This window comes from Streptomyces sp. CNT360 (genome assembly GCF_000424785.1).
This window is the reverse complement of record NZ_AUKO01000001.1, coordinates 173,014-230,684: the sequence shown is the minus strand read 5'-3', so window position 1 is coordinate 230,684 and position 57,671 is coordinate 173,014. Positions and strand designations below refer to the sequence as shown.

Here is a 57,671-nt window from a genome sequence, read left to right as displayed (position 1 = left end):
CGGGCCGGGTCGAGCGTGGTGGAGGTGGAGGTGCGCTGCACCAGGTCGGTGAAGGAGTCCATGTCCGCGCCGAAACCGCGCAGCAGCAGGTGGCCCGCCTCGGCCAGCAGACCGAGCAGATCCGCGGGCGCGATGCCCGCCGTGCCGCCGTCGGCCGGCTCCAGCAGCAGCCCGCTGCCGGTGCCGAGGGGGCTGGTGCGAAACGCCGTGCTCATGCGGTGATCTCCTCGGGTGTCGTACGGGTCAGCAGGTCGCGGACGGCGTCCCGGCGGGGCCGTCCGGTGACCGTGAAGCAACGGGTGTACTCGGGGTCGTCCTCGGCCATCAGCCGTACGGCGGTGACCCGTTCGACGTCGGAGAGCCGGTCCCGGCCGAACCGTGTGATGTGCCGCAGGGCGTCCGCACGGTCGGCGCCGGCCTCGATCACGAACAGGCCGCGCACCTCGTCCAGGCCGTCCGCGACGACGGCCACCTCGCGCACGAAGCCGATCTCGCGGTAGCGCGCCTCCACCCACTCGGGCGACAGGTTGCGGCCCGCGGAGGTGATGACGAGGCTCTTCTTGCGGCCGGTGATGCGCAGGTAGCCCTCGTCGTCGAGCGTGGCCAGGTCCCCGGTGTGCAGCCAGCCCTGGTCGTCGATCACCACGCTGGAGGGGTCCTCCTGGCTGTACCCGGCGAACAGGGAGTCGCCCCGCACGAGGAGTTCACCGTCGGGGGCGAGCATCACCCGCACGTGGTCCAGCGGCCGGCCCACCGTGCCGAACCGGAACCGGCCGGGGAAGTTCCAGGACACCACGGAGCTGTTCTCGCTCAGGCCGTACCCCTCGTACAGCGGGATCCCGAACGCCTCCAGCCGCTCCAGCACCTGCACCGGGACCGGCGCGCCGCCGCAGGCGATGAAGACGGGACCGGCGTGCCCGAAGAGCCGGTTGCGGCGCTGGGCCAGCGTCTCCGCGGGGTTCTGCTCGCACAGCGAGAGCAGCAGACCGGCGACCGTGGGCGGCACCACCATGGCGGTGGGCCGCGCCTGGCGCAGCAGCGAGAGCATCCGCGGTCCCGCGTCGGCCACGGTGCCGATCAAGGGGGTGCCCGGCGGGAGGAAGGTGACGCTGCCGCCGTTGAGGAAGGGCATGTACAGCCCGGCCACCTGCTCGATCAGCAGGCTCAGCGGCACCACCGACAGGTACCGGGCGAACGCCTCCTGCTCCACCCGGCCCGCCAGCGATCCCAGCAGCGCCTCGATGCCGCGCAGCCTGATCCGTACGCCCTTGGGTGCCGAGGTGGTGCCGGAGGTGTGCACCACCTTCACGACGGTGTCCGGCGCCGACTCGGCGGCTGCGATGCCGGCGGCGAGATCGGGCAGGTGTCCGCGGGCCGCCTCGTCGGCCAGTTCGGGCAGGGCGACGTCCAGCACCCGGCAGTCGGCCGGCAGGGGCCGGGGCGCCCCCGCGGCGGCCCGCTCCGCCAGCCAGGCACGGCCGGACGTGTCGACGAGGCAGACGTCGGCGCCGGCCAGCAGCGAGGCGGCCTGTTCGGTGGTGAACGCCGTGGGGACCGGGATCTCCTCGGCCCGTGCGAAGAGCGCGGCGAGGTCGGCGGCCACCCACTCCGCGGAGTTTCCGGCCAGCAGACCGACCCGTACCGGCCGGCCGAGCTCCGCGCTGTGCCGTTGCAGCCGCTGGGCCAGCACCCGGGCCGCCGAGATCACCTGCCGGTAGGTGTGGCGGACGCCGGGGCCGCCGGTGGGGGAGAGCACCTCGACCATGGGGGCGTCGCTCTCCGCCCGGCGCAGCAGACCGGCGACCAGCGAGGGCGCGGGCCGGGTGGTTTCAGGCAGCATGTGTCAGCTCCGTCACGTCCGGGGTGAGCAGCCGGATGTCCACCGAGTCGAGGGCGTAGCGCTCGACACCGGTGACCAACTGTTCGGAGTGGTCCGCCAGCCGCCCCCAGCGCACCTCCGGCCGCTGGTCGTAGAACGTCCCCCAGCGCGCGAGTTCCCCGGCTCCCAGGCGGTTGCCGTCGGCCTCGCACAGCCGGTGGGTGACCAGTCCGAGCCGCCGGGCGAGCCCCGCGGAGCGGCCGGTCATCGTCATGGCGGCGTACGACCGGCCCAGGCACGCCTGGATCAGCGGCACCGCCCGGTACAGCTCCGCGCCCGCCAGCGTCCTGGTGGAGGCGACGCTTCCGAGGTGCAGGATCTGGCGGCGGCGCACCGGACGGCCCTCCGCCGCGGAGAGGACCTCCTCGATCGGCGCGTCCAGGTACTGCTCCAGGAGGACCGGCCCGTTCTCCGGCAGTGAGACGCCGATGCAGGCCTCCACCTGCTCGGGGTGCCCTTCCTGTGTGCCCAGGTACGCGATGAACCGGTCGGGGTCCGGGTCCACCCGGGCCCCGAAGCGTCTCTCGAACACCTCGCTGACCATGGCGGCCGCATCCCGCCATACCGGCGTTCTCCGCCGGGCGATCACTATCCGCACGTTCGGTTTCCTCTCGTGGAAAGGGTCACGGGGCCGGCACCGGGCCGTACCGGTGGGCCACCGCGGTGAGGTGGCGCAGCAGAGCGTTCTCGTGGGTGCGGACGAAGAAGTGTCCGCCGGGCAGCGTGTGCAGCTCGGTGCCCGCCCCGCCGTGCACGGTCCAGGCGTCCATCGCCTCCACCGGCACCAGCCGGTCCTGCGCTCCGACGAGCAGGTGCAGCGGCACCCGCAGGGGTTCGGTCTCCTGCTCAGGCACCGTTCCGGAGCACACCCGCAGGTCGTCCCGGACCAGCGGCATGTACCGGTTACGGAAGCCGCGCCGGCCGGCCAGCTCGGGCGGTATCCCGCCCAGTTCGGCGAGGGTCGACGCCAGCGTCTCGTCATCCGCGTCCGGATCGAGGACGCGGTTGGGGGGTACGTGCGGGGCGCGGTGGGAGCTGAGCACGAGGGCCTGCGGCAGTACCGCGCCGCGGCGCTGCCTGCGCAGGGTCAGGGCGTGGGCGACGAACGCACCCATGCTGTGCCCGTACAGGAGGTGGGGCCCGGCCAGGGCGTCGTCCAGGTGCTCGTCCAACTCCGCGACGAGATCGTCCAGTTCGGTGAACCGGGCCTCGCCGGCCCGCTCCTCGCGGCCCGGTAGCTGCACCGGCAGCACCCGCAGCCCGGCGCCGTGGCTCTCCAGCGCCTGCTGCCACCCGGCGTAGGCGGAGGCGCCGCCACCCGCACAGGGCAGGCACAGCAGCGGCAGCCCCGCCTCGATGGCGGTGGCCGCGCATGGCAGATACGGCGTCATGGTGCGTCCCCCGTCGGTCCGGCCTTGCGGCCTCTTCCCGTCCCGGCGGAACCGCACGAAACCGCCGTGCCACCGAAGCTCGCACCGTCGGCGGGCCGGAAACAGTGGCGAGATCCCCGTGTACGGCGTGGGTTCCGCTGTGCCCGGACATGACGTCGTCATGGTCGGGGCCGCACCGGGCGAGGGCCCCGGGGGTGACCACGGAGGGCGGAACAGGGCGTTATGTCAAGAAACGTCAGCAGACGAGGTGCGACGTTTTGATGGAGAGAGAGCGGCGAAGCCGGTGGGGAAGTGAAAATCTGATGGGTGCACCCGGGAATTCTTCACCCCGCATCCATGAGTCGGTGACTGTCCCAGGGCTGGACACCCAGTCAAGATCTCGCCGTGCGAGACGTCGCACCAGCACCCGCTGTGTCCCTCGGAACAGTGCGACACCTGCCGGAACCGGAGAGGACCCGCTCATGTCGGACAACACCGTCTCAACGCCCAGCGCCGTCCCCGTCACCGCGGACCCGCACCACGATGCGCTCCCGCAGCTCGTCGTGGAACCCCTCGGCCACGACGCCGACGACGCGGGCGCCGCCCTGTTCACCTTCACCGCCACCCCCGTCCCCGGCGTGGAGTCCGCCTTCGCATGACGGCCACCACGGGGGAAGCAGGACTGGTGGAGTTCAAGAGCCACCTCGGATGCACGGTGGTACCCGGCGAGGCCGCCTACCTGGTCTCGCACTCGGGGATCACCGCACTGCGCGGCCCGCAGGCAGAGATCCTGGCGCCGCTGCTCGACGGAACCCGCACCCCCGACGGCGTCGCCCGGGACGCCGCGGAGTCACTGACCGCCGCCGAGGTGAGCGACGCGCTACGCGTGCTGGACGACGCCGGACTCCTCAGACACCGGACCCCGGCCGGCCGCACGCCCCCCGACCGGGCCGCCGAGGCGTACTGGGACCTGGCCGGGCTGGACGGGGCCCGGGCGGTCGAGGAGACCGCCCGCGCGTCCGTACGCCTCGTCGCGCTGCCCGGCGCGTCCTGCGACACGGTCCGGGAGGCGTGCCGCGCCACGGGGCTGCGGGTCACCGACGGGATGGGGGAGGCCGCGCTCGGCCTCGTCCTGTGCGACGACTACCTCGAGCCCGAACTGAGCACCGTGGACGCCGAACACCGGGCCGCCCGACGCCCCTGGCTGCTGGCCCGGCCGGGTGGTCCGGAGCCCTGGATCGGCCCGTTCTTCCGGCCGGACGGCGGGCCGTGCTGGTCCTGCCTGGCCGCCCGGTTACGCGGCCACCGGCAGGCCGAGCCCGCCGTGCAGGGAGCCGGGCACCTCTCCCGGCCGGAGGCCGCCCTGAGCGCGGGCAGGGCGCTGGCCGTCCAGACGGCCGTGCTGGAGGCGGTCAAGTGGACGGCCGGGTACCGCGGCGCCGAACAGGACGCCGTGCGCACTCTCGACCTGCTCGGGCTGCGGGTCGGCACCCACCCGGTGTCCCGTCGGCCGCAGTGCCCGGCGTGCGGCGATCCGCAGCTCGTCGGGGCCCGCGGCTGGCGCCCGCCGCAACTGCGCAGCACGCACAGGGCCGAGGCCGGCCCGAGCGGTGGCCACCGCGCCCTGACCGCCGAGCGGATGCTGGAGCGGTACGAGCACCTGGCCGACCCGGTCACCGGCGTGGTCGCCCGGCCCCGCCGCGCCCCGGGCGCTCCGGACTTCACCCAGGTCTACGTCTCCGGCCGGAACCTTGCCATGGCGGCGGCAGGGTCCGCCTCCGGGGTGCGCACGCTCAGCGGCGGCAAGGGCCTCACCCCCGCGGAGGCCCGGGCCGGCGCCCTGGGCGAGGCGGTGGAGCGCTACAGCGGCACCCGGCACGGCGACGAGCCGGTGGTCCGCGACAGCTTCCGGGGCCTGGGCGAGGCGGCGCTGCACCCCAACGCCGTGCAGCTCTACCACGAACGGCAGTTTGACGACCGCGCCGCCTGGAACGCCGGCCGCTCGCCCTTCACCTGGGTCCCCGAGCCGTTCGATACGAGCGCGCCGGTCGACTGGACCCCGCTGTGGTCCCTGGCCACCGGCACGCACCGGCTGCTGCCGAGCAGCATGCTGTACTTCTCCGCCCAGGCCGGCGCCCGGGGCGAGCCGCTCGCCGACTCCAACGGCAACGCCGCCGGCAGCAGCTTCGAGGACGCGGTGCTCCAAGCCCTCCTGGAACTGGTCGAACGCGACGCGGTGGCCCTGTGGTGGTACAACCGCACGCGCCAGCCGGCCCTCGACCTCGACGCCTTCGAGGAGCCGTACCTGGAGCGCCTCCAGCACGGCTACCGCCGGGTGCACCGCGAGATCTGGGCGCTCGACCTCACCTCGGACCTGGGCCTGCCCGTGGTCGCCGCGCTCTCCCGACGCACCGACAAGCCCTCCCAGGACATCGTCTTCGGGTTCGGCGCACACTTCGACCCGCGGATCGCGCTGCGCCGGGCCCTGACGGAGATGGGGCAACTGCTCCCCGCCGTCGGCGACGCCCGCCGCGACGGGACGGGATACCGCATCGAGCACCCGCAGGCGCTGCAGTGGTGCCACGAGACGGTGACCAGTCAGCCGTACCTGCTCCCCGCTGCCGAACAGCGGCCCCGCGCCCCGCACTTGTGGGACCACACGCCCACGACGGACCTGCGCGACGACATCACGACGGCCGCCGCGCTGCTCACCGCACGCGGCATGGACGTGCTGGTGCTCGACCAGACGCGTCCCGACCTCGGACTGCCGGTGGCCAAGGTGGTGGTCCCCGGGCTGCGGCACTTCTGGGCCCGGTACGCGCCCGGACGCCTCTACGACGTCCCGGTCGCGCTGGGACGGCTCGCGGAGCCGACACCGTACGCCCGGCTCAATCCCGTACCGCTGTTCGTCTGACACCCGCCGCGCCGGTGACCGGCACGGGAGGTGTTCTCGGCCGACGCGGGTGAAGCGGTGTGGTGATTTCCATGGAAGGGGCTGATGTGAAACAGGTCATCCGCGTAAAGTCTTGCGGACGAGCGTTCGGGCCCTGACAGCAGGCTCCGGTCCTGGAGCGTCCGGAAGAATCCCCCTCACGAGCGCTCCCGAAGGGACAGGAGTATTCGGAGGATGCGAAGCGATGCTCAGCCGGACACCGCGGCGACCCGCGTCCGATGGTGGAGCACCACCCCCGCTCCGCGGCTCGCCCGGGCCATCCTGCTGGCCGCACTCTCCTGCTATCTCGGCATCACGGCGATCAACATCATCAGCGTCGGGCCGTCGACACCCGCGCTGGCCACCGGACTTGTCACGCTCGCGGCCGTCTTCGTGCTGCAACTCCTGCACTGCCGGCCGGGGGCGGCCCGGGCCCCGCTCTGGTCGAGGGTGGTCAGCCTCACGGCCCAGGGCGTGCTCACCTTCCTGCCGCTGGCCTTCTTCGGCATCATGTGGGGCGCCATGGCCGGCTTCCTGGGCGGCTCGCTGGTGCTCCTGCTGCCGCCGCGGGTCGGCTGGCCGCTGTACGGCCTGACGGGGCTGAGCCTGCTGGTGCCCGGCCTGGTGCAGAAGATGCCCGTCGTCGACCTGCTGTACATGTGCCAGACCACCCTGCTCACCGGGGTGGTGACCTACGGCCTCACCCGGCTCGCCGCGCTGGTCGAGGAGGTCTACGCCGCCCGCCCCGAGATCGCCCGGATGGCCGCGAACAGCGAACGCCTGCGCCTGGCCCGCGACCTGCACGACCTGCTCGGATACAGCCTCTCGGTGATCGTGCTCAAGAGCGAGCTGTTGCAGCGGCTGGTCCGCGCGCAGCACGAACTGGCCGACCAGGAGGTGGAGGAGGTCCTGACCATCTCCCGTCAGGCGCTGGCCGATGTGCGGCGCGTGGCGCAGGGCTACCGCGACATGTCGCTCGCCTCCGAGATCTCGCTGGCCCGTTCGGTGCTCGACGCCGCGGACGTCGTGACGGACGTGGTCCTCGACCCCGCGGTCGAGGAGATCGACGCCCGGTCGCGCACCGTGCTGGCCACCGTGCTCCGTGAGGGGGTCACCAACCTCCTGCGGCACAGCAAGGCCACCCGCTGCGGTGTCACCGCGGTGGTCGACCAGGGCACCGCACGGCTCACGCTGCTCAACGACGGAGCGGTCGCCGACTACCGCGACCCCGCGCCGGACAGCGGCAACGGTCTGAACAACCTGCGGCAGCGACTGAGCGAGGTCGGCGGCAGGCTCATCACCGAGGGCGACAACGAGGCGACGACGGACAGTGAGGGCTGGTTCCGGCTGGTCGCGGAGGTGCCCGTCGCGACCGAGGCGCCCGCCCAGGCGTCGCCCGCACCGGACCACCAAAAACCCGCATTGATGCCCAACCAGGCGGTTTCGGGCGGCTGTTAGCATGATCTGCTGAGCAGCACGAGTGGCTGCCTGTCGAACAGTCATGGGGGGACTTTCGATGATTCGTGTCCTGCTCGCCGAAGACATGCACATGATGCGTGCGGCGCTGGTGGCGCTGCTGGACCTCGAACACGACCTGAAGGTCGTGGTCAGCGTGGAACGCGGTGACGAGATACTCACCGCGGCACGCGAGCACCTGCCCGACGTCGCCGTCATCGACATCGATCTGCCCGGCATCGACGGCCTGAGCGCGGCCCAGCAGCTCCACGAGCGCGTACCGCTCTGCCGCACCCTGATCCTCACCACCCTCGGCCGCCCCGGCACGCTCCGCCGGGCGATGGCCGCGAAGGTGTCCGGCTACCTGCTCAAGGACGCCCCGCCGCAGGAGCTCGCACAGGGTATCCGCAAGGTGGCTGCCGGCCAGCGCGCGATCGACTCCGAACTCGCCCTCGCCGTATGGGGCGGCGAGGACAGCCCCCTCACCTCCCGCGAGACCGAGGTGCTCCGGCTCGCCGCCCAGGGGGCGGACGCCGCCGAGATCGCGAAACGGCTGCGGCTGACCGCCGGCACGGTGCGCAACTACCTGACCACGGTCGTCAGCAAACTCCAGGCCCGCAACCGGGTCGACGCCATCCGCATCGCCGAGGACTCCGGCTGGATCTGAGCCCGCGCGGCGAGCCGGCCGGCGGGGGCGTGTCCCCGGCCGGCCGACCGGTGATCCCCCGGGCCGGTCGCGGGGCCCGCCCCGCGGCCCCGCCGCGCCGGTCCTGAGCTGCTCGCCATCCGGCGGCAGTGAGGCGCGCCCCGCGGTGCGGGGCCACGGCGTCCGGTGGAGCCTCTTCCTCGTGCTCCGGTATGAGAATCACGCAGATCCACCCTGGAGAAAACCTGTCGTCGCGACAGTAGACATTGAGAGGGGTGCGGTGTAGTGTTCCTGTCGTACTCGCAGAGATCGGAAGGGCGGGGCAGATGACGAACTGCCCCGCATGCAGGTCAAGGAAGTTGTGGACCGGCAGTAGAGCGGTGTGGCCGGATGCGTGAGGGCTCCACCGCTGGCTGCCGGGCCATGCGACCCCAGGGGCCGCAGGTAGAACAAGATCGAGCAGTGCACGACAGAACAAGAAAGAAGGAGGAGGCAGGCGCCATCAGGATCGCCCGGGCAGGTGCATCCGCCCGGGTACCGCAGACCCCGGATTGGAAGGTGGTCCCCGGTCACGCAACTGCGATCCCCGTACCCCGTCCTCCCGGGCGGCGGCGCGGACAGAGAACACCGGCACACGTCATAGCCGGTAGATGGTGTTGATCCCCTCGGGGCCCTGGTGTCGCAACGGCGCCAGGGCCCCTCGACGCGCGTTTCCCGAGAGGTGCCAGTGGCCGCACAGAACCCCACCCCGTCGAGCAACCTCGACGACGACGACTACCCCGCCTACACCATGGGCCGGGCCGCCGAGATGCTCGGCACCACGCCCGCCTTCCTGCGAGCGATCGGCGAAGCCAAGCTGATCGTGCCGCTGCGCTCGGAGGGCGGACACCGCCGCTACTCCCGCTACCAACTGCGGCTCGCCTCCCGGGCCCGCGAACTGGTCGACCAGGGCACCTCCATCGAGGCCGCCTGCCGCATCATCATCCTTGAGGACCAGCTCGAAGAGGCCCAGCGCATCAACGCCGAGTACCGCCGCGCCGCAGCCCAGCAGGGGAGCGGGAACTGACCTGTGGGTCGTGCGAGCGCGCTGGTGCCGTGCCTCTCTCCCGCTGTCACCGCATGAGCGACGCCCACATGAGCGACGCCGTCGGTCGACTGTGAGCCGACCGACTGCGCATATCTCTCGCCGCCGCCGTAGAAATACGGGAAATGCGCGAGGAGAAGTTTTGGATCGGCGCATCCCGTCGATTAGTCTTGCCCACTCTTCGGGGCAACCGTGGTACGTTTACGTCAGTTGCGTTGTGGTTTCCCAGAGCTCCGATCGCTCCTCCCGTTGTCACTGGAAGAGTCCCGGGCCTCTCGGTTTTCCGAGGGGGATCACGATGGCAACTCCGGTGCCCGCGCAGTGTGGGCTCCGGGTAACGCCCCGAAGGAGACAGATTTTGGCTACTGGCACCGTGAAGTGGTTCAACGCGGAAAAGGGCTTCGGCTTCATCGAGCAGGAGGGCGGCGGCGCCGACGTCTTCGCTCACTACTCGAACATCAACGCCACTGGCTTCCGCGAGCTGCTCGAAGGCCAGAAGGTGAACTTCGACGTCACCCAGGGCCAGAAGGGCCCGCAGGCGGAGAACATCGTTCCCGCCTGACGCTGACGCGCACGACGAGCCGGGGCACGCACCTGCGTGCCCCGGCTCGTCGCATTTCCCGTACGTTCACGCGGCGGCCCCCTCCCGCGAGCCGAGCGCTCAGCGGCACCGCCTGCCGCACGCCGAGCCGGTGGGCCCGAATGATTCCATGCGATCCCCTCCCGCTCGTACAATGTCCGCGTTCTCCGCGGAAAGTGTCCCGGCGCATTCTTCATGACGACGCGGCGGTCATTTCCACCCCATAGGTTTCGTCTCTTCTTCGGCCCGGCCTTGCGCGTCCCACGCGGCTCCACAGCGATGGGGCGCATTTCTCGATGCGAGCCGCATCGGGCAACGTTCAGCATGCCCCGCACGGTTCGGACGAGACCCTCGGCCCCGGTTCCGCGTCGTGGGCGTACAGCTCCGTCCGGCCGTCGGCCTGAACGCCGGTGGAACGGTTCACAGTTCCCGTCGAGGCCGCGTGTGCCGGGAGTCGGTGCGCGGGCTTCGGCGACGTAGCGGTGCACGCGGGCCGTGGCCGGGGAGAGGAGATGCCTCATCCGGGGAAGTCGGTCTCGGCCCCGGGAGGGGAGCCAAGGCATACCCTGTTGGTCGCCGCATGGGGCATCGGAGGGAGTGCGGGTGAGCGAGCAGGGTGCGAGCAGCGACGTCACGCGGAATCTCGTCACGGGTCGGGCGGTGATCCACGGGTCGGTGATCCAGGCGAGCCGCATCGAGTCGCTGACTCTTCCGGCCTACGAGCCGCCCCGCCCCCGGCAGGTGCCCCCGCTCGCGCGGACCTTCGTCAATCGGGACCGGGAGCTTGCCGAGTTGGACGCGGCAGCCGCCGCGGCCGTGTCGGGCCAGGGGCCGCGCACCGTACTGCTGTCGGGGCTCGGCGGCATCGGCAAGACCGAGCTGCTGTCCCGTTGGACGGGCTCCGATCACCACCTGCGGTGGTTCCCGCAAGGGCAGTTGTACGTGGACCTGGAGGAGCTGCGGCAGGACGGCGCTGCTGATGTGTGCGCGGTCCTGCGGGACTTCCTGCTCGATCTGGGCGTCCACCCGGACGTGGTGCCGCACGGGCGCAGGCGCCTGTCGTCGCTGTACCGGTCCGTCTCCGCGAACGGCGGTCTGCTGGTGGTGGTCGACAACGCTCAGCACGCCGCCGAGGTGCGCGGTCTGGTGCCGAGCACGGGGCTCCTGGTCGTCACCAGCCGCAGACTGCTGCCGGCGCTGGTGGCGCGGGACGGAGCTCACCCGATCTCTGTCGGCCCCCTGGACGAGGGCGCCGCCTCCCGGCTGATGGCCGGACTGCGGCGTGCGCAGCCGTCGCGACAGGACGCCGCCGCGCGGGAAGCACTGCCGGAAGGAGCCTCGGTGCTCCTGGCCCGGCTGTGCGACGGGGTGCCGCTCGCCCTCCTGACGGTCGGCGAATGGCTCGCCGCCCGCTCCCACCTCGACCTCGACCTCGACGAGACGCTGCGCTCCTTCGGGCCCGAGCGCATGCTGACCGCAGTCTCCTCCGACGGGAGCCCGTCGATGAGTGCCATCCTCGACACCGTTCACGCGCAACTCCCCGCCCCCGCCCAGCGCTTGTATGCGCTCCTGGGCGCCGCCGAGCTGGTCACCTTCACGACGCCGCTGATCCGTTCCGTGGCCGGTGACCAGGCGGACGACGCGGTGGGCGCCCTGTACAGCTCTCACCTCCTCACCGGCACCAGGAACCCTGGTCGCTTCCGCCCGCACGATCTCGTGCGTACCCACGCCCGAGCCCTGGCCGCACGGCTGCCCGAGGAGGAGCGGCGGTCACTCGTGTCCGCCGCGGTGGCCTTCTACGCCACCGCGGCCGCGCACGCCGACCGGCTCGCCCTGGGCGAGGCACGCTTCCGCCTCCAGGAACCGCCCAAAGCGCTGCCTCCCGGTCTGTTCGAGACCGGTGCGGAGGCCCTGGACTGGCTGGACGACGAGCGCGGCAATCTGCTGCCGGTGGTGCGGGCAGCCATGACGCACGAGCAGTACGACGAGGTGTGGCGGCTGTGCGAGTCCCTGTGGGCGTGGTTCCACAGCCGGAGGCCGTACGCGGTCTGGCGGCCCGTGCAGGAGTGCGGTGTCGAGGCCGCACAGTGGGCCGGCCGCCGGGACGCCGAGATCCGGATGCGCAATCAGCTCGCCCGCCACGACTACCAGCAGGGTCTGCACGACTCGGCCGAACAGCAACTGTCCGTCGCCGGCACGCTCTGCGAGGTCGTCGGCCATCCGGTGCTGAGCGGCATGGTGCACGAGACACGCGGTCTGATCGCCCTCGCCCAGGAGCGGCATGCGGACGCTCTCTCGCTGTTCCGCCAGGCCCTCGACGCGAACGAGCAGGCAGACGACCGCCACGGTGTGACCGTCCAGACCTACAACCTGGCGCAGGCCCACGTCGCCGCCGGTGACTTCGCCGCCGCGCTCGCCCTCCTGGAAGAGGCCGCGGACCGCGCCGCCGGCTCGACGATGCTCACGCGCATCGAGCTGGTCCGCGCCAGGGTCCTGCGGGGCCTCGGTTCCAGGGAGGCGGCGCTGGAGGCCGCGGTCACCGGGGCCGAACAGGCGGCCGCGCTGGGCTGGCACACCAAACTGGACGAAACCCTCGCGTTCCTCACCGGCCTGGCCGGTGACGCCGACACCGCTGACGATTCACGGTTGCGCCGTGCATGCGATGCGAAACTGCGGGAGCTGCGCCAGATCGTGGGCGCCGTCCCGGACGGTGACTGACCCCGGCTGCCAGCCGCCCGACCACCCCCAGCCGATTCGCCGTCCGGAGTGCTCCTTGTCGATGCTGTCGTTCCCGTGGCTGCCCCGCACCCGTGCTGCCCGGTCGCGGCTCCCGCGCTGGAACACCTACCCGGCGCGGGCTTCGGTCCTCGGCGTCGCCCGTACCCTCACCTCGGCCACCCGGGTCCTGGACGTCATGCGGCTGCTGCGCCCCGAGGACGGCATCGACAAGTACTGCACGGTGAACCCGGGCTCCGCCTTCGCGGAAGGGCTTGCCGAGTACCTGGGACGTACCGGAGTCCGGGTGCTCGACTGGCGGGAGGCCACGCGCAGCAGATTCGACCTCGCCGTCTCCTGCTCGGTGCACCCCTCGATGCGGCGGTTGGACGCGCCCCTCATGGTGCTCCCGCACGGGGCCGGCTACAACCGGCTCGTGACCGAGTCGACCGGGGACACGGTGTCACCGGCCGGCCTGTCGCGCCGCGAACTCACCCACCGCGGCAGAGTGATCCCCGCCGTCATCGGGCTCTCGCACCGGGAGCAGCTGACCAGGCTCGCGCGATCCTGTCCGGAGGCTGTGCCCTACGCCGAGGTCGTCGGCGACTGGAGCTTCCAGCGGATCCTGCACAGCCTGCCGCACCGTGACGAGTACAGGGCCCGACTCGGCGCGGGCGGCGGGCGCCGGCTGGTCGTACTGCACTCGACCTGGAGCCGGCACTCCCTGCTGGGACAGCACCCCGACCTGCCCCTGGACCTGGTCTCCCAGCTTCCGGCCGACGAGTTCGCCGTCGCCGCGGTACTGCACCCCAACGTATGGGCACGGCACTCGCCGCTCGGCGTGTACGAGCGGGTCGCCAAGGCCATGGACGCCGGCCTGCGCATGATCCCTCCCGAAGAGGGCTGGCGCGCAGCGGTCGTCGCGGGCGACTGGGTGATCGGCGACCACGGCAGCACGACGTTCTACTCCGCGGCAGCCGATCGCGTCACACTGCTGGCCGCCACAGGGCTGGACGAGCTGGACCCGGATTCGCCCACCGCCGCCTTCGCACAGCAGGCACCGCGCCTCGATCCGCACGGTGACCTGTACGCCCAACTCCGTTCGGCGGAACAGGAGTACGACCCGCAGGCGCTGCGCCCGCTCATCGACGCCCAACTCGGAGAGGTGGCCCGGTCCGCTGTCCTGACCCGGGACCGCATGTACCGGCTCCTCGACGTGCCGTCCCCGACGAGGCCCCCCGAGCCGGACCCCGTTCCACCACCGCTTCCCCGGCAGGGCCGTCCGCCGACAACCTACGACGTGACCGGCAGCGCGCACGGTGACGGCGTCGTGGAGGTACAGCGCCGCCCCGTGATCGCGGGCCACCACCGCGAGGCCCGCGGGTTCTATGCCGCCGCGGTCGAGCAGAGCCATTCCGTCTGGCTCAGCTCGGCCGAGGTGGTGGCCCGCACGGCCACCGACTCGGCCTCCGACACCCCCGCAGCGGACTGGCTGCTGACGGCCCCCGACGACTTCCCCGACCAGGACGTGCTGGTCGCCGCGATCGACGAAGCCTGCGCGCTCGTCCGACTGCGGGAGGGCCCCGTCCTGGAGGCACACACCCGACGCCCCTGGGGCGCCGCCCGCCCCGTCCTCGACCCCCTCCTCCTCGGCTCCGCCCTCCACCTCTGGCTCGTGGCAGGCGGCACCCCGGGGCGCCTCGTCGAAGGTCTCCTGATCCGAACCGGACGCCGCCACATGCAGGTCGGCTTCCGCCCCGCACCCTGACAGCCGCCGCCCTCGACGATGTGCCGCAGCCGTTCGATCTGCTCCCGGCCCGGGCACCACCAGGCCCGGCGGCAGGGACCCGGCAGCCTCTGCCGCGGGCCAGGGCCGGTGCCAGGCAGCGACGACGGCCGGCTGGCCGCCGTGCTCGCCGACGACGAGCCCCGCCCGGGCCGGCGCCGTCGGATGGGAAACCGGGTCACCGGCGTCCCCCACCAGGCAGCCGCCGCAGATGATCCACACCAGCACCGGCAACCCGGCCTCGCCAGGATCCGGCGTGCACACTCAGCGTCAGCCAGTCAGTACCCTTCGGCTGGACCGCCCGAGTCGGTCCGGACCGCTGGCCCTGCTCTCCTTCCCTACGGACTTCGCCGCCGAGCAGACCTTGTGGCGCATCGACCAGGGCCTCGACGGGCTCGGTGACCCGCCGCACCCTCGCGACGTGCTCCGGGTGACGCTCGGGAGATGCTGCCGCTGCACGCCGACCCCCGTGCGACCAGCCGGATGCACGCCGCCTACGTCCTGGAGGCGCCGCACGACGAGAACGTGCACGCGCGGACGGCATGCTCCGAGTACGCACGCGCGACGGCATGCTCGAAGGATGCGGTCGCGTCGAGCGGTTGATCCGCCAGGCCATCGCGGGGCGCACCGATTCCGACCGTGACCCGGTGACCGAAACCAACCTGCTCCTCGCACTCACCGGGTTCACCACCCTGATCGAACTGCGCGTGACCGATTCCCAGGACGTGCTCACAGCCGTCGACCAGTACCCGGACAGGCTCTTCGTCCAGAACCGCTCGACGGGCGGCCAGTGACGCGGAGGCCGTCGTGAACGGCAGCGCGAACACCGCGGAGCGCCCGGCGGTGTCACTCGCGGGCCCTCTCCCGGGGGATGAGGGGCTCGGCGGCCGGTGCGGGGTCAGGGAAACGGTGACGTGCGGCGAGGGCGACGTGGACGAGGCCGATGAGGACGGGCACTTCGATGAGCGGGCCGACCACTCCCGCGAGGGCCTGTCCGGAGGCGGCGCCGAAGGTGGCGATGGCGACGGCGATGGCGAGTTCGAAGTTGTTGCCCGCGGCGGTGAAGGCGAGTGTGGTGGTGCGGGCGTAGGGGAGGCCGATGGCCTTGCCCAGGGCGAAGGAGCCGGAGAACATCAGGGCGAAGTAGGCCAGCAGCGGCAGCGCGATGCGGACGACGTCCACCGGCTGCGAGGTGATCGTCCTTCCCTGGAGGGCGAAGAGGATCACGATGGTGAACAGCAGGCCGTACAGCGCCCACGGGCCGATCCTCGGCAGGAACGTGGACTCGTAGCGTTCCCGGCCGCTCCTCTTCTCGCCGACGCGGCGAGTGAGGAATCCGGCGGCCAGGGGGATCCCGAGGAAGACGGCCACGTTCAGCGCGATGTGCCAGACGGAGACGTCCAGGCCCTGGCCGTCGCCGAGGCCGAGCCACCGCGGCAGCAGGTCGAGGTAGAACCAGCCGAGCAGGCCGAAGGCGACGACCTGGAAGACGGAGTTGAGCGCGACGAGCACTGCCGCTGCCTCGCGCTCCCCGCAGGCCAGATCGTTCCAGATGATCACCATTGCGATGCAGCGCGCGAGGCCGACGACGATGAGTCCGGTGCGGTACGCGGGCAGGTCGGGCAGGAAGATCCAGGCGAGGGCGAACATCACGGTAGGGCCGACGCACCAGTTGAGGACCAGCGAGGAGGCCAGCAGCTTCCGGTCGCCGGTGACGGTGCCCAGCCGGTCGTAGCGGACCTTCGCCAGGACCGGGTACATCATGACCAGCAGGCCGAGTGCGATCGGCAGGGAGATTTCGCCGATCTCGACCTGGCTCAGCGCCTCGCCCAGCCCCGGAACGACCCGTCCCAGTCCGAGGCCGGCACCCATGGCGAGCAGGATCCACACCGCCAGGAAGCGGTCCAGGGCAGACAGTTGGGACGCGACGGGGGCTGTGGCCGTGGTGGTCTGCTCCGTCACGAGGCGGCCTCGCCGGGTGACTCGGCGGGCGGGAGCGGCTGACCGGTGGGCCGGGTCAGGATGCCGGCGAGCCGGTCGGTCGTCTCCGGCAGCAACCAGTAGTACACCCACGTCCCGCGGCGTTCGCAGTCGATCAGCTCGGCCTGTCGCAGGAGCTTGAGGTGGTGGGAGACCGTCGGCTGTGACAGGTCGAAGGCCGGGGTCAGCTCGCACACGCACACCTCGCCTCCCGCCCGGGAAGCGATCATCGACAGCAGCCGTAGCCGCACCGGGTCCCCGAGTGCTTTGAAGACCCTCGCCAGCTCCACCGACTGCTCCTCGGCCAGCGGCGAGGACAGCAGCCCGGGGCAGCACTCCTCGGTCCGGGCGGGCCTCCCGAGCTGTTGTTTCGACATCCGTCTATGTTGACGAACTTCGATGCCAGGTGCAAGCTCGGCATCGACACACTTCGATGCAACGTGATGGGGAGGCCCCCATGTCCCGTGTTCAGCTGGCACTCAACGTCCCCGACCTCGACGCCTCGGTCGCGTTCTACTCCAAGCTCTTCGGCGTCGAACCGGCCAAGCGCCGCCCCGGCTACGCCAACTTCGCCATCGCCGAACCTCCGCTCAAGCTCGTCCTGATCGAAGGCGGAGGCGGCCAGGAGACCCACCTCGACCACCTCGGTGTGGAGGTCGACACCACTGCTGTCGTCGACGCTGCCACCGACCGCCTGAAGGAAGCCGGACTGGCCACCTTCGAGGAGAACGACACCTCCTGCTGCTACGCCCTCCAGGACAAGGTCTGGGTCCACGGCCCCGGCAAGGAGCCCTGGGAGATCTACGTCGTCAAGGCCGACGCCGACCGCATGGGCAAGGCGCCCGCCCCCGACAGCACCGCTTGCTGCGCAGACGACCAGCCCGCAGCCTGAACCGTTCGCCCTCGATCGGCACGATGACCAGGTGCTCGTCAGGGCGAGGGCAACGGTGCGTCGCCGCATGAGGGCTGGGCGTGTGCTGACCGACCGTCGGCGACGACGTCTCCGCCGGACGGCCACGGTCAGGAGGAGCGTCCCCCGAGGAGCCACGCCCCAACTGCGCACACCACGTGGGGTGGTGGGCCGAGGGGCAGGAGAGGGTGTGGCCGCGCTCGGCGGCGCCGCTTCTCCGTGCTGGGCCCGGTGCTGCGAGCTCGCGCGGCGGCGGCACGGGCCGCAGGCGGCAGGCGCGACGGTGCAGTGGCGGGCTGCTCGGGCTCGGGGCCGGCACCGGCTACGGCGTACCTCGTCGAGGGGGCGAGACTCGACGCCTTTCCGTTCACTCCCCGCAATGCGGCCGAGTTGGGACGGACGGTGCGACGAGTCGCTCACCGGTGCGTAGAGCGGATACCGGCCTCTTCCTGGCAGACGGCTGCCGCCTGCTCGGCAGCTACGACGCCGCGCCTCGACCGCGATGCGGGGCCGAGCGGCCGCGGCACCCGGACGCAGGGACCCGGCCAGAGGGCTGCCGGGGATTCAGAACAGGGTCGGAGGATGGTCCGGCCGGGGTCTCGGGCCGACCCGGCACTCGTTCTCGATCCAGCGGCAGACGAGGTCGACGACGTGCTCCCGCTCCCGCTCGGTGAGCTCGTGTCCCTTGGTGATCCCGTGGTTGATCCGCAGGCAGGTGCGGCAGCATGTCGCCGTGGCGTGCTGCGCTCGGAAGACGGGATGGCCTCCCCAGGGGGTCTGCCTGCCGTCCTTCACGGGGTGGGCCGGAGCGAGGCGCGCGTCGATGAGCTCACGAGCGTGCCGCCGGACGGTGTTCATGCCGCGGAGAGCGACGTATTCGCGCTCGGGCGGGCGGAGGCGGAACTTGGCGCGGAAGGGGATCCGGGCGATCCGCGCCAGTGAGGCATCCAGCCGTTCCTGCTTGATGGCTCCGCTCGCACTCTCACCGTCTGCCGGCCCGCCCGGGGACGTCATGTCTTCGGGCCCGGGGTGACCGGGGCAGACGGTCCGCTCGTGACATCGGCCTCCCTGTACTCGCTGGGGGTCATGCCCGTCTCCGTGCGGAAGGCGCGGTAGAACTGCACCGGGCTGGAGAAGCCCGTCTCCAGCGCGATCGTGGAGATCTGCTTGCCCGGCTGCATCCGCAGCATCAGCCGGGCGCGCTCGAGCCGCAGGGAGCGCAGGCGCGCCATGGCGGACGCGCCCGTGCCCTCGAAGAGGCGGAACAGGGTCCGGCGGGAGACGTGCAGGCCCGCGGCGATGCCCTCGGCGTCCAGATCGGAATCCGCCAGATGCGCGCGCATGTATGCCAATGCCTCGCCGCGACGCAGCGACGCGGGCATCTCCCACCGACCGGGGGCGAGCAGGCCGATGAGTGATGTTCCCAGCGCGGTCGCCTGGGGCTCGAGGCGGTGCGCGCCGAGGCGGTCGCCGTCCTGGCGGCGCGCGAGGTTCACGAAGAACGCCGCCACCGCGCCCGTCGCCCCGCCGCAGTCGAACTTCCTGGCGAGCAGATCGTCGCTGCGGCTCACGGCGGCCGACGAGAACGCCTCGTCGGCGCGCAGTTCGAGGACGACCTGCTCGTAGCAGTCCTTGGCGCACAGGGAGAAGGGCACGGCGCTGTCGTAGATCACCATCGAGCCGGGAGTCACGAGGGTTCGACGTCCCGCCTGTTCGACGAGCAGGCTCCCGCTCAGCTGGAACACGAGATACAGGTACTCCTCGTCCTCGCGCCCCTGCGCGATGTCGCTGGCCGAGCGCCGGACCTCCTCGGGCCGGGCCCGCTTGGTGGACAGACGGAAATCCGCGTACCGGCCCAGACTGATCTCACCGCCGAACGAACCGCCGACCGGGTCAGTCCGCACCGACACGTACGCTTCCCGCCTGGCCTGACGCCAGTAGTCGACCTCGGCGCCCTGCGGGGCGCGACGGGTGGAGTAGGACGTCAGGCGCGGCATCGAGAAGCCATCTTGCGCCATGGCCGTGCCTTCCTTCTGACTGCTCCGCGCCGGTTTGTCCGGGGCTCGCGGTGTCCTGCCCCCAGGGTACGCCGCAGGCTCCTCCCCGGCCTTTCGCCGACCCAGGCGCCGGCGACATGGGGTTCCGGCCCGCAGCCTCCCCGAAAGGAGACTGCGGGCCGGAACCGTGCGGAGGGCGGCCTCAGGCGGGAATGAGGCCGTGGGGGTCGATGATGAACTTGTCGGACACTCCCGTGTCGAAGGTCGCGTAGGCGTCGGGGGCGTCGTCGAGGCCGATCACCTTCGTGTTGAGCATGTCGCTCAGGTAGGGCATGCGGTCCCACAGGATCGCCATCATCAGCTCGCGGTTGTAGTGCATGATCGGTGCCTGCCCGGCGGATATCCGCGGCGACTTGATCCATGCCTTGCCGAAGTCGATCGGGAACGTTCCCGCTTGCTCGGCTTTCGACTTCGCGAGCGGGTCGGGGCCGTAGACACCGATGACTCCGGTGGCTCCGCCTGCACGGGTGGCGTCGAGCACCTGGTTGATGGCGTAGGCCGGGTTCATGTCATCGGCCTCGCGGCCGATGCCGTGAGCCTCGGCGCCGACGTAGTCGACCGCGCAGTCGACCATCGGTTCGCCCAGGATGGCCTCGATCTGGTCGGTGAGCGCAGCGTCCTGGTTCAGGTCGATCGTCTCGCAGCCGTTCTTCCTCATCAGCTCCAGACGGTCCTTGTGGTAGTCGCCGACGATGATGCAGGACGCCCCGAGGAGGCGAGCCGCCGCTGCCCCGCAGCGGCCGACCGGACCGGCCCCGGCGATGTACACGGTCGACCCGGGCTTGGCACCGGCCTCCATGAGACCGTGGAACGCGGTGGGCAGGATGTCCGAGAGCAGCGCCAGGTCACGGATCTTCGCCATGGCCTGGTCCCTGTCCGGGAAGCGCAGGAGCTGGAAGTCGGCGTACGGGACGAACAGGTACTCGGCCTGGCCGCCGGTCCAGTCGCCCAGGTTGAAGCCGTAAGCCCCGCAGGCCACGTCGGGGTTCGTGGTCTCGCAGACGTCGGTCCGGCGCGCCCGGCAGTTGCGGCACCGGCCGCAGGCCACGTTGAACGGGACGGAGACGAGGTCGCCCTCGGCGAGGAACTCGACGTCAAGGCCGACCTCGACGACCTCCCCGGTCATCTCGTGCCCCATCACCATTCCCTGAGGCACCGGGAAGGACCCGCGATAGATGTGCAGGTCGCTGCCGCAGATGTTGGTGGCGACGATCCTGAGGACGACTCCGTGCGGAGCCTTCCTCCCGTTCGGCATCTGAAGCTTCGGAAAGTCAAGGGACTCGACGCGCATGTCTTTCGGGTTCTGGAAGAGGACGGCGCGGTTGCTGCTTGCCATGACGATCTCCTCTTGCTGATCGGGGAACCCGGCCGCAGGAGTGCCGGCGGTCATTCCGGTGGCTTCGCGACCTCGGCTCTCCCAACGTAGGGCTGCCACTCAACGTACGCACGCCGGAATCGGACCCTCCAGGCCCTGCGTGCCAAGGCACCAACGCCGCGTGCCACGCTCCCGACCAGGCATGTCATCTCCATCTGGGCCGGTCCGCGCGTTGCTAGTTTTGAAGGCATGACCGACGCAGCAGCGCCCGCCCCCCGGGGACCCTCGCCCGTCCAGGCCGATGTCCGGGTGCTGGGCGCTCGCGAGCACAATCTCAGGGACGTGGACCTGACGGTGCCGCGCGACGCAACGGTGGTCTTCACCGGCGTCTCGGGGTCGGGCAAGTCCTCCCTCGCCTTCGGCACCCTCTACGCGGAGTCGCAGCGGCGCTACCTGGAGTCGCTGGCCCCGTATGCCAGGCGGCTGATCGACCAGGCGGGCGTCCCCGACGTCGACTCGATCACCGGGATGCCTCCGGCCGTCGCCCTGCAGCAGCAGCGCGGAGGGCGCAGCTCCCGCTCGTCGGTGGGCAGCATCACCACGCTCTCGTCCCTGGTGCGCATGCTCTACTCGCGCGCCGGCGACTACCCCGACGATCAGCCGATGCTCTTTGCCGAGGACTTCTCCGCCAACACCGTTCAGGGAGCCTGTCCGCAGTGCCACGGCATCGGCCGCGTGTACGAGGTGACTGAGCAGAAGATGGTGCCGGACCCCTCCCGCACGCTGCGCCAGCGTGCGATCGCCTCATGGCCGACCGCCTGGCACGGCCACCAGCTGCGCGACGTCCTCGTCGCGCTCGGCTACGACGTCGACGTCCCCTGGAAGGATCTGCCGAAGAAGGAGCGGGACTGGATCCTCTACACCGACGAGACCCCCTCCGTCCCTGTCCATTCCAGGCTCACGCTCTCCGAGGCGCGCGCCGCGACCGAGGCGGGCGTCGAGCCGAGCTACCAGGGCACGTTCGTCGGGGCGCGCCGCTATGTGCTCGACACCTTCGCCAACACCAGGAGCGCCTCGATGAAGCGCCGCGTCGCCCGGTTCCTCGACGTGGCCCCGTGCCCGTCCTGCCACGGCAAGCGGCTCAAGGCCGAAGCACTGACCGTGACCTTCGAGGGGCTCGACATCGCCGACTTCTCGGGCCTGCCGCTGTGGGAGCTCGCCTCGCTGCTGGAGGGGGCCGTCGCGGACGCCGCACAGCAGGCAGATGCTGCCTTTGGCAGTACGGGGAGCTCTGGCGAGGCCCTGCACGCCGACGCGCGCCGCCAGGCCGTTCAGCAGCGCGTCGCCGCCGGGGGATCCGCCCACGCGGCCGCGCCCGACGTACGCCGCACCCCGAACCGGTCGGCCGAGAAGCTGGCCACGACGGCGCGCCTGGGCACGGAGCTGATCGACCGCCTGCGCCCCGTCATCGACCTGGGGCTCGGCTACCTCTCCCTGGACCGCACCACGCCCACGCTCTCGGGCGGCGAACTGCAGCGCCTGCGGCTGGCCACCCAGCTCACCTCGGAGCTCTTCGGCGTCGTATACGTGCTCGACGAGCCCTCGGCGGGCCTGCACCCGCAGGACGTGACCGCGCTGCTCGGAATCCTCGACGGGCTCAAACGCCGGGGCAACAGCCTGTTCGTCGTCGAGCACTCCGTCGACGTGATGCGGCACGCCGACTGGCTCGTCGACATCGGCCCTGGCGCGGGCGAGCGCGGCGGCCGGATCGTCTACAGCGGGCCGACCGACGGCCTCGCCGACGTCGAAGAGTCGGTGACCCGCGGGTACCTCTTCGGCGGCAGCGGTCTCGGCCCGCACTCGCCACGCCGGCCAAGCGGATGGCTGGAGCTCGACGGCGTCACCCGCAACAACTTGCGAAGCGTGTCCGTCCCGATCCCCATGGGCGTTCTCACCGCTGTGACCGGCGTGTCCGGATCGGGCAAGTCGAGCCTGGTCAGCCAGGCGCTGCCCGCACTGCTCACCGAGCGCCTCGGGCGCGCCGTGCCCGTCGACGAGGCCCCCGAGGACGACGAACTGCTCCTGGCTGATTCCTCCGACAGGCTCGAGGGCGCGCTCGACGGGGACCTGACCGGCGTGCGCCGCGTGGTCAGCATCGACCAGAAGCCCATCGGCCGCACGCCCCGCTCCAACGTAGCTACCTACACGGGCCTCTTCGACCATGTACGCAGCCGCTTCGCGCAGACACCAGAAGCACGCTCCCGTGGCTACAAGCCCGGCCGGTTCTCCTTCAACGTCACCGGCGGCCGCTGCCCGACCTGCGAGGGTGAGGGCTCGGTGATGGTCGAGCTCCTCTTCCTTCCCTCGGTCTACACCGAGTGTCCGGACTGCCACGGTACCCGCTACGAAGCCAGCACCCTCCAGATCACCTGGCATGACCGGAACATTGCCCAGATCCTCGCGATGACCGTCGAGGAGGCCCACGCGTTCTTCACCGGCGAGGAAGAGATCATGCGGGCCCTGTCCTCGCTGATCGACGTGGGGCTCGGGTACCTGCGGCTCGGGCAGCCTGCCACCGAGCTCTCCGGCGGGGAAGCTCAACGCGTCAAGCTCGCCAGCGAGTTGCAGCGCGCCCAGCGCGGGGACACCCTCTACGTGCTCGACGAGCCGACCTCCGGACTGCACTGCGCCGACGCCGACCGTCTCGTCACCCATCTGCAGACACTCGTCGAAGCGGGTAACACCGTCGTGATGGTCGAACTGGACATGCGCGTCGTCGCCGCGGCCGACCACGTCATCGACCTCGGGCCCGGAGCGGGGGAGGCCGGCGGCACCGTCGTCGCCAGCGGCACCCCGGCACAGGTCGCCGAAGGAGGCGTCGGGGCGTCGGCGAAGTACCTCACTGTCGCGCTCGAGGAGTCCGCAGCGCTGCGGCGCTCCGCATGACGCGCAGCGCCTGCGCGAAGACTTCACCCCGACGGGAAAACCCGAAAGCCGATCAGGGGGGGCATCCGCCCATCGAAACGGGCGGCTGCCCCGGGACCGGGGAGGCACACCCATGAGGTACCACGACGTGCACGCCGCCCCCGGGTCGCCGGACGACGCATGGATCCTCTGCGGGGACACGGGCTTTGTCCATGCTCATACTGCGAGAGCGGACACCGTCCCTTTCATCCCAGGCTTCGGGGAAGCTTTCGGTGTGTGTTGCGCCGCTGCTGTCTCAGCCAGTGGCCATGCTCCACGGACCCCTCGGGCCGAGTGTGGCTGCTCGTGCCCGACAACGGTGCCCGGCCCACGATTGGTCGTCCGGCAGCTACACGGTCATCGAGCCGTTCGAGCGGACGCGATGTGCGGGTGATGGGGTCTGTCGTCTCATGCGCCAGGCGCACACGGCCCACTCTTCAGTCACTTCCAGCTCTGTCGCAGGGACTTATGAGGGACTTCCCGTCGTACAGAAGGGCAGGCCCGTGACAGCGCCGAAAGACGCGAATCACCTGGTCAGAGCGGGGCCGCTCAGCACTCGATGACGTTCACCGCGAGGCCGCCGCGGGCCGTCTCCTTGTACTTGACCTTCATGTCGGCGCCCGTCTCCCGCATGGTCTTGATGGCCTTGTCGAGGGAGACATGGTGGCGGCCGTCGCCGCGCAGGGACATGCGGGCGGCGGTGACGGCCTTGACCGCGGCCATCCCGTTGCGCTCGATGCAGGGGATCTGGACGAGACCGCCGACCGGGTCGCAGGTGAGGCCGAGGTTGTGTTCGATGCCGATCTCGGCGGCGTTCTCCACCTGTTCGGGGCTGCCGCCGAGGATCTCGGCGAGGCCGCCCGCTGCCATGGAGCAGGCCGAGCCGACCTCGCCCTGACAGCCCACCTCGGCGCCGGAGATGGAGGCGTTCTCCTTGAAGAGCATGCCGATGCCGCCTGCGGCGAGCAGGAAGCGGACCACGGCGTCGTCGTCGGTGCCGGGCACGAAGTGGTGGGCGTAGTGCAGGACGGCCGGGATGATGCCGGCCGCACCGTTGGTCGGCGCGGTCACCACGCGGCCGCCCGCGGCGTTCTCCTCGTTGACGGCCATCGCGTAGAGGGTCGTCCACTCCGTGGCGTGCGCCTCCGTCTGGCCCTCGGCGCGCAGTTGCCGGGCGGAGGTGGCGGCCCGGCGGCGGACCTTCAGCCCGCCGGGAAGGATGCCCTCCTGGTTGAGGCCGCGGGCCACGCACTCCCGCATCACCTGCCAGATTTCCAGCAGACCGGCCCGGATCTCCTCCTCGGTCCGCCAGGCCTTCTCGTTCTCCAGCATCAGCCGGGAGACCGACAGCCCCGTCTCGCGGGTGAGCCGCAGCAGGTCGTCGCCGGTGCGGAAGGGGTGGCGCAGGACGGTGTCGTCCAGTTTGATGCGGTCCTCACCGACGGCGTCCTCGTCGACGACGAACCCGCCGCCGACCGAGTAGTACGTCTTCTCCAGCAGCGGTGCGCCGGTCTCGTCGTAGGCGAAGAGGGTCATGCCGTTGGCGTGGTACGGCAGGGAGCGCCGCCGGTGCAGGATCAGTTGGCTGCGCTCGTCGAAGGCGATCTCGTGCGCGTCCCCTATCTCCGCGGCGAGCAGCCGCAGCCTGCCCTGTTCGCGGATGCGGGCCACCCTCGCGTCGGCGTTCTCGACGTCGACGGTGCGGGGGGACTCGCCCTCCAGACCCAGCAGGACGGCCTTGGGGGTGCCGTGCCCGTGGCCGGTCGCACCCAGGGAGCCGAACAGTTCGGCGCGGACGGACGTGGTGTGTGCCAGCGCGCCCTCGTTCTTCAGCCGCCGCACGAACATGCGCGCCGCGCGCATCGGGCCCACGGTGTGGGAGCTCGACGGGCCGATGCCGATGGAGAAGAGGTCGAAGACCGAGATTGCCATGGTGTGGCTCTCCTTGCCCTGGTGGGGCGAGTGGGATTGCTGGTGTGCGGTCCGGGGCGCGGGCCCCGGATTCCGCTCCGGGTTCCGCCGGAACCGTGCCCGAGGCCACCGGGTCCTCTCGTCCGGATGCGGATCCCGAACGCCGGGACTCCGCTTACGGATCCGGACCCGGCTCCCGGGACTCCGATCCCGGACCCGGTCCCTGGTCTGGTTTCCGGACCCGGCTTCCCTGGAGGCTCGGCCCCCGGGTCCCGGTCCTCGGAAGCGGCTTCCCGGGAACGCGGCCCCGGACCCGGCCGCCGGAACCGATTCCTGGACCCGGTCCCTGGATCCGGTCCCCGGACCCGGTCCCTGGATCCGGTCCCCGGACCCGGTCCCCGGACCCGGTCCCTGGACCCGGCCCCCGGGCCCGCCTGTGAGGGACTTGGCCGCCCCGGGCCCCCTGGCCCGGAGCCCCGGAGCCCCAGGTTCCGGCCCCGGTACCGGCTCCCCGGAAGACCTGGCCCCGGGAACCGGCTGCCCGAAGACCCGGTCCCCCGACCCGGCCCCCGGTCCCCCGGGCCCCGGTCACCGAAGCGACCGGGGCCCGGGGACCGGGGGCCGAGCGGGGCGGACCACCGAGCGGCCTGCGCCCGAAGGTGCCCCGGGCGCCTACTTGTCCAGTGTGGGGTACAGCGGGTGCTTCTGGGCGAGCGCGCCGACCCGCGCGGCCAGCGCCTTGCCCTTGGCGTCGTCGAAGCCGGGCAGCAGCGCCTCGGCGATGATGTCGGCGACCTCGGCGAAGTCCTCCTCGGTGAAGCCGCGGGTCGCCAGCGCGGGCGTCCCGATGCGCAGCCCGGAGGTCACCATCGGCGGCCGCGGGTCGTTGGGTACGGCGTTGCGGTTGACGGTGATGCCGATGTCGTGCAGCCGGTCCTCGGCCTGCTGCCCGTCCAGCTCGCTGTTGCGCAGGTCGACCAGGACGAGGTGCACGTCGGTGCCGCCGGACAGCACCGAGACGCCCGCGTCGACCGTGTCCTGCCGCAGCAGGCGCTCGGCGAGGAGGCGCGCGCCGGCCAGAGTGCGCTGCTGACGCTCCTTGAAGTCGTCGCTGGCGGCGATCTTGAAGGAGACGGCCTTGGCGGCGATCACGTGCTCCAGGGGGCCGCCCTGCTGCCCGGGGAAGACCGCCGAGTTGATCTTCTTGGCGTGTTCCTTCTTCGAGAGGATCACGCCACCGCGCGGGCCGCCGAGGGTCTTGTGGGTGGTGGTGGTCACCACGTCCGCGTACGGCACCGGGCTCGGGTGCAGCCCGGCGGCGACCAGCCCGGCGAAGTGCGCCATGTCCACCATCAGCAGCGCGCCGACCTCGTCCGCGACGCGGCGGAACGCGGCGAAGTCGAGCTGCCGCGGGTAGGCGGACCAGCCCGCGACGATGAGCTTGGGGCGGTGCTCCTTGGCCAGCCGCTCGACCTCGTCCATGTCGACGCGGCCGGTGGCCTCGTCGACCTTGTAGGCGACGACGTCGTAGAGCTTGCCGGAGAAGTTGATCTTCATGCCGTGGGTGAGGTGCCCGCCGTGCGCGAGGTCCAGACCCATGATGGTGTCGCCCGGCTTGAGCAGCGCGAACATCGCCGCCGCGTTGGCCTGGGCGCCCGAGTGCGGCTGCACGTTGGCGGCCTCGGCGCCGAACAGCGCCTTGACCCGGTCCCGGGCCAGGTCCTCGACGACGTCGACGTACTCGCAGCCGCCGTAGTAGCGGCGGCCCGGGTAGCCCTCGGCGTACTTGTTGGTGAGCACCGAACCCTGCGCCTCCATGGAGGCGACCGGAGCGAAGTTCTCCGAGGCGATCATCTCAAGGGTGGACTGCTGACGGTGGAGTTCGGCGTCGACAGCGGCGGCGACGTCGGGGTCGACCTCGTGGAGGGAGCCGTTCAGAAGCGACATGGAAACAACCATTCCTGGGAAATGGGCGGGGCGGGCAAGCTGCCCGGGACGACCGGCGGACCGGCCGGCCCGTAGCCGGGCCTGGGCGGCTCAGGCGCCCGAGGCGAAGGCCGCGTACTCGTCGGCCGAGAGCAGGTCGTCCGGAACCTCGGAGACCTTCACCTTGAACAGCCAGCCGCCCTGGTAGGGGGCGGAGTTCACCAGCGCCGGGTCGTCGACGACGTCCTCGTTGATCTCGGTGATCTCCCCGGAGGCGGGGGAGTAGAGGTCGCTGACGGACTTGGTGGACTCCAGCTCGCCGCAGGTCTCACCCGCGGTGACGGTGTCCCCGACCTCGGGGAGCTGGACGAAGACGACGTCGCCGAGCGCACTCGCGGCGTGCTCGGTGATGCCGACCGTCGCGACGCCGTCCTCGGCGTCGGACAGCCACTCGTGCTCCTTGCTGTAGCGGAGCTGCTCGGGGTTGCTCATGGGTCGATTCTCCCGGATGCGGTAGGTGCGGTGGAAGCAGGTCTTGGCTGGTGGACGGGGCCGCCGGGCGTGCGGGCGACGTCAGTCGCGCTTGTAGAAGGGCAGCGCCACGACCTCGTACGGCTCGTGGGAGCCGCGGATGTCGACGGCGACGCCCTCCGTGCCGGGGGGCGCGTACGCCGTGTCCACGTACGCCATCGCGATCGGCTTGCCCAGCGTCGGCGACGGGGCGCCCGAGGTGACCTCGCCCACCACCGCACCGTCCGCGGCGACCACCGGATAGCCCGCACGCGGCACGCGCCGTCCCTGCGCGATCAGTCCGACCAGCTTGCGCGGCGGCGCGGTCTCGGCCCGCTCCTTGGCGGCGGCCAGCGCCTCCCGGCCCACGAAACGGCCCTCGTTCGTGGTCTTCTCGAACTTGACGATCCTGCCCAGGCCCGCGTCGAACGGTGTCAGCGACGTCGACAGCTCGTGCCCGTACAGCGGCATGCCCGCCTCCAGGCGGAGCGTGTCGCGGCAGCTCAGCCCGCACGGCACCAGTCCCGCGTCCTGACCGGAGGCGGTCAGCGCCTCCCACACCGCGACGGCGTCCTCGGTGGCCACGAACAGCTCGAAACCGTCCTCGCCGGTGTACCCCGTACGGGCGATGAGCGCCGGCTTGCCCGCCACGATGTCGCGCTCGCCCGCGTAGTAGCGCAGCCCGTCGACGTCGAAGCCGGTCTGCTGCTTGAGGATGCCCGCGGCGGCCGGGCCCTGCACCGCGATCAGGGCGTACTTGTCGCGGTCGTCCCGCACCTCGGCGCCGAACCCGTCCTGCCGCTCGCGCAGCGCGTCCAGGACGGTCTGCGCGTTGGCCGCGTTGGCGACGACCAGGTACTCCTGGTCGTCGAGCCGGTAGACGATGAGGTCGTCGAGGATGCCGCCCTGCTCGTCGCAGATCATCGTGTACCGCGCGCGGCCCACGGCCAGCTTGGACAGGTTGCCGACCAGCGCGTGGTCCAGCAGCGCGGCCGCCTGCGGCCCGGTCAGGGTGATCTCGCCCATGTGGGAGAGGTCGAAGAGGCCGGCGGCGGAGCGCACGGCCAGATGCTCCTCGCGCTCGCTGCCGTAGCGCAGCGGCATGTCCCAGCCGGCGAAGTCGGTCATGGTGGCGCCCAGCGCGCGGTGGGTGGCGTCCAAAGCGGTCTTGCGGGCGGCCGACGGCTCGCTCATTCAGGCTCCCAGGTACCGGAAAGGGGTGTGACGCGGATGTCCTCCCCATCTGTCATCGGAACCTGAGAGGTTCGCCGACAGCCCCGACGCGGCGGAGTGCGGCTTGCACCTTGGGTGGGACCGCCGGCCCGCGCCGTGGCGGAGGACCGGGGGTCCGCTTTTCAGATCTGCCTCGCCCGCACGGTAACGGGGCCTGAGAGATTCAAGGGAGGATCTTGCTCCTTCGGCGCCCTGGCGTGCGGGTGCGCGGATCCGTGACGGTTTCGCGCGCTGCTCGCCGGGGACTCTCCCGCGCGGGTTCGAACGGCCGGTATGCAGTTGGCCCGCACATCATCGCACGGGTGAGCGGGCCGTGGCTGCCCCTGAGCGGGGTCGATCGCCTTGAATCGCATTACCGTTTCTTTACACTTGGCGGGGATGAGGCGGCGTACATGCCGCCCTCGGGAGGGGGAGACCAGTGGGCAGCCTGTGCGGTGCTGAGACGACACCGACGCGCGCCGGGGCACGGCGGACGGACCCGCCCCCGAGAGGCCGCACCCCCCAGGACGGGCAGGCCCGGCCGGACCCGGCCACGCACGCCGTGCTCCGCCACGATCTGCGCGGCAGCACCGCCCCGCGCACGCTGCGGTACCGCGCGGGGGACGTGGTCGTGGTCTCCGGGCTGCCCGGCGGGGGGAAGTCCACCCTCATGCGAAGGGCCGTGCACCCGGGCGTGGTCCGCGTCGACTCCCAGGACACCCGCGAACGCTGGGAGCGCCGGCTCCCGGACCGGCTGCCCTACGGCTTCTACCGGCCCCTGGTGCGGTTGGCCCACTACGCAGGGCTGCGCGCCGCGCTGGCCTCCGGTGACTCCGTGGTCGTCCACGACTGCGGCACGCAGAGCTGGGTGCGCCGTTGGCTCGCCCGGGACGCGGCGCGGCGCGGGCGCGCTCTCCATCTGGTGCTGCTCGACGTCTCGGCGCAGGATGCGCTGGACGGGCAGGCCGCCCGCGGCCGTGGCGTGACGGGGTACGCCTTCCGCCGCCATCTGCGGGCGGTACGCAGGCTGCGCACCGCCGCCGAGGCGGGACGGCTGCCGCGTGGCTGCGCCTCGGCCGTCCTGCTGGACCGCGGCGCGGCGGGAGCGTTGCGCTCCTTCTCCTTCGCGCCGCTGCCCGCTCCCGTGCCGATGTCCGTGACCGCCCACATCCGTCCGGTACCGAAGCCCAGCCCCGACCCGGGCCCCCGTCCGAGCCCCGCCCCCGAACCGGCCTGAGCTCCCGGAGCCCGCGCCGGCCGGTACCGGACGGTGACGCCCGCGGGCCCGCCGCCCCCGGGAAAGGGGTGGCGGGCCCGCGGACGGGGACATGCCGGTTGTCAGAGGGTGCCGGTGCGGCGGTCGCCGCTCACCGGCCCTGTTCGGGGGTGGTGGGCTTCTGCGCCGGCCCCTGCGGGAGCTGCATCTGCTGCGGAGCCGCCTGCTCCTTGCCGGTGGGGGCACCGGGCTTGCCCGGTGCCTGCGGCGCGGCCTGGTCAGCGGGCTTGCCGGGCTTGCTGGGCTTGCTGGGCTTCGTCTGCTCGGTGGCCTGACCGGGCCTGCCCGGCTCGGCCGCGTTCCCGGGCTGCTCGGGCAGGCCCGGCTTCGCGGTGTCCGGCTTGCCGGACTCGCCGGGCGTCTCGTCCTTCAGCGGTGACTGCTCCTGCGGTGACTGCTCCTGCGGCGACTGCGGGCGGACGGGCTTGTCCTGGTCGGAGGGCTTGTGCTGCGGCTGGGTGGGCTTGCCCGTGGCCGCTCCCTGGTCCTGGGTCCCCGGGTCCTCGGACGGCCCGGGCTTGGCCTGGGTCCCCGCCGTGTGCCCCGGGGAGTGGTCGGCGGGCGCGGCGGACGCGGCGCCCGCCGCGCCGATGGCGAGCGAGCCGGCCAGCGAGACGGTGACGGCCGCGGCGGTGATCCTGTTCACGCGCATGTGCTTTTCCTCCAGTCGGCGTGCCGATCGGCACGTAGTGGGACGTACACCACTCTTCGACCCTTCCGCACGGTCCGCAACCGGAGCGTCGCCGTACGTGTTCACGTGGGGGTGGCGTACGGGTGCGCACGACGGCGCCGTACGCGCGCATGTGACGGTGATGTGGGGGCCCGGGACCGGCCCGTCGGGTGGTAGCGGGGCCGTGGATAGGCTGGTGCGCATGACAGTTCCCTCGCAGCCCCAGCAGCCGCAGCCGCAGCACTTCGGGCCCGGTCACGGGGGCGGCTGGCCCGGCAACGAGCTGGAGGAGGCGCTGGCCGCCTCGGTCCGGGTCCCCCATGCGGGGGCGCGGCTGCTGGAGGTGCTGGGCCGCAGCAGCGTGTGGGTACCGCTGCCGGAGGGCGGCAGCCGGGAGAGCCGGGAACTGGACCTGCCCACCATCGAGCTGGGAGGCGCGGTCTACGTGCCGGTCTTCAGCTCCCAGGAGCAGTTCCTGCACGTCGTCGGCGGCCATGTGTCCTTCACCATCGCCCCGGTCAGGGAGTTCGCGCGCGGGCTGCCTCCCGGGGTGGGCCTCGCGGTGAACCCGGACGGCACCGTCGGGGCGCCGGTGCCCGCCGAGGCCGTCGCGGAGCTGTGTGCGAGCACGCCCGCGGAGCAGGCCGTGTCCGGGGGCACCCGGGGTGCACGGGTGCGCCTGTTCGAGCCGGACTGGCAGGACGATCCGCTCGCCTTCCTGGCCGCCGCCTCCGCCGAGTTCGCCGCGCTCCCTGCGGTGCGGTCGGCCCGCCGCGGGCTGGCCAGCGTCGAGGGCGACGATCCCGCGCTGTTCATCGGCATGGAGCTCGACCTGCTGGAGCCGGAGGCGCGGCAGGCGGCGCACGACGCGCTCGGCAGGGCGCTGCACCAGGCCCCGGTGCGCTGGCCGGTCCAGATGGTGCTGCTCGACGTCGCCGAGGACCCGGTCGTGGACTGGATGCGGCAGTGCGTCCGCCCCTTCTACACCCGTGAGGGTCACGTCTGAAGCGAGCCCGCCCACGGTCGCACCGGGAGGAGCGGGGGACAGGAACGCACAGCCCCAGGAGCGCGCAAGCGGGACGTGGGCCCGCGTACGGGGGCAGAGCTGAGTAGGAGTACCGATGTCCCGCCCCCCTCTTAAGCTGGTTGGATAGCGGTGCGGAGCGACGGGACGTGCAGGGAAGGCGTCAGAGGCGGAAGGGCGGCCCAGGTGAGCGCGGGTGGAAGCGTCGAGCAACTCCTGCGGCGGATCTCGCCGGGGGCGTACGACACCTTCGAGAGCTACGAAGCCCTCCTGCAGGCGCTCGCCGGCGGCCGACTGTGGATGCTGCTGTGGAACGGCCAGGCGGGTTCGCCGGACGCCCAGTACGGCAACATGGAGGTGGCCGGGTACGGCTACGCGCCCTGTGTGACCTCCGCGCAGGAGCTGGCGGCCTCCGGCTGGAGCCGCGCGCACGAGGTGGTCGGCGGCCGGGACATCGCGGCGGCCCTCTTCCCCGACCGCTGGGGCATCTGGCTGAATCCGCACGCTCCCGGGGGCGGCCTCGGCATCCCGTGGCCGGACCTGCGGCGGGTCGCGGTCGGGCTCGACCAACTGCCCGCCGGGCCGTTGAGCATCGGCGAACCCACCCTGGAGATCCCGCAGTTCTACGCGCTGCTGGCGCAGAACGCACACCTCACCCCGGCGGTCCGCTCGCTGCGCCGCGCCTGGGTGCGGCCCGCGCTGGGCGTCCCGTACCTGGCCATCGGGCTGGAGCTCTACGACAACAGTCCCGCTTCCGTGGAGGCGGCGCGGAGGATGATGGCCCAGTCGGTGACCGCCGTGCCGGAGGGACTGCCGGTCTCCAGCGTCGCCATGGCCGACGACTACGACCCGGTGGCGATGTGGCTGCGCAGCCAGGCGCGCCCCTTCTTCGACCGTGACGCCCAGCCGCAGGCGGGATACGGTGCTCCCGGACCCGCCGCGGGCGGTTTCGGCTACGGCTACCCGCGGCCCCTCTGAGGCTGGGCAACCGCTCCGCGGACGCCGTCGGGAAGCCACGGCCCAGACCGTTCAGATCAGGACATAACTACTGGTCACGCTCCGCTCAACGTCAACTTCCGTCCGCATAACGGAACATGCCGCGTCACATCACAGTTGCGCATCCTTTCCCGGGGAGGTCTGGCGACTGATCGTGACCGCGATGAAGACTCCCGAGCCATAAGCCACCTGGCGGCCGTCGCGCTGCCTTTCGCACCAACGGCTTGCGAACGTCCTTCAAACTTCGACCGCTACAGCGGTGTGTGTGGACTGGTCAACTGCCGGTCGAGAAGGGGTCCTCAACACGATGACGGCACCACTGCACGAGGAAACGTCTGCGGGCACCGCGGTCGTGGAGCCAGCCCCGGCCGAGACCCAGAAGGCGATCGAGGGCCGCTCACTCGGCCGGATCGCCTGGGACCGCCTCAAGCGGGACAAGGTGGCGCTGATCGGCGGTGCCGTCGTGCTGCTGCTGATCCTGGTCGCGGTGTTCGCGCCCCTGCTGACCGCGTTGATCGGCCAGGATCCCAACGCCCGTCACGAGAACCTGATCGATCCGCTCTTCAGCACGCCCGAGGGCGCGCTCGGCGGCATCTCGGGCGAGCACCTGCTGGGTGTGGAGCCGGTCAGCGGCCGGGACATCCTGGCCCGCATCCTCTACGGCGCCCGCGTCTCGATCCTGGTGGGCTTCCTCTCCGCCTTCGTCGCCGTCGTCTTCGGCACGGTCCTCGGCACCCTCGCCGGCTACTTCGGCGGCTGGCTGGACGCGCTGATCAGCCGCGTGATGGACATGCTGCTGGCCTTCCCGCAGCTGCTGTTCATCATCTCCCTGATCTCCGTGATGCCGAACGACCTGCTGGGGCTGACCGGCACCGGCGTGCGGCTGCTGGTGATGATCCTGGTCATCGGCTTCTTCGGCTGGCCCTACATCGGCCGGATCGTGCGCGGCCAGGTGCTGTCGCTGCGCGAGCGGGAGTACATCGAGGCGGCGCGCAGCCTGGGGGCGGGGCGCGGCTACATCATCAGCAAGGAGCTGCTGCCCAACCTGGTCGCGCCGATCACCGTCTACACGACGCTGATGATCCCGACCAACATCCTCACCGAGGCCGCGCTCAGCTTCCTCGGCGTGGGCGTCAAGCCGCCCACCGCTTCCTGGGGCTCCATGCTGTCCGACGCCGTGACGTACTACGAGTCCGACCCGATGTACATGATCATTCCCGGTGTCGCCATCTTCATCACCGTGCTCGCCTTCAACCTCTTCGGTGACGGCGTACGCGACGCTCTGGACCCGAAGGGGACCCGTTGACTCCCCACCCCAGACCCCGGCTCCGCCCAGCTCGTGCGGGCCGTGACCTACCACGGAGGTTGCGAGACGTGACAACCCTACGCACATCGAGGCGTCGGCTGGCCGCGCTGTCGGCCGTCGCCGCCGCGACGCTGCTGGCCACCTCGGCCTGCGGCGGCAACAGCGACAGCGAGGGCGGCGGCAAGTACGACGCGGGCGTCAACAAGGTCGCCAACGCCTCGAACAAGAAGGGCGGGACCCTCAAGTTCGTCGGCGTCCAGGACGCCGACTCCTGGGACACCACCCGCATGTACTACGGCTTCGTCTTCGACTTCTCCCGGTACTACAGCCGCACGCTGGTGAGCTACAGCCCCAAGCCGGGCAAGAAGAGCGTGGACCTCCAGCCGGACCTGGCGACCGACAAGGCCCAGATATCCGACGACGGCAAGGTCTACAAGTACTCGCTCAAGGACGACGTGAAGTGGGAGGACGGTAAGAAGATCACCGCCCAGGACGTCAAGTACGGCATCGAGCGCCAGTGGGCGCAGAAGACGCTGTCGGGCGGCCCCACCTACATCAAGGACGTCCTGGACCCGGACGGCAAGTGGAAGGGTCCCTACGAGGACAAGAGCGAGTTCAAGGGCATCAAGACCCCGGACTCCAAGACCATCGAGTTCCACCTGCCCGAGCCCAACGGTGACTTCGAGCAGATGCTGGCGATGCCCACCAACGCGCCGGTGCGCAAGGACAAGGACACCAAGTCCAAGTACACGCTGCACCCGTTCTCCTCGGGCCCGTACAAGTTCAAGTCGTACACCCCGAACAAGTCGCTGCTCCTGGTGCGCAACAAGAACTGGGACCGCAAGAGCGACCCGCTGCGCAAGGCGTTGCCGGACCAGGTCAAGGTCACGTTGCTGACCAACCCCGACGAGCGTGACAAGCGGCTGCTCAACGGGGACGCCGACCTCGACCTCAACCAGCGCGGCATGGAGGTCCAGGGCCGGCAGCAGGCCCTCAAGCAGCACAAGGGCAACGTCGACAACCCGCAGACCGGGTTCATCTCCTACGTGGCCTTCCCGCAGAGCGTGAAGCCGTTCGACAACATCCACTGCCGCAAGGCGGCCATCTACGGTACGGACCACACGTCGGTGCAGACCGCGCGCGGTGGCCCGACCGCCGGTGGTGACCTGGCCGTCAACATGCTGCCGCCGGTCGTCCCGGGGCACGACAAGACCGACGACCAGTACGGCATCCGCAAGAACGGTGGCAAGGCGAACGTCGCCAAGGCCAAGGAAGAGCTCAAGAAGTGCGGCAAGCCGAAGGGCTTCAGCACCACGCTGGCGGTCCGCAACACCGACAAGGCGGACGTGAAGTCGGCCGAGTCGATCCAGGCCTCCCTCAAGGAGGTCGGTATCAAGGCGGAGATCGACCAGTACGACGGCTCGCAGAGCTCCTCGATCGTCGGCAACCAGGCGACCGTGAAGAAGAAGAACTACGGGATGATCCTGCACGGCTGGGGCCCGGACTTCCCCAGCGGCCAGGGGTACGGCATCGAGCTGTGGGACAGCTCCAAGATCCGTGACAACGGCAACAACAACTACGGGCTGATCGACGAGCCGAAGGTCGACAAGGGCATCGACGAGGCCGTCGCCGAGCTCGACCCGGACAAGGCCGCCGACAAGTACGCCGAGGTCAACAAGGAGGTCATGGCGCAGGCCCACTACCTGCCGCTGACCTACCTGCGGGTCGTCCAGTGGCGCTCGGACCGGCTCACCAACGTCTACGCGGCCGACTCCTTCAGCGGCTGGTACGACTTCGCGTCCATCGGCGTCAAATGACCGCCCCGGCCACCGTGACCGCACCGGTCACGGTGGCCGTCACCGACATCACCATCTGACGGCGCCACCCGCCGCTGGCACGAAGGGCAGGTGAAGGCCGCGCGGCGGCCCGGCCGCCGGCTCCCTGACCGGGAGCGGGCCGGGCCGCCCGAGGGCGGCCACAGAGCAGTGCTCACATACCTCATCAGGCGGCTGTTCGCCGTCGCAGTGATGCTGGTCGTCATCATCCTGGCGGTCTTCTGCATCTTCTTCCTGATCCCCAAGTGGGCGGGGATAGACCCGGCCACCATGTTCGTCGGCAAGCAGGCCGACAAGGACAGCATCGAGGGCGTACGCGAGAAGCTCCAGCTCGACGACCCGGTCCTGGTGCAGCTCTTCGAGTTCTTCAAGGGCCTGTTCGTCGGCCGCGACTACGTCGGTGGCGGCACCACCACGCACTGCGGAGCGCCCTGCTTCGGCTACTCCTTCCGTACCGAGCAGGAGATCTGGCCCGTACTGACCGACCGCTTCCCGGTCACGCTCTCCCTGGCGCTGGGGGCCGCCGTGATCTGGCTGCTGATCGGCCTGACCGTCGGCGTGCTCTCCGCACTCAAGCGCGGCACCCTGTGGGACCGGCTGGCCATGACCGGCGCCCTGGCGGGCGTCTCGCTGCCGATCTACTTCACCGGCCTGCTCTCGTTGGCGGTCTTCGCCTACCAGTTCGGCATGGTGAGCAACTCCTTCACCCCGTTCGGCGAGAACCCGGCCAAATGGTTCAGCGGCATGATCCTGCCCTGGATCACCCTCGCCTTCCTCTTCGGCGCGATGTACGCCCGGCTCACCCGGGCCACCATGCTGGAGGTGATGGGTGAGGACTACATCCGCACCGCCCGCGCCAAGGGCCTCAAGGAGCCCGTCGTCATCGGCAAGCACGCGATGCGCTCCACCATGACGCCCGTCCTGACGCTGCTGGGCATCGACATCGGCGCCCTGATGGGCAGCGCGATCCTGACCGAGACCACCTTCAGCATCCCCGGGCTCGGCCAGGCCGTGCTCAAGGCGATCACCGACCGCGACCTGCCGCTGATCCTGGGCGTCACCTTGATCACCGCAACCGCCGTGGTCGTCGCGAACCTCGTCGTGGACCTGCTGTACGGCGTGATCGACCCCCGAGTGAGGCTGGGATGACCGACCACGAGCACACGCCCGGACCCGGGCCGTCCCAGGGGGACGAGAAGGCTGACGCCCTTAAGGCCGAGGTCACCAAGGCGGACGCCCCCCGCGGGGACGGCGCCGGGGACACCGCCGGCCAGGAACGGGACGACGCGCCGCCCGCGGCCGCCGTCACCAGGAAGACCGCGCCGGACACGGACCTGACCGGCACCGGCACCGCACCCGGAGAGCCCGCGCTCGCCAAGGAGCCGCCCACGGCCTTCCTGGAGGTGCGCGACCTGCGGGTGCACTTCCCCACCCAGGACGGCCTGGTCAAGTCCGTCGACGGCCTCTCCTTCTCGCTGGAGAAGGGCAAGACGCTCGGTATCGTCGGCGAGTCCGGTTCGGGCAAGTCGGTCACCTCGCTCGGCATCATGGGGCTGCACACCGTCGGTCAGTACGGCAGGCAGCGGCCCCGGCTCTCCGGTGAGATCTGGCTGAACGGTCAGGAACTGCTGAGCGCGGACCCGGACAGCGTGCGCAAGCTCCGCGGCCGGGACATCTCCATGATCTTCCAGGACCCGCTCTCGGCGCTGCACCCCTTCTTCACCGTCGGCCACCAGATCGTGGAGGCGTACCGCGTCCACCACAGCGTCGACAAGAAGACCGCGCGCAGGCGGGCGGTCGAACTCCTGGACAGGGTCGGCATCCCCGAGCCGAAGAAGCGGGTCGACAGCTTCCCGCACGAGTTCTCCGGCGGGATGCGTCAGCGCGCCATGATCGCCATGGCGCTGGTCAACAACCCCGAACTGCTGATCGCTGACGAGCCGACCACGGCCCTCGACGTCACCGTCCAGGCGCAGATCCTCGACCTGATCCGCGATCTGCAGAAGGAGTTCGGCTCCGCCGTCATCATCATCACCCACGACCTGGGCGTCGTCGCCGAACTCTCCGACGACATCCTGGTGATGTACGGCGGCCGGTGCATCGAGTACGGCACGGCCGAGCAGGTCTTCTACGAGCCGCAGCACCCCTACACCTGGGGGCTGCTCGGCTCCATGCCGCGCATCGACCGGGACCGGGCCGAGCGGCTCATCCCCGTCAAGGGCTCGCCGCCCAGCCTCATCAACGTCCCCGAGGGCTGCGCCTTCAACCCGCGCTGCCCGTACGCGGACGTCCCCGAGGGCGGCATCACCCGCACCACGCGGCCCGAGCTGCGCGAGGTGAAGCCCGGTCACCTGTCCGCCTGCCACATGGCGCAGGAGGACCGGGAGCGCATCTGGAACGACGAGATTGCCCCGAAGCTGTGAGTGCGAGTGAGTGAGGACGACGAGCCGATGACGAACCCCGCGAAAACCCCGGGTGAGGGCTCCGAGCCGGCGGCCGCCACCACCGATGCCGCCGCCCCGGCGGGGGAGCCCGGCGCCCTGGGCACGCTCACCGAGCCGCGCGACGGACAGCCGCTGCTGAAGGTCAGTGGCCTCAAGAAGCACTTCCCCGTCACCAAGGGCCTGTTCAAACGGCAGGTCGGCGCCGTGCTCGCCGTCGACGGCATCGACTTCGAGGTCCGCGCGGGAGAGACCCTCGGCGTCGTAGGCGAGTCGGGCTGCGGCAAGTCGACGATGGGCCGCCTGATCACCCGGCTTCTCGAACCGACGGCCGGCAAGGTCGAGTTCGAGGGCAGGGACATCACGCACCTGGGCGTGAGCGGTATGCGGCCGATGCGCCGCGACGTGCAGATGATCTTCCAGGACCCGTACTCCTCGCTGAACCCGCGGCACACGGTCGGCTCGATCGTCAGCGCGCCGTTCAAGTTGCAGGGCGTGGAGCCGGAGGGCGGCGTCAAGAAGGAGGTGCAGCGGCTGCTGGGGGTGGTCGGGCTCAGCCCCGAGCACTACAACCGCTATCCGCACGAATTCTCCGGCGGTCAGCGGCAGCGCATCGGTATCGCGCGGGCGCTCGCCCTCAACCCGAAGCTGGTGGTGGCCGACGAGCCCGTCTCGGCGCTGGACGTCTCCATCCAGGCTCAGGTCGTCAACCTCCTCGACGACCTCCAGGACGAGCTGGGCCTCACCTACGTGATCATCGCCCACGACCTGTCCGTCATCCGGCACGTCTCGGACCGGATCGCGGTGATGTACCTGGGCAAGATCGTCGAGATCACCGACCGGCAGTCGCTGTACGACACGCCCATGCACCCGTACACGCGCGCGTTGCTGTCCGCGGTGCCCGTGCCGGACCCGCGGCGCAAGGCGGTGGGCGGGCGGGAGCGGATCCTGCTCCAGGGCGACGTGCCCTCGCCGATGAACCCGCCGTCCGGCTGCCGCTTCCACACCCGCTGCTGGAAGGCGACCGAGGTCTGCCGGACGAAGGAGCCTCCGCTGCTGTCGCTGGGCACCGACCACCAGGTCGCCTGCCACCACCCGGAGAACGCTCCGGACCAGGAGCCGGGCGACACGGAGCTGCTCCGCTCGGCCGCGGTCGCCAAGGAAGCACGCTAGCGCGCAGCTTGTCCTGTGACGAGCCGGGCGGGCCGGAGGATCTCGGCCCGCCCGGCGTCCAGGACGGGGAAGGCCGGCCGCTCAGCGGCTCCCCCGGCGGGCGGGCGGTACAAAGGTGCCTGTGGACTCCCTCTTCAGCCCCCCACTCCAGCACTGGCTGGATCTCGTCGGCATCTTCGTCTTCGCCATCTCCGGCGCGCTGCTGGCAGTGCGCCGCAACTTCGACGTGTTCGGCATCGCCGTGCTCGCCGAGGTCACCGGCCTGGGGGGCGGCCTCTTCCGGGACGTGGTCATCGGCGCGGTGCCCCCGGCGGCCTTCACGGACCTGGGCTACTTCCTCACGCCGCTGGTCTCCTCGGTCCTGGTCTTCTTCCTCCACCCCCAGGTGGAGCGGATCAACAAGGCGGTCAACGTCTTCGACGCGGCCGGTCTGGGCCTGTTCTGCGTCACAGGCACCCTCAAGGGCCACGAGTACGGGCTCGGCCTCACCTCCTCGGTGGTGATGGGTTTGGCGACGGCGGCGGGCGGCGGGGTGCTCAGGGACGTGCTGGCCAACGAGGTCCCCTCGCTGCTGCGCTGGGACCGGGAGATCTACGCGGTACCGGCGATCGTCGGCTCCAGCGCGGTGGCACTGCTCATCCAGCTCGACGCGGTACGCCCCACCACGACGGTGGGTGCGGCGCTGCTGGCGTTCGCCTTGCGGTTGCTGGCCCTGCGCTACAACTGGCGGGCCCCGCGCGCCTGGAAGCGCAGCAGTGCGACGGTGGACGCCGAGGCCTCCGGCGAGGGGCGCACGGAGAGCGGGGGCGGGGCACCCCGCGGCTGACACCCGGCGGGCCGCCCCTTGGTGCTCGGGCCCCGCGCCCCTCGCGGCCGTGCGCCGTGCCCGGTACCGGTCGAGGCTACCCACCGGTAACCCGTCGGTGTACGGTGCCCTCATGTCCGACGCATCCTCTCAGGCCCCCGCCGCACCGGCCCCGGAGCCGACCGCCGCGACCAGCGAGTTCGACCGTGACACCGTGGTCCGCACCCGCGAGCCCGGCGTCCACGAGACGCGGCTCTCGCCCGGCTGGGCGATAGGCAAGGCCCTCAACGGCGGCTACCTGCTGGCCGTCCTCGGCCGGGCGCTGCGCCAAGCCCTCCCGCACTCGGACCCGTTCACCCTCACGGCCCACTACCTGACCGCCACCGCCGCCGGCCCCGCCACGATCCGTACGGACGTGGCCCGCAGCGGCCGCACCGTCTCCACCGCCTCCGCGGGGCTCTTCCAGGCCGACGAGCGGGGCACGGAGGTCGAGCGCATCCGCGTCCTGGCCACCTACGGCGACCTCGACGCGCTCCCGGACGACATCCGCACCAGCGCCCGGCCCCCCGCCATGCCGCCGCTGGACCAGTGCTTCCGGACCACGGACCACCCGGACGGCGACGCCGCCGTACCGGAGATGGGGCGCCGGCTCGACCTGCGGCTCGACCCCGCCACCTGCGGCTGGGCGCTGGGCGCACCCGGGATGCGCGGCGAGATGCGCGCCTGGCTCGCCCTCGCGGACGGCCGCGACCCCGACCCGCTCTCGCTGCTGATGGCCGTCGACGCGCTGCCGCCCACCGGCTTCGAGCTGGGCCTCACCGGCTGGCTGCCCACCGTCGAACTCACCGTGCACGTCCGCGCCCGCCCCGCCCCGGGGCCCGTCCGCGTCGCCGTCACCACCCGCAACCTGGCCGGCGGCTTCCTGGAGGAGGACGCGGAGGTGTGGGACTCCGCGGACCGGCTCGTCGCCCAGTCCCGCCAGCTCGCACGGGCGTAGGCCACCGGGGGCACCGGAACCCGCCACCCGCCGCCACCGATGCCCCCGATTCACCGCAAGTGCGTACCTTGAGGGTGGAAAGCCACCGTCCGAGAGAAAGCGACGCAAGGTGACCTACACAGTCAAGAGCACCCTCCCGGAGTCGGAACTCAAGACCGTCGCCGAAGCGCTGCGCGGCACGTTGCTGGATCTGATCGACCTCTCCCTCGTCGCCAAACAGATCCACTGGAACGTGGTCGGGCCCCGCTTCCGCTCCATCCACCTCCAGCTCGACGAGGTCGTCGACACCGCACGCCAGTACTCCGACACCGTCGCCGAGCGCGCCTCCGCCCTCGGCATCAGCCCCGACGGCCGCTCCGCGAGCGTCGCCGCGGGCAGTGCCCTGGACACCACCCCCGACGGCTGGCTGCCCGACCACGAGGCCGTCCGCACCATGGTCGACGCCCTCGGCGCCGTCGTCACCAAGGCCCGCGACCGCATGAAGGCCGTCGGCCAGGTCGACCCGGTCACCGAGGACGTCTTCATCCAGCTCATCGGAGACCTGGAGAAGGAGCACTGGATGTTCCAGGCGGAGAACCGGACGTGAGGCCCGGCAGGCCCGGCGCGGGATGATCCGGTCGGGGGTCCGCGCGGGGTGCCGGGCGTTCGCTGCCACGCGACGGGTGTGCGCCGCAGGGCGGCCCGTAGAATCGGGGAATCATGGCAGACACCGTCCACCCCGCCTACCTCGACCACGCCGCCACCACACCCATGTGGCCCGAAGCGGTGCGGACGATGACCCGGCACCTCGCGGTCGTCGGCAACGCCTCCTCCCTGCACGGGGCGGGACGGCGCGCGCGGCGCACGGTGGAGGAGGCCCGCGAATCGCTCGCCGCCTCGCTCGGTGCCCGGCCCAGCGAGGTCGTCTTCACCGCGGGCGGCACCGAGGCGGACAACCTGGCCGTCAAGGGGCTCTACTGGGCGCGCCGGGACCAGGACGCGCGGCGTACACGGGTGCTGGTCAGCCCCGTGGAGCACCACGCCGTCCTGGACGCCGTCGAATGGCTGGCCGCACACGAGGGCGCCCGCCTGGAGTGGCTGCCCGTGGACCCGCACGGACGCGTGCACCCGCAGGCCCTGCGCGAGGCCGTCGAACGGGACCCCTCGGACGTGGCGTTGGCCACCGTGATGTGGGCGAACAACGAGGTCGGTACCGTCACCGACGTACGCGCGCTGGCCGAGGTCGCCGCCGAGTACGGGATTCCGCTGCACTCGGACGCGGTGCAGGCATTCGGCCAGCTCGACGTCTCCTTCGCCGACTCCCGGCTGGCCGCCATGGCCGTCACCGGGCACAAGGTCGGCGGGCCCTACGGTGTCGGCGCGCTGCTGCTGCGCCGCGAGTACGCGCCCGTGCCGCTGCTGCACGGCGGCGGACAGGAGCGGCAGGTGCGCTCCGGCACCCTCGACACCCCGGCCGTCGCCGCGTTCGCGACGGCGGGCAGGCTGGCCGTCGAACGGCGCAAGGACTTCGTCCGCGAGGTGGGCGCACTGCGCGACGCCCTCGTGGCGGGGGTCCGGGACGCGGTGCCGGACGCGGTGCTCAACGGTGACCCCGACCCGGACGGACGGCTGCCCGCCAACGCGCACTTCTCCTTCCCCGGCTGCGAGGGGGACTCGCTGCTGCTGCTTCTCGACGCGCAGGGCATCGAGTGCTCGACGGGCTCGGCCTGCACGGCCGGCGTCGCCCAGCCCAGCCACGTGCTGCTGGCCACCGGCACCGACCCGGAACTGGCCCGCGGCACCCTCCGGTTCTCGCTCGGGCACACCTCCACCGAGGCGGACGTGGCGGCGCTGGCCGGGGCGATCGGCCCCGTCGTCGACCGGGCCCGCAGCGCGGGCCTGAGCTGAGCGCCCCGGCCCCGGTCACCCGCCGGGCCTTCACCGCCCTTGCCGCGAGCCCTTCGCCTTGAGCTCCGCCCGCACCAGGCGCAGGTATCTGTCCCAGTCCCAGTGGCGGCCCGGGTCCGTGTGGTCGGCGCCCGGCACCTCGTTGTGACCGATGATGTGCGTACGGTCGGCGGGGAAGCCGTAGCGGGAGCAGATGCCGGCCGTCAGCTCGGCAGAGGAGCGGTACATCTCGTCCGTGAAGTCCTGCGGCCTCTCGATCCAGCCCTCGTGCTCGATGCCGATGCTGCGCTCGTTGTACTCCCTGTTCGCCGCGTGGAAGGCGACGTCCAGCTCGCGGATCATCTGTATGACCGCGCCGTCCTGGCAGACGATGTAGTGCGCGGCCGCCTGGTGCTCGGGGTTGCGGAAGACCTTCACGGCAGCCGCGGCGCTGCCCTGGGTGACGTGCACGACGATCCGGTCGATGGCGTAGTCGGAGGGGCGGTCGCCGCGGCGCATGTTCGCGTCCGCCGCGGCCACCCAGCGGGCACGGGCGTCGTCCACCTGGCCCGCCTCGCGGGGCCTGTCGTTGCCCGGCATCCGCCACCACCACCGTTTCACCTCGTCCTGGGAGGCCGCGCCGAGCATGCCGAGCCCCACCGCGGCGGTACCCGCGACCAGGAACCTGCGCCGGCCGACGCCCTGGCCACGCTCCCGCGAGCTGCCGGCACCGCTCCCGCCGCCTTCACCCACGTCGTTCCTCTCCCGTCCTGTCGCCTTCCGCGGCCGGTCCAGAGCCCCGGCTGCTGCACGGGCCCGGCCGTACTCGGCCCCGGTCTTCCGGCCCGTCGCCCGCCGTCCGCCCCTCTCCCTGTACCTGTACCTGTACCTGTCCTCCCAACGCGTTCGGGCCACCGAGTGGTTCCGTCTACCCTGGGAGGCGCTATGACTACTGCATCCTCGCGGGGGACAGCCTCCGCGCGCCCGCTGCGTGTGCTGGCCGCCATGTCCGGTGGTGTCGACTCCGCTGTCGCGGCGGCCCGTGCCGCCGAGGCCGGACACGAGGTGACGGGCGTGCACCTGGCCCTGTCCGCCAACCCCAAGTCGTTCCGTACCGGCGCGCGCGGCTGCTGCACCGTCGAGGACTCCCACGACGCGCGCCGCGCCGCCGATGTCATCGGCATCCCCTTCTACGTGTGGGACCTGGCGGAACGCTTCCGCGAGGACGTGGTGGAGGACTTCGTCGCGGAGTACGAGGCGGGGCGTACGCCCAACCCGTGCCTGCGCTGCAACGAGAAGATCAAGTTCGCCGCGTTGCTGGACAAGGCCCTCGCGCTCGGGTTCGACGCCGTGTGTACCGGCCACTACGCCACGGTGGTGACCCGCCAGGACGGGAGCCGCGAACTGCACCGCGCCAGCGACGCCGCCAAGGACCAGAGCTACGTGCTCGGCGTCCTGGACGAGCGGCAGCTCGCGCACGCGCTCTTCCCGCTGGGCGACACCCTCACCACCAAGGAGGAGATCCGCGCCGAGGCCGAGCGGCGCGGGCTGGCCGTGGCCAAGAAGCCCGACAGCCACGACATCTGCTTCATCGCCGACGGCGACACCCAGGGGTTCCTCGCCACCAGGCTGGGCACCGCCGAGGGGGACATCGTCGACGAGTCCGGCACCAGACTGGGCACCCACGAGGGCGCCTACGGATTCACGATCGGCCAGCGCAAGGGGCTGCGCCTGGGGCACCCTGCCCCGGACGGCAAGCCCCGGTACGTGCTGGACATCTCCCCGGTCGACAACACGGTCACCGTCGGCCCCGCCGCCTCCCTCGACGTGGCCTCCCTCACCGCGGTGCGCCCCCGCTGGTGCGGCGAGCCGCCCGCCGAGGGGCCCCGCGCCTACACCGCGCAACTGCGTGCGCACGGTGCCGAGACGCCGGTCGAGGCGGAGCTGGTGGACGGGGAACTGCGGGTGCGGTTCGCCTCCGCCGAGCGCGGGGTGGCCCCGGGCCAGGCGATCGTGCTGTACGACGGCACCCGCGTGGTCGGCTCCGCCACGATCGACCGCACCGAGCGGGCGGTGACGGCCGCGTAGTGCCGCCGCCGGCCTCGCGGCCCGCCGCACGTCAGGCCCCCAGCAGCTCCAGTGCCTGGGGGCCGTCGTCCGCGAAGGTGACCAGGTCGCTGAGGGGGAGCGGGAGGAAGCCTTCGGCTTCCATGCGGGTCATCTGCTGGCGGAGGCCGTCGTAGAACCCGGCCGTGTTCAGGAAGACGACGGGCTTGGCGTGCATCCCGTGCTTGCGCAGCTCCAGGATCTCGGTCGCCTCGTCCAGCGTGCCGGTGCCGCCGACCATGACGACGACCGCGTCGGCGCGGTCCAGCATGACGGCCTTGCGCTCGGCGAGATCGGCGGTGACGACCATCTCGTCGGCGTTCGGGCGGGCCACGTCGCGCAGGAACTCCACCGAGATGCCGATGAGCCGCCCGCCGGCCTCCTGCACCCCGTCAGCCATGACCTTCATCAGCCCGGAGTCCGAACCGCCCCACACGAGGCTGTGCCCGCGCTTGCCGAGCAGCTCGGCGAAGTCGCGGGCCGCGTCGGTGTAGACGCTGTCCAGCTCGGCGGCCGAGCAGAAGACGCAGATGTTCAACGGTGCGGGCACAGCGGGGGAGGGCGCGGAGGCAGTCATGGCCTCCAGCCTAGAACCACTGTCCGCACGTGACGGAGACGGTGCCGCCGGCACCGTGCCGGTGACGGGCGGGGCAGCCGTTCCGCTCCCGCGGCCACGCCGTCGCCGCCCCGTGCGGTGGACTGCCAGGACGGCAAAGCCGGTCTCCGGGCGGGGGAGCCCCCCGCCCGGAGACCGGCTGCTCGCAGCGCGGTCGCCGGCAGACCCTTCCTTCCGAGGAGAGCGGTGCTCAGTCCTCGTCGAGGGTGAAGCGGAAGATGCCCCAGGTGAGGCGGTGCTGCTCGCCACCGTCCACCCAGTGGGTGAGGCCCTTCTTCATCTGGGTGAGGTAGTCGGAGCTCACCTTCGAGCCCAGCCCCTCGGCCTCCTGCCGCTCGGTCTCCTCCAGCACGCGCCCGTAGTGGGTGACCAACTGGACGCGCAGTTCCTCGAATCCGTCGACCGCGTCCTCGTGCGCGGTGGCGACGAAGCCGAGCCGGGCGAGTTCCCTGCGGTAGAACGCGGGCGAGCCCATGTCGTCGAGGTGGATACGGTCCAGGATGGGCTGGAGGGCGCCCAGGTCGGCGCCGTCCGCGGCCATCGGGTCGGTGAAGACGAGCCTGCCGCCGGGTTTGAGCACCCGCCGGATCTCCTCCAGCACCCGCAGGCGGTTCCCGCTGTGCAGGAACGCGTCCTGGGACCAGACCACATCGACGCTGGAGTCGGGGAACGGCACGCTCTCGAACGAGCCGTCCACCACCTCGATACGGCCGGTGAGTCCGCGGGCCGCGTTCAACTGGCGGTGGCGGTCGTTCTCCACCTCGCTGAGGTTGAGCGCCTGGACGGTGCAGCCGAACGTCTCGGCCAGGTAGCGGGCCGAGCCGCCGAAGCCGGAGCCGAGGTCGAGAACGCGGGCACCGGCGACCAGCCCGAGCCCCGACGCCATCCGCTCCACGGTGCGCCGGCTGGCGTCCGCAATGGGCTCGGCGGGGTGCGCGTAAATGCCGACGTGAATGTCTTCCCCGCCCCACACGGAGGAGTAGAACGCGTCGGCGTCGGGGGAGTTGTAGTAACTCCTGGCCGTATTCACGGCGGCGCCGTAAGCGCCTTCCCCCTGGTCCTCCATTCGATATTCCTTCTCCGCCACGTGCACGAAGAAGTCGGGTTGCTCTTCCCGGTAGGTGTGCTGGAAGTCGCCGTACGTCTCGATGCGTTGGAACCCGACGTCGGACATGAGGCGCCGGGTGTAATCCTTGCGCAGCGGGTACATGTTGAGGTGGTACACGGACTTGTCCGGGAATCGGTACCGCATGCGGCACAGGCCCTCGTCCATGTATTCCGGTTCCACTGCGACATCCTCGCCGCAGTAGTAGTACGTGTGCTTGCTGGAATAGCCGCGGTCCAGGATCGCGTCGTAGTTCCGCTGATCCAGGATGAGGATTCCGTCGTGCTTGAGCATCGCGTAGAACTCGGCCAGGGCCTTGCGCCGGTCCCGCTCCGAGAAGAGGTGCGTGAAGGAGTTCCCGAGGCACACGATGGCGTCGTACTCACCGTGAACGTCCCGGTTCAGCCAACGCCAGTCGGCCTGGACGACCCGCAGGATGTGGTCGCCGTTCTTCATTCCGTTCTCGAACGCCATCGCGAGCATGTCGGCGCTGCCGTCCGCGCTCACGGTTTCGAACCCGGCCTCCAGCAGCCGGACCGAATGGAATCCGGTGCCGGTCGCGACGTCGAGAACGCTTTTGACCCCTCGCTTCCGCAACAGGTCTATAAAGAAATTCCCTTCGCTCTCCGCTCGCTTCTCCCAATCTATGAGAGAATCCCACTTCTCGACGAAGCTGGGCACGTATTCCTCTGTGTAGTGCCCGGTTTCCCGGACCTCTACGGGGTTGTCTCCGAATTCCTGAGCCGGTCGCGCGGAAATGACGAAACCTCCAGTAGAAGAGACGGTGGCCCATGGCGCGGTCGGCCGAGGACGCACCAGTCCTGGGCTCGGTGAACCGCGCGTGGTCTCCGGTGCATAGCTATCCACCGTCCGGAGATCTATGCCACCAACTCGGCGGAACACGCGTGTGATTCTGCGAAAAACGCGCTCCGACCAGCGTCTTTTGGTTTCCAGATTTCTTTCCGTCCCGCGGCCCCCACCCGCCGCAGCAAACAGGACACTTGGGTATGCTGCGGCTGGCAGCACCACAATTGGGCGACTAGTTGCAGGAGCCGTCACGACTCCGTACGACCCAGTACGACCCGGCACGACCCAGTACGTCACGTCACGACACCGCACGACTCGTACGACACCGCACCGAACATGGCGAGTACACATGGCTAAGCGCACCCGGTCCGCTCCCTCTTCAGTGTTTCGCGGCCGCGACATCGGTATAGACCTCGGCACCGCCAACACCCTGGTGTACGAGCGCGGGCGGGGCGTCGTCCTGGACGAACCGTCCGTCGTCGCGGTCGACACGCACACCGGGAAGGTGCTGGCGGTCGGTGCCCGGGCGCGGCAGGCGGTCGGACGGACCCCCGGCTCCATCACCGCGACCCGGCCCCTCAAGGGTGGGGTGATCACCGATTTCGAGGCCACCGAGGGCATGTTGCGGCACTTCATCCGGGCCGCCCGCGACTCCGGGGGGCGCGGCGGGCGTGGCAGGTCGCCCCGGGTGGTGGTGTGCGTTCCCAGCGGTGTCACCGGCGTCGAGCGGCGGGCCGTGGTGCAGACCGCGAGCAGGGCCGGCGCCCGGTCGGTGCGGTTGATCGAGGAGCCCATAGCGGCAGCGATCGGCGCCGGGCTGCCCGTGCACGAGGCGCGCGGTTCGATGGTCGTCGACATCGGCGGCGGCAGCACGGAGATCGCCGTCATCTCGCTGGGCGGGATGGTCGTCTCACGTTCCGCGCGGGTCGCGGGTGACGCCCTGGACGCCGCCCTCGCCGGCTACATCGAGCGGGAGTTCGCGATCGCGGTGGGGGAGCGGACCGCCGAGGAGATCAAGCTCTCCTACGGCAGCGGCGACTTCGTGCCCGTACGGGGCCGTGACCGGACCACCGGCATGCCGAAGCTCATCCATCTGGCGCCCGAGGAGATCGCGGAGGCCGTCGAGCGTCCGGTGCGCTCCATCGTCGAGGCCGTCCAGGCGGCGTGCGAGGCGTGCCCGCCCGAGTTGTACGGCGACATCATGGAGCGCGGTCTGGTGCTGACCGGCGGCGGCGCCCTGCTGCACGGTCTCGACCAGCGGCTGGCGGCCGAGACCGGGATGCCCGTGACGGTGGCCGACGAGCCGCTGGGCTGCGTGGCGCTGGGAACCGGCCGATGCCTGGAGGAGTACGACAAGCTGGACTCGGTCTTCGCGGCGTGACCGGTCCGGGCCGCGCGGGGCCGGACGGACCGCACGGACCTCGCAGGAGCGTGGCGGGGTGCGGCACCGGGTCCCGTACCGCCGGGCAGCTCCCGGTGCGGGATCATGGGGGCATGGCAACACATGTGATCACAGGGGCCGGCTCCGGGATCGGTGCCGTGGTGGCGCGCCGACTGCTGGAGCGGGGCGACACCCTCTACCTGGTGGCCCGGGACGCGGGCCGGGCCAAGGAACTTGCGCAGGAGTTCGAGGGAGCCCGGACGCTGGTCGGCGACCTGGGCGAGCCGGAGCGGCTCTCCTGGGCGTTCGAGCACCAGACGCTCCCCGACGAGATCGACTCGCTCGTGCACGTCGCGGGCGTCGTCGAGCTCGGTGCCGTCGGAGACTTCGGCCCCAAGCTGTGGAACGCCACCCTGGCCGCGAACCTGGTGGCCCCGGCGGAGCTGACCCGGCTGCTGCTGCCGCAGGTGCGCCGCTCGCGTGGGCACGTCGTCTTCGTCAACTCGGGCGCCGGTCTGCGGGCGAACCCCGAGTGGGCCGCGTACGCGGCCAGCAAGCACGGGCTCAAGGCGCTCGCCGACGCGCTGCGCGGCGAGGAGTCGGCGGGCGGGGTGCGGGTCACCTCCGTCTACCCGGGACGCACGGCCACCCCCATGCAGGAGAAGGTGCACCGCCAGGAGGGCAAGGAGTACGACCCAAACCGGTGGATCCCCGCCGAGGCGGTGGCCGCGACCGTCCTCACGGCCCTGGACCTGCCCAGGGGCGCGGAGGTCACCGACCTGACGGTGCGCCCCGGAGGCTGACGCGGTGAGCGACACGAGCGGTACCGACCACATGAACCACACCCACCACGTGCCTCCCTGGGGCCCGGCGGCGGCCAGCGCCATCGGCTCCATGCCGGGCACCGACGCACGGGAGGCGGCCAGAACAGTCACCGGCTCCTTCGAGGCCCCCGAGCACCTGCCCCTGCTTCCGGAGCTGCCCGCGCGCGGGCCCGGCGCCGACATGCTCGGCCGCACCGCCGGCCTGCTCGCGGAGATGTACGTCCACCTCGAACCCAGCGGCTGGCGGATCAGCGACCGGCCGGGCCGCGACACCCGCCGGGCGCGGGCCTGGCTGGGCGAGGACCTCGACGCGATCGAGGAGTTCACCCAGGGCCTGGGCGGGGAGGATCGGCCGCGCGGCCTCAAGGTCTCCGCCGTCGGCCCCTGGACGCTGGCGGCGGGGCTGGAGCGCCGCAACGGCGAGGCCATGCTGGGCGACCACGGGGCCGTCCGCGACCTGGCCGCCTCGCTCGCCGAGGGGCTGGCCGCCCACCTGGCCGGCGTCCGCCGCCGGGTGCCGGGCGCCGTTCCGGTGCTCCAGCTCGACGAGCCCTCCCTCACCGCCGTCCTGTCCGGAAGCGTCCGCACGGCCAGCGGCTACCGCACCCACCCCGCCGTCGACCGCGCCGTGGTCGAGTCCACGCTCCGCGAGCTGCTCGCGGTGCACGACGGGCCGACGGTCGTGCACGTGTGCGCGCCCGGTGTGCCGGTGCGGCTGCTGCGCAGGGCCGGTGCCGACGGTGTCTCCCTCGACGTCTCGTTGCTCACCGAGGGTGAGGACGAGGCGATCGGTGAGGTCGTCGAGGACGGTATGACGCTCTTCGCGGGTGTCGTACCGGCCACCGAAGGTGACGGCCCGGCATTGTCGGACCCGGCCGGTAGCGTCATGGGTGTCAGGTCGTTGTGGCGCAGGCTCGGGCTGTCCCCGGGACTGCTCGCCGAGTCCGTCGTGGTCACCCCCACCTGCGGGCTCGCGGGCGCCGCGCCGGCGTACGCCCGCCGGGCGCTCGCCCACTGCGCCCGGGCGGCACGATCACTCGCTGACAACCCTCAGTGACGGGAGGACCAACGGTGGCTGGCGAACAGGACGGGGCGGCCCCCGCCGAGGCGCGGGAGAGGCACAAGAGCCTCGCGGAACAGGTCGAGGAGCACCGTTTCCGGTACTACGTCAAGGACGCTCCTGTCGTCAGCGACGCCGAGTTCGACCGGCTGCTGCGCGCGCTGGAGGCACTGGAGGAGGAACACCCCTCGCTGCGCACCCCCGACTCCCCGACGCAGAAGGTCTCCGGGCACTACGAGACGGAGTTCACGGAGGTCGCCCACCGGGAGCGGATGCTCTCCTTGGACAACGCCTTCGACGACGAGGAGCTGGGCGAATGGGCCGACCGCGTCGCCCGTGAGCTGGAGGGCGTGGACTACCACTTCCTGTGCGAGCTGAAGATCGACGGCCTGGCCGTCAACCTCACCTACGAGCACGGGCGGCTGACCCGCGCCGCCACCCGCGGCGACGGCCGCACCGGTGAGGACATCACGCCCAACATCCGCACCATCGCCGACATCCCCGAGCGGCTCAGCGGCGAGCACCTGCCCGAGCTGGTCGAGGTGCGCGGCGAGGTCTTCTTCCCCATGGAGCGGTTCGAGGAGCTGAACGCACGGCTGGTGGAGGCCGGCGAGAAGCCGTTCGCCAACCCGCGCAACGCCGCCGCAGGATCGCTGCGCCAGAAGGATCCGCGGGTGACGGCCACCCGCCCGCTGCACATGGTGGTGCACGGCATCGGCGCCCTGGAGGGCTTCGCCAAGGAGGACTTCGCGCGCCTCTCGCACGCCTACGATCTGCTGCGCGGCTGGGGGCTGCCCACCTCCACGCACGCCAAGGTGGTGGACGGCCTCAAGGGCGTGCGGGAGTTCATCGCCTACTACGGTGAGCACCGCCACTCGGTGGAGCACGAGATCGACGGCGTCGTCGTCAAACTGGACGAGATCCGCCTCCAGGGCCGGCTGGGCGCCACCTCCCGGGCACCCCGCTGGGCCATCGCGTGGAAGTACGCGCCCGAGGAGGTCAACACCGCGCTGGTCGACATCCGCGTCGGCGTGGGCCGCACCGGGCGGGTGACGCCGTACGCGGTGGTCGAGCCCGTCACGGTCGCCGGCTCCGAGGTCGAGTTCGCCACCCTCCACAACCAGGACGTCGTCAAGGCCAAGGGCGTCCTGATCGGCGACACGGTGGTGCTGCGCAAGGCCGGTGACGTCATCCCGGAGATCCTCGGCCCGGTCGCCGACCTGCGCGACGGCAGCGAGCGGGAGTTCGTGATGCCCGCCGAGTGCCCCGAGTGCGGCTTCGCGCTGCAGCCCATGAAGGAGGGCGACGTCGATCTGCGCTGCCCCAACGCCCGCTCCTGCCCCGCCCAGTTGCGGGAGCGGCTGTTCTATCTGGCGGGCCGCAAGTGCCTGGACATCGAGCACTTCGGCTACGTCGTCGCCAGCGCGCTGACCCAGCCGCTGGAGCCCGAGCAGCCGCCGCTGCGCGACGAGGGCGGGCTGTTCGACCTGACGGTGGAGGACCTGCTGCCCATCGTGGCCTACGTCGTCGACCAGGACACCGGCATCCCCAAGCGCGACCCCGAGACCGGCCAGGACAAGACGGTCACCCTCTTCGCCAACAAGCAGGGCGAGCCGCGCAAGAACACCCTGGCGATGCTGGAGAACATCGAGGCGGCCAAGGACCGTCCGCTCGCCCGCATCATCACCGGCCTGTCCATCCGCCACGTCGGGCCCGTGGCCGCCGAGGCGCTGGCGCGCGAGTTCCGCTCGCTGGAGCGGATCGCCGAGGCCGACGAGGAGGAGCTGGCCGCCACCGAGGGCGTCGGCCCCACCATCGCCGCCTCGCTCAAGGCCTGGTTCGCCGAGGACTGGCACCGCGAGATCGTCGAGCGGTGGCGTGCGGCGGGGGTGCGGATGGAGGAGGAGTCCACCGGCGAGGAGGGGCCGCGTCCGCTGGCAGGACTCACCGTCGTCGTCACCGGCACCCTCGCCTCCTACACCCGGGACGGCGCCAAGGCGGCGCTCCAGGACCGGGGCGCCAAGGTCACCGGATCGGTCTCGAAGAAGACGGACTTCGTGGTCGCCGGTGAGAATCCTGGCTCGAAACATGACAAGGCAGTGCAGGCGAAGGTGCCGATTCTGGACGATGACGGCTTCGCCGTGCTGTTGGAGCAGGGGCCCGACGCGGCGCGCGAGACGGCCCTGACGCCTGGTGAAGAGGGAGAAACGGGCGACTGACGCGGAGGCGGTCACCAGGGGCGTGCCCGGGACGACCACGAACACCCCCACAGGTGACCGCCGTTCCCGCACAGACCACATCAAGCCACCCGCGTCCCGCCCCTTTCGTGCCCGGGGCACAGGCCCCTGGCGCACAAATGCCGTCCGGCGCCGGGCAGTCGGCCGCACCCGCTGTGAAAGCTTTCAGGCAAGAGCGGCCGATCGCTGCCCCTCTTCCCGACCAGCGGCCTACTGTTGACATAGACGTCTGTCGTGGCGAGGGGCAGACGTGGACGGCTGCGAGAGGGACCAGGATGCTGGATTTCTCCGGGGGCTCCAGGCCCCCGCTCTCCCGCCTGCCCTCGGAACGCACCGGGGGCGTGGCGAGGCGGAGTGCCGGAACGGGCCGCAACACGGGCGCGGCCGGGGTTCCGTACGGGACAGCGGGCCCGCACGGCAGCTCGGCTGCCGGGGGAACCGACAAGACGGCCGCGCCCGGCGCCGCGCGGGGCGAGGAGAGGCGACGGCTCCACCGGCTGGTCGCGGCGCGTCCGCCGGCGCTGCCCGCGCTGGTCCTGGCCGCCGCCGTCCTGGCGCTGCTCGGCGGCGCCGTCCGCGTGGTGGGGAAGGGGCACGCGCTCTTCCCCGCAGGCGTCACCGGCTGGTCGTTCGCGGTGCTCACCGGCTGCGTCGTCGCCCACCTGGTCACCATGGGCCGGGACCGCTGGTGGAGCGGCACCGGATCCGGCCCGGCGCTGTCCCTGGCGATCCTCCTGCTGTACGGGTGGGTGCCCGCGCTGCTGGTCAGCCTGGTTGTCGTCGTCCTCGTCGGCGCCGCACGCCGGCACAGGTGGCGGCAGGCCCTGGTGCACGGCGCCGTCGACATCCTCGGCATCGGCGCCGGCGGCCTCGGCCTCGCCCTGTGCGGAACCTCCCCCTCGGTCGAGCACCCCTGGCATCCGGACGGCTGGAACCTCGCCGCCGCCGGAGAGATCCCACTTGCCGCCGCGCTCTACCTGCTGGTGACCCGGGCGCTCCAGTGGTTCTGCTTCGGCCCCCGCACCCGCGGTCTGCCCTCCACGCTGCGCACCGCGCTGGTACGGCAGGGCCTGATCGCCGTCGCCCTGCTGGGCATCGCCCCGCTCGTCGCCGTCGTCGCCGAGCACAAGCCCCTGCTGCTGCCGCTGTTCGCCGTTCCCCTGATCGCGCTCGACTCGACCCTGCGCATCGCCCGCGCCCGCGCCGAGGAGCAGCTGCGCGACCCGCTCACCGGGCTGCCCAACCGGCTGTGGCTGCTGGAGCGCGCCTGGGCCGCGCTGGACGAGGCCGAGCGCACCTCGTCGCGCTCCGCGCTCGTCCTCATCGACCTCGACCGCTTCCGGTCCGTCAACGACACCCTCGGCCACCTCGCCGGCGACCGGCTGCTGCTGCAGATCGCCGAGCGGCTGCGGGCCGCGCTGCCGCGCGGCGCCGAGGCCGCCCGGCTCGGTGGCGACGAGTTCGCCGTGCTGCTGCCCGTCGCCGACTCCACCACCAGCGCCCAGCGGATCGCGCGCGGCCTGGTCTCCGCGCTCAGTTCCCCCCTCGACCTGGACGGACTCACCCTCGTCCTGGAGGCCAGCGCCGGCGTCGCCGTCTACCCCGAGCACGCCACCGAGGCCGAAGGGCTGCTGCGCCGCGCCGACGTGGCCATGTACGAGGCGAAGCGCGACCGCACCGCCGTCGAGGTCTACGAGGCCACCCGCGACGGCAACACCCCCGACCGCCTCGGCCTCCTCGCCGACCTGCGCAGGGCGCTGGACGCGGGTGAGGTCGAGCTCCACTACCAGCCCAAGGTCGGCTTCGACGGCACCGTCTCCGGACTGGAGGCGCTGGTCCGCTGGGTCCACCCCGAACGGGGCCGGGTCCCCCCGGACGAGTTCATCGCCATCGCGGAGACCTCCGGCCTGATGCCGCGGCTGACCGAGTACGTGCTGGAGACCGCGCTCGCACAGGTCGCCGTCTGGCGCTCGGGCGGGCTGACCGTCCCCGTCGCCGTCAACGTCTCACCCCGCGACGTCCACTCTCCCGGCTTCGCCGGCGCCGTCGCCGCCCGCCTCGCCCGGCACGGGGTCCCTCCGGGGGCGCTCCAGTTGGAGATCACCGAACATGTGCTGCTGGAAGACCCGCAGCAGGCCGCGGACACCCTCGCCGGGCTGACGGGGCACGGGGTGAAGATGTCCCTCGACGACTTCGGGACCGGGTACTCCTCGCTGGTCCATCTGCGGCGGCTGCCCGTCAGCGAGCTGAAGATCGACCGGTCGTTCGTGGCGCGGCTCGCCGTGGACACCGAGGACGCGGAGATCGTCCGCTGCACTGTCGACCTCGCTCATTCGCTCGGTCTCCTCGTTGTTGCCGAGGGGGTCGAGGACGACGAGACGTGGGAGCGGTTGCGGGATCTGGGGTGCGACGCGGTGCAGGGGTGGTTGGTGGCCGCGGCCATGCCACCCGGTGAGACCACCGCGTGGCTGAGGGCTCGCGACGTGCCGACTCCTCTCTCCTCCCGGGCCCCCTGAACGCTGGTGCCTTCCACCCCTGCGACCCCCCTTCAATGGTTCGGGGCCTCCGCCCTTGCAACCCCCCGACCTCGGGGGCTCCGCCCCAACGCCCGTCAGGCGAGGACAAAGGGGTTCGGGGTGAAGCCCCGAGAACGAAGGGGGCACAGGGGCTGCGGCCCCAGCCGATGGGGGGACGGGCACAGGGGCTGGAGCCCCCAGCTTGTGGGGCCCCATAGGATTGGGGCGGACAATCCGAAACTCACCCATCAAGAGGACCGCCGCATGCCTGGCATCTCACGCGAGGAGGTCGCCCACCTCGCAAAGCTGGCGCGCCTGGAGCTGAAAGACGAAGAGCTAGCCCACTTCGCCGACCAGCTCGACGACATCATCGGCGCGGTCGCCGCCGTCTCCGATGTCGCCGACGAGGACGTACCCCCGACCTCCCACCCGCTTCCGCTCACCAACGTCATGCGACAGGACGAGGTCCGTCCGTCGCTGACACCGCAGCAGGCGCTCTCCGGCGCGCCCGCGCAGGAGCAGCAGCGTTTCAAGGTGCCGCAGATCCTGGGGGAGGAGTGACCGGGATGGCCGACGAACTGATCAAGCTGACCGCCGCCGAGCTGGCGGCCAAGATCGCGAGCGGTGAGGTCACCGCGCTGGAGGCGACCGAGGCGCACCTGGCCCGGATCGCCGCTGTGGACGAGAAGGTCAACGCGTTCCTGCACGTCGACCGGGAGGGCGCGCTCGCGCAGGCCCGCGAGGTGGACGCCAAGCGGGAGCGCGGCGAGAAGCTGGGCCCGCTGGCGGGTGTGCCGCTCGCGCTGAAGGACCTGTTCACGACGGAGGGCGTGCCCACCACCGCGGGGTCGAAGATCCTTCAGGGCTGGGTGCCGCCGTACGACGCGACGGTCACCAAGCGGCTCAAGGACGCGGACGTGGTGATCCTCGGCAAGACCAACATGGACGAGTTCGCCATGGGGTCCTCGACCGAGAACAGCGCGTACGGGCCGACGGGCAACCCGTGGGACCTCACCCGTATCCCGGGCGGTTCCGGTGGCGGCTCGGCCGCCTCGCTCGCCGCCTACGAGGCACCGCTGGCCATCGGCACGGACACCGGCGGCTCGATCCGCCAGCCCGCCGCCGTGACCGGCACCGTCGGGGTGAAGCCCACCTACGGCGGCGTGTCCCGCTACGGCATGATCGCGTTCTCCTCGTCCCTCGACCAGGGCGGCCCGTGTGCCCGTACGGTGCTGGACGCGGCGCTGCTGCACAGCGTGATCGCCGGGCACGACGAGAGGGACTCGACGTCGATCGCGCAGCCGGTGCCGGACGTGGTGGAGGCCGCGCGGAACGGGAACGTCGAGGGCCTGCGGGTCGGCGTCGTCAAGGAGTTCCGCGGTGAGGGCTATCAGGACG

49 protein-coding genes and 1 riboswitch (2 of these 50 only partly in view) are annotated in these 57,671 nt (G+C 71.5%); of the genes, 32 read left to right on the top strand and 17 right to left on the bottom strand.

Annotated features, from left to right (window positions below):
• The 4 genes in view from H297_RS0100970 to H297_RS33770 are tightly spaced (at most 25 nt apart) and all read right to left on the bottom strand, a layout consistent with a single transcriptional unit that may run on beyond the window.
• Positions 1-215 carry the 5' end (the start) of a TauD/TfdA family dioxygenase gene (locus tag H297_RS0100970; RefSeq protein WP_027735521.1) on the bottom strand. It extends 700 nt beyond the left edge of the window, so 215 of the gene's 915 nt are visible here — the first part of the coding sequence; the start codon lies at positions 213-215; its stop codon lies beyond the left edge, outside the window.
• Complete coding sequence (locus H297_RS0100965; RefSeq protein WP_027735520.1) at positions 212-1,840, bottom strand: AMP-binding protein; 1,629 nt, start codon at positions 1,838-1,840, stop codon at positions 212-214. The genes H297_RS0100970 and H297_RS0100965 overlap by 4 nt, the downstream gene beginning before the upstream one ends.
• Positions 1,830-2,477: a thermostable hemolysin gene (locus tag H297_RS0100960; protein ID WP_027735519.1), complete on the bottom strand. Its 648-nt coding sequence runs from the start codon at positions 2,475-2,477 to the stop codon at positions 1,830-1,832. The genes H297_RS0100965 and H297_RS0100960 overlap by 11 nt, the downstream gene beginning before the upstream one ends.
• A 25-nt stretch (positions 2,478-2,502) precedes the next feature.
• Positions 2,503-3,270 (bottom strand): thioesterase II family protein, encoded by a 768-nt coding sequence (locus tag H297_RS33770; RefSeq protein WP_051351385.1) that lies wholly within the window; start codon positions 3,268-3,270, stop codon positions 2,503-2,505.
• Positions 3,271-3,731: 461 nt separating this feature from the next.
• On the opposite strand from H297_RS33770, the gene H297_RS43115 reads away from it, so the two are divergent.
• The 10 genes from H297_RS43115 to H297_RS43530 all read left to right on the top strand — a co-directional run bounded on the left by H297_RS43115 (position 3,732) and on the right by H297_RS43530 (position 15,241).
• A complete protein-coding gene (locus H297_RS43115) occupies positions 3,732-3,908 on the top strand; it encodes a hypothetical protein (RefSeq protein ID WP_158693623.1) in 177 nt (58 codons plus the stop codon).
• Positions 3,905-6,163 carry a TOMM precursor leader peptide-binding protein gene (locus H297_RS0100945; RefSeq protein WP_027735518.1) on the top strand — a complete coding sequence of 753 codons (2,259 nt, stop codon included), beginning with the start codon at positions 3,905-3,907 and terminating at the stop codon, positions 6,161-6,163. The genes H297_RS43115 and H297_RS0100945 overlap by 4 nt, the downstream gene beginning before the upstream one ends.
• Positions 6,164-6,376: 213 nt before the next feature.
• Complete coding sequence (locus H297_RS33765; RefSeq protein ID WP_078513653.1) at positions 6,377-7,639, top strand: histidine kinase; 1,263 nt, start codon at positions 6,377-6,379, stop codon at positions 7,637-7,639.
• 58 nt (positions 7,640-7,697) lie between these two features.
• Positions 7,698-8,303: a response regulator transcription factor gene (locus tag H297_RS0100935; RefSeq protein WP_027735517.1), complete on the top strand. Its 606-nt coding sequence runs from the start codon at positions 7,698-7,700 to the stop codon at positions 8,301-8,303.
• A 706-nt stretch (positions 8,304-9,009) separates the two neighbouring features.
• Positions 9,010-9,348 carry a MerR family transcriptional regulator gene (locus tag H297_RS0100930; RefSeq protein WP_027735516.1) on the top strand — a complete coding sequence of 113 codons (339 nt, stop codon included), beginning with the start codon at positions 9,010-9,012 and terminating at the stop codon, positions 9,346-9,348.
• A gap of 376 nt (positions 9,349-9,724) precedes the next feature.
• On the top strand, positions 9,725-9,928 hold the full coding sequence (locus H297_RS0100925; RefSeq protein WP_027735515.1) for a cold-shock protein: 204 nt from the start codon (positions 9,725-9,727) through the stop codon (positions 9,926-9,928).
• Between the two features lie 621 nt (positions 9,929-10,549).
• Positions 10,550-12,664: an AAA family ATPase gene (locus H297_RS0100920; protein ID WP_037792455.1), complete on the top strand. Its 2,115-nt coding sequence runs from the start codon at positions 10,550-10,552 to the stop codon at positions 12,662-12,664.
• 61 nt (positions 12,665-12,725) lie between these two features.
• Entirely contained in the window at positions 12,726-14,429 is a 1,704-nt protein-coding gene (locus H297_RS0100915) for a hypothetical protein (protein WP_051351384.1), read from the top strand.
• Between the two features lie 462 nt (positions 14,430-14,891).
• Positions 14,892-15,050: a hypothetical protein gene (locus H297_RS43535; RefSeq protein ID WP_199787120.1), complete on the top strand. Its 159-nt coding sequence runs from the start codon at positions 14,892-14,894 to the stop codon at positions 15,048-15,050.
• 44 nt (positions 15,051-15,094) lie between these two features.
• A complete protein-coding gene (locus H297_RS43530) occupies positions 15,095-15,241 on the top strand; it encodes a hypothetical protein (RefSeq protein WP_199787119.1) in 147 nt (48 codons plus the stop codon).
• Between the two features lie 52 nt (positions 15,242-15,293).
• On the opposite strand, the gene arsB is transcribed toward H297_RS43530, so the two are convergent.
• Together arsB and H297_RS0100895 are read right to left on the bottom strand one after the other, a co-directional pair.
• Positions 15,294-16,409: an ACR3 family arsenite efflux transporter gene (gene arsB / locus H297_RS0100900; protein WP_027735511.1), complete on the bottom strand. Its 1,116-nt coding sequence runs from the start codon at positions 16,407-16,409 to the stop codon at positions 15,294-15,296.
• Positions 16,406-16,804: a metalloregulator ArsR/SmtB family transcription factor gene (locus H297_RS0100895; protein WP_027735510.1), complete on the bottom strand. Its 399-nt coding sequence runs from the start codon at positions 16,802-16,804 to the stop codon at positions 16,406-16,408. The genes arsB and H297_RS0100895 overlap by 4 nt, the downstream gene beginning before the upstream one ends.
• 80 nt (positions 16,805-16,884) lie before the next feature.
• On the opposite strand from H297_RS0100895, the gene H297_RS0100890 reads away from it, so the two are divergent.
• Positions 16,885-17,319: an ArsI/CadI family heavy metal resistance metalloenzyme gene (locus H297_RS0100890; RefSeq protein ID WP_027735509.1), complete on the top strand. Its 435-nt coding sequence runs from the start codon at positions 16,885-16,887 to the stop codon at positions 17,317-17,319.
• 582 nt (positions 17,320-17,901) lie between these two features.
• Here H297_RS0100890 and H297_RS33755 read toward each other — a convergent pair.
• From H297_RS33755 to H297_RS0100875, 3 genes are all read right to left on the bottom strand, one after another.
• Complete coding sequence (locus tag H297_RS33755) at positions 17,902-18,351, bottom strand: DUF4186 domain-containing protein (protein ID WP_051351383.1); 450 nt, start codon at positions 18,349-18,351, stop codon at positions 17,902-17,904.
• A complete protein-coding gene (locus H297_RS33750) occupies positions 18,348-19,355 on the bottom strand; it encodes a helix-turn-helix domain-containing protein (protein ID WP_051351382.1) in 1,008 nt (335 codons plus the stop codon). The genes H297_RS33755 and H297_RS33750 overlap by 4 nt, the downstream gene beginning before the upstream one ends.
• A 181-nt stretch (positions 19,356-19,536) precedes the next feature.
• Entirely contained in the window at positions 19,537-20,730 is a 1,194-nt protein-coding gene (locus H297_RS0100875; RefSeq protein ID WP_027735508.1) for an alcohol dehydrogenase catalytic domain-containing protein, read from the bottom strand.
• Positions 20,731-20,958: 228 nt separating this feature from the next.
• Here H297_RS0100875 and H297_RS33745 point away from each other — a divergent pair, with 228 nt between their 5' ends.
• A complete protein-coding gene (locus H297_RS33745) occupies positions 20,959-23,655 on the top strand; it encodes an excinuclease ABC subunit UvrA (protein ID WP_037792452.1) in 2,697 nt (898 codons plus the stop codon).
• 567 nt (positions 23,656-24,222) lie between these two features.
• On the opposite strand, the gene H297_RS0100865 is transcribed toward H297_RS33745, so the two are convergent.
• The 4 genes from H297_RS0100865 to gcvT form a co-directional block, all read right to left on the bottom strand.
• Positions 24,223-25,605 carry an L-serine ammonia-lyase gene (locus tag H297_RS0100865; protein WP_027735507.1) on the bottom strand — a complete coding sequence of 461 codons (1,383 nt, stop codon included), beginning with the start codon at positions 25,603-25,605 and terminating at the stop codon, positions 24,223-24,225.
• A gap of 651 nt (positions 25,606-26,256) precedes the next feature.
• Complete coding sequence (locus H297_RS0100860) at positions 26,257-27,531, bottom strand: serine hydroxymethyltransferase (RefSeq protein ID WP_027735506.1); 1,275 nt, start codon at positions 27,529-27,531, stop codon at positions 26,257-26,259.
• A 90-nt stretch (positions 27,532-27,621) separates the two neighbouring features.
• Positions 27,622-28,002 carry a glycine cleavage system protein GcvH gene (gene gcvH / locus H297_RS0100855; RefSeq protein WP_027735505.1) on the bottom strand — a complete coding sequence of 127 codons (381 nt, stop codon included), beginning with the start codon at positions 28,000-28,002 and terminating at the stop codon, positions 27,622-27,624.
• Positions 28,003-28,083: 81 nt separating this feature from the next.
• A complete protein-coding gene (gene gcvT / locus H297_RS0100850; RefSeq protein ID WP_027735504.1) occupies positions 28,084-29,214 on the bottom strand; it encodes a glycine cleavage system aminomethyltransferase GcvT in 1,131 nt (376 codons plus the stop codon).
• Positions 29,215-29,385: 171 nt separating this feature from the next.
• Positions 29,386-29,516: riboswitch (glycine riboswitch) on the bottom strand.
• 278 nt (positions 29,517-29,794) lie between these two features.
• Here gcvT and H297_RS33740 point away from each other — a divergent pair.
• Positions 29,795-30,469 carry an AAA family ATPase gene (locus tag H297_RS33740; protein WP_486589361.1) on the top strand — a complete coding sequence of 225 codons (675 nt, stop codon included), beginning with the start codon at positions 29,795-29,797 and terminating at the stop codon, positions 30,467-30,469.
• Positions 30,470-30,599: 130 nt separating this feature from the next.
• Here the strand turns inward: H297_RS33740 and H297_RS0100840 are convergent, their stop codons facing one another.
• Positions 30,600-31,160, bottom strand: a complete 561-nt coding sequence (locus tag H297_RS0100840) for a hypothetical protein (protein ID WP_027735503.1) — start codon at positions 31,158-31,160, stop codon at positions 30,600-30,602.
• A gap of 220 nt (positions 31,161-31,380) precedes the next feature.
• On the opposite strand from H297_RS0100840, the gene H297_RS0100835 reads away from it, so the two are divergent.
• The 11 genes from H297_RS0100835 (at position 31,381) to H297_RS0100785 (ending at position 43,642) form a co-directional block, all read left to right on the top strand.
• Positions 31,381-32,184: an enhanced serine sensitivity protein SseB gene (locus H297_RS0100835; protein WP_027735502.1), complete on the top strand. Its 804-nt coding sequence runs from the start codon at positions 31,381-31,383 to the stop codon at positions 32,182-32,184.
• Positions 32,185-32,388: 204 nt separating this feature from the next.
• The gene (locus H297_RS0100830) at positions 32,389-33,180 is read left to right on the top strand and encodes an enhanced serine sensitivity protein SseB C-terminal domain-containing protein (RefSeq protein WP_027735501.1); all 792 of its coding nucleotides are present in this window, start codon (positions 32,389-32,391) and stop codon (positions 33,178-33,180) included.
• Between the two features lie 325 nt (positions 33,181-33,505).
• Complete coding sequence (locus H297_RS0100825; protein ID WP_027735500.1) at positions 33,506-34,504, top strand: ABC transporter permease; 999 nt, start codon at positions 33,506-33,508, stop codon at positions 34,502-34,504.
• Positions 34,505-34,572: 68 nt separating this feature from the next.
• Positions 34,573-36,321 carry an ABC transporter substrate-binding protein gene (locus H297_RS0100820; RefSeq protein ID WP_027735499.1) on the top strand — a complete coding sequence of 583 codons (1,749 nt, stop codon included), beginning with the start codon at positions 34,573-34,575 and terminating at the stop codon, positions 36,319-36,321.
• Between the two features lie 168 nt (positions 36,322-36,489).
• Positions 36,490-37,488, top strand: a complete 999-nt coding sequence (locus H297_RS0100815) for an ABC transporter permease (protein WP_027735498.1) — start codon at positions 36,490-36,492, stop codon at positions 37,486-37,488.
• Positions 37,485-38,762, top strand: coding sequence for an ABC transporter ATP-binding protein (locus H297_RS0100810; RefSeq protein WP_486589360.1), 1,278 nt, complete (start codon positions 37,485-37,487; stop codon positions 38,760-38,762). The genes H297_RS0100815 and H297_RS0100810 overlap by 4 nt, the downstream gene beginning before the upstream one ends.
• Positions 38,763-38,789: 27 nt before the next feature.
• Positions 38,790-39,953 (top strand): dipeptide ABC transporter ATP-binding protein, encoded by a 1,164-nt coding sequence (locus tag H297_RS0100805; protein WP_106959545.1) that lies wholly within the window; start codon positions 38,790-38,792, stop codon positions 39,951-39,953.
• A gap of 121 nt (positions 39,954-40,074) precedes the next feature.
• A complete protein-coding gene (locus H297_RS33735) occupies positions 40,075-40,779 on the top strand; it encodes a trimeric intracellular cation channel family protein (RefSeq protein ID WP_051351381.1) in 705 nt (234 codons plus the stop codon).
• Positions 40,780-40,891: 112 nt separating this feature from the next.
• The gene (locus tag H297_RS0100795; RefSeq protein ID WP_027735495.1) at positions 40,892-41,755 is read left to right on the top strand and encodes a thioesterase family protein; all 864 of its coding nucleotides are present in this window, start codon (positions 40,892-40,894) and stop codon (positions 41,753-41,755) included.
• Positions 41,756-41,864: 109 nt separating this feature from the next.
• Positions 41,865-42,341, top strand: coding sequence for a Dps family protein (locus tag H297_RS0100790; RefSeq protein WP_027735494.1), 477 nt, complete (start codon positions 41,865-41,867; stop codon positions 42,339-42,341).
• A gap of 113 nt (positions 42,342-42,454) precedes the next feature.
• Entirely contained in the window at positions 42,455-43,642 is a 1,188-nt protein-coding gene (locus H297_RS0100785; RefSeq protein ID WP_027735493.1) for a cysteine desulfurase family protein, read from the top strand.
• 30 nt (positions 43,643-43,672) lie between these two features.
• On the opposite strand, the gene H297_RS0100780 is transcribed toward H297_RS0100785, so the two are convergent.
• Positions 43,673-44,374 carry a peptidoglycan recognition protein family protein gene (locus H297_RS0100780; protein ID WP_027735492.1) on the bottom strand — a complete coding sequence of 234 codons (702 nt, stop codon included), beginning with the start codon at positions 44,372-44,374 and terminating at the stop codon, positions 43,673-43,675.
• 192 nt (positions 44,375-44,566) lie between these two features.
• On the opposite strand from H297_RS0100780, the gene mnmA reads away from it, so the two are divergent.
• Positions 44,567-45,709 (top strand): tRNA 2-thiouridine(34) synthase MnmA, encoded by a 1,143-nt coding sequence (gene mnmA, locus H297_RS0100775; RefSeq protein WP_078513651.1) that lies wholly within the window; start codon positions 44,567-44,569, stop codon positions 45,707-45,709.
• A 31-nt stretch (positions 45,710-45,740) separates the two neighbouring features.
• Here mnmA and H297_RS0100770 read toward each other — a convergent pair whose 3' ends face one another.
• A complete protein-coding gene (locus tag H297_RS0100770; RefSeq protein ID WP_027735490.1) occupies positions 45,741-46,265 on the bottom strand; it encodes an LOG family protein in 525 nt (174 codons plus the stop codon).
• A 268-nt stretch (positions 46,266-46,533) separates the two neighbouring features.
• Positions 46,534-48,264, bottom strand: coding sequence for a glycine/sarcosine N-methyltransferase (locus H297_RS0100765; protein WP_486589359.1), 1,731 nt, complete (start codon positions 48,262-48,264; stop codon positions 46,534-46,536).
• Between the two features lie 340 nt (positions 48,265-48,604).
• On the opposite strand from H297_RS0100765, the gene mreB reads away from it, so the two are divergent.
• The 7 genes from mreB to gatA all read left to right on the top strand — a co-directional run.
• Positions 48,605-49,636 (top strand): rod shape-determining protein, encoded by a 1,032-nt coding sequence (mreB, locus tag H297_RS0100760; RefSeq protein ID WP_051351380.1) that lies wholly within the window; start codon positions 48,605-48,607, stop codon positions 49,634-49,636.
• A gap of 113 nt (positions 49,637-49,749) precedes the next feature.
• Complete coding sequence (locus tag H297_RS0100755; RefSeq protein WP_027735487.1) at positions 49,750-50,439, top strand: SDR family oxidoreductase; 690 nt, start codon at positions 49,750-49,752, stop codon at positions 50,437-50,439.
• Between the two features lie 31 nt (positions 50,440-50,470).
• Positions 50,471-51,517 (top strand): methionine synthase, encoded by a 1,047-nt coding sequence (locus H297_RS0100750; RefSeq protein ID WP_027735486.1) that lies wholly within the window; start codon positions 50,471-50,473, stop codon positions 51,515-51,517.
• A gap of 14 nt (positions 51,518-51,531) precedes the next feature.
• Positions 51,532-53,739, top strand: a complete 2,208-nt coding sequence (ligA, locus tag H297_RS0100745) for an NAD-dependent DNA ligase LigA (RefSeq protein ID WP_027735485.1) — start codon at positions 51,532-51,534, stop codon at positions 53,737-53,739.
• Positions 53,740-54,032: 293 nt separating this feature from the next.
• The gene (locus H297_RS0100740; protein ID WP_027735484.1) at positions 54,033-56,273 is read left to right on the top strand and encodes a bifunctional diguanylate cyclase/phosphodiesterase; all 2,241 of its coding nucleotides are present in this window, start codon (positions 54,033-54,035) and stop codon (positions 56,271-56,273) included.
• A gap of 264 nt (positions 56,274-56,537) precedes the next feature.
• Positions 56,538-56,834: an Asp-tRNA(Asn)/Glu-tRNA(Gln) amidotransferase subunit GatC gene (gene gatC / locus H297_RS0100735; protein ID WP_027735483.1), complete on the top strand. Its 297-nt coding sequence runs from the start codon at positions 56,538-56,540 to the stop codon at positions 56,832-56,834.
• Positions 56,835-56,839: 5 nt separating this feature from the next.
• Positions 56,840-57,671, top strand: the 5' portion of a protein-coding gene (gene gatA, locus H297_RS0100730) for an Asp-tRNA(Asn)/Glu-tRNA(Gln) amidotransferase subunit GatA (protein WP_027735482.1). It continues 665 nt past the right edge of the window; the window shows 832 of its 1,497 coding nt (coding positions 1-832); the start codon lies at positions 56,840-56,842; its stop codon lies off the right edge, out of view.

What these genes read in the sequence shown, in the direction of transcription:
- H297_RS0100965 (WP_027735520.1), bottom strand. Translation starts at nt 1,840, where the DNA reads ATGCTGCCTGAAACCACCCGGCCCGCGCCCTCGCTGGTCGCCGGTCTG.
- H297_RS33770 (WP_051351385.1), bottom strand. Translation starts at nt 3,270, where the DNA reads ATGACGCCGTATCTGCCATGCGCGGCCACCGCCATCGAGGCGGGGCTG.
- H297_RS43115 (WP_158693623.1), top strand. Translation starts at nt 3,732, where the DNA reads ATGTCGGACAACACCGTCTCAACGCCCAGCGCCGTCCCCGTCACCGCG.
- H297_RS0100945 (WP_027735518.1), top strand. Translation starts at nt 3,905, where the DNA reads ATGACGGCCACCACGGGGGAAGCAGGACTGGTGGAGTTCAAGAGCCAC.
- H297_RS33765 (WP_078513653.1), top strand. Translation starts at nt 6,377, where the DNA reads ATGCGAAGCGATGCTCAGCCGGACACCGCGGCGACCCGCGTCCGATGG.
- H297_RS0100935 (WP_027735517.1), top strand. Translation starts at nt 7,698, where the DNA reads ATGATTCGTGTCCTGCTCGCCGAAGACATGCACATGATGCGTGCGGCG.
- H297_RS0100915 (WP_051351384.1), top strand. Translation starts at nt 12,726, where the DNA reads ATGCTGTCGTTCCCGTGGCTGCCCCGCACCCGTGCTGCCCGGTCGCGG.
- H297_RS43535 (WP_199787120.1), top strand. Translation starts at nt 14,892, where the DNA reads ATGCTGCCGCTGCACGCCGACCCCCGTGCGACCAGCCGGATGCACGCC.
- H297_RS0100895 (WP_027735510.1), bottom strand. Translation starts at nt 16,804, where the DNA reads ATGTCGAAACAACAGCTCGGGAGGCCCGCCCGGACCGAGGAGTGCTGC.
- H297_RS0100890 (WP_027735509.1), top strand. Translation starts at nt 16,885, where the DNA reads ATGTCCCGTGTTCAGCTGGCACTCAACGTCCCCGACCTCGACGCCTCG.
- H297_RS33755 (WP_051351383.1), bottom strand. Translation starts at nt 18,351, where the DNA reads ATGACGTCCCCGGGCGGGCCGGCAGACGGTGAGAGTGCGAGCGGAGCC.
- H297_RS33750 (WP_051351382.1), bottom strand. Translation starts at nt 19,355, where the DNA reads ATGGCGCAAGATGGCTTCTCGATGCCGCGCCTGACGTCCTACTCCACC.
- H297_RS0100875 (WP_027735508.1), bottom strand. Translation starts at nt 20,730, where the DNA reads ATGGCAAGCAGCAACCGCGCCGTCCTCTTCCAGAACCCGAAAGACATG.
- H297_RS33745 (WP_037792452.1), top strand. Translation starts at nt 20,959, where the DNA reads ATGACCGACGCAGCAGCGCCCGCCCCCCGGGGACCCTCGCCCGTCCAG.
- H297_RS0100865 (WP_027735507.1), bottom strand. Translation starts at nt 25,605, where the DNA reads ATGGCAATCTCGGTCTTCGACCTCTTCTCCATCGGCATCGGCCCGTCG.
- H297_RS0100860 (WP_027735506.1), bottom strand. Translation starts at nt 27,531, where the DNA reads ATGTCGCTTCTGAACGGCTCCCTCCACGAGGTCGACCCCGACGTCGCC.
- gcvH (WP_027735505.1), bottom strand. Translation starts at nt 28,002, where the DNA reads ATGAGCAACCCCGAGCAGCTCCGCTACAGCAAGGAGCACGAGTGGCTG.
- gcvT (WP_027735504.1), bottom strand. Translation starts at nt 29,214, where the DNA reads ATGAGCGAGCCGTCGGCCGCCCGCAAGACCGCTTTGGACGCCACCCAC.
- H297_RS0100840 (WP_027735503.1), bottom strand. Translation starts at nt 31,160, where the DNA reads ATGCGCGTGAACAGGATCACCGCCGCGGCCGTCACCGTCTCGCTGGCC.
- H297_RS0100835 (WP_027735502.1), top strand. Translation starts at nt 31,381, where the DNA reads ATGACAGTTCCCTCGCAGCCCCAGCAGCCGCAGCCGCAGCACTTCGGG.
- H297_RS0100825 (WP_027735500.1), top strand. Translation starts at nt 33,506, where the DNA reads ATGACGGCACCACTGCACGAGGAAACGTCTGCGGGCACCGCGGTCGTG.
- H297_RS0100810 (WP_486589360.1), top strand. Translation starts at nt 37,485, where the DNA reads ATGACCGACCACGAGCACACGCCCGGACCCGGGCCGTCCCAGGGGGAC.
- H297_RS0100805 (WP_106959545.1), top strand. Translation starts at nt 38,790, where the DNA reads ATGACGAACCCCGCGAAAACCCCGGGTGAGGGCTCCGAGCCGGCGGCC.
- H297_RS0100795 (WP_027735495.1), top strand. Translation starts at nt 40,892, where the DNA reads ATGTCCGACGCATCCTCTCAGGCCCCCGCCGCACCGGCCCCGGAGCCG.
- H297_RS0100785 (WP_027735493.1), top strand. Translation starts at nt 42,455, where the DNA reads ATGGCAGACACCGTCCACCCCGCCTACCTCGACCACGCCGCCACCACA.
- mnmA (WP_078513651.1), top strand. Translation starts at nt 44,567, where the DNA reads ATGACTACTGCATCCTCGCGGGGGACAGCCTCCGCGCGCCCGCTGCGT.
- mreB (WP_051351380.1), top strand. Translation starts at nt 48,605, where the DNA reads ATGGCTAAGCGCACCCGGTCCGCTCCCTCTTCAGTGTTTCGCGGCCGC.
- H297_RS0100755 (WP_027735487.1), top strand. Translation starts at nt 49,750, where the DNA reads ATGGCAACACATGTGATCACAGGGGCCGGCTCCGGGATCGGTGCCGTG.
- H297_RS0100750 (WP_027735486.1), top strand. Translation starts at nt 50,471, where the DNA reads ATGAACCACACCCACCACGTGCCTCCCTGGGGCCCGGCGGCGGCCAGC.
- H297_RS0100740 (WP_027735484.1), top strand. Translation starts at nt 54,033, where the DNA reads ATGCTGGATTTCTCCGGGGGCTCCAGGCCCCCGCTCTCCCGCCTGCCC.
- gatC (WP_027735483.1), top strand. Translation starts at nt 56,538, where the DNA reads ATGCCTGGCATCTCACGCGAGGAGGTCGCCCACCTCGCAAAGCTGGCG.